At 52.4% G+C, this 57,671-nt stretch carries 45 protein-coding genes (2 of these 45 only partly in view); 24 read left to right on the forward strand and 21 right to left on the reverse strand.

Annotated elements, in window-relative coordinates; all coding sequences use genetic code 11:
- The 6 genes in view from AACY82_RS10400 to AACY82_RS10425 are tightly spaced (at most 46 nt apart) and all read left to right on the forward strand, a layout consistent with a single transcriptional unit that may run on beyond the window.
- On the forward strand, positions 1-53 hold the 3' portion of the coding sequence (locus AACY82_RS10400) for a SapC family protein (RefSeq protein ID WP_339616746.1). 667 nt of this gene lie to the left of the window's left edge; only the last 53 of its 720 coding nucleotides appear in the window; the start codon falls outside the window, past its left edge; it ends in the stop codon at positions 51-53.
- A gap of 30 nt (positions 54-83) precedes the next feature.
- Entirely contained in the window at positions 84-1,088 is a 1,005-nt protein-coding gene (locus tag AACY82_RS10405; RefSeq protein WP_339616747.1) for a cupin-like domain-containing protein, read from the forward strand.
- A 35-nt stretch (positions 1,089-1,123) separates the two neighbouring features.
- Entirely contained in the window at positions 1,124-2,617 is a 1,494-nt protein-coding gene (locus AACY82_RS10410; protein WP_339616748.1) for a tryptophan halogenase family protein, read from the forward strand.
- Between the two features lie 3 nt (positions 2,618-2,620).
- The gene (locus AACY82_RS10415; RefSeq protein WP_339616749.1) at positions 2,621-3,328 is read left to right on the forward strand and encodes a DUF6445 family protein; all 708 of its coding nucleotides are present in this window, start codon (positions 2,621-2,623) and stop codon (positions 3,326-3,328) included.
- Positions 3,329-3,374: 46 nt separating this feature from the next.
- A complete protein-coding gene (locus AACY82_RS10420; RefSeq protein WP_339616750.1) occupies positions 3,375-4,079 on the forward strand; it encodes a SapC family protein in 705 nt (234 codons plus the stop codon).
- On the forward strand, positions 4,079-4,837 hold the full coding sequence (locus AACY82_RS10425) for a cupin-like domain-containing protein (RefSeq protein ID WP_339616751.1): 759 nt from the start codon (positions 4,079-4,081) through the stop codon (positions 4,835-4,837). The genes AACY82_RS10420 and AACY82_RS10425 overlap by 1 nt, the downstream gene beginning before the upstream one ends.
- A gap of 159 nt (positions 4,838-4,996) precedes the next feature.
- Here the strand turns inward: AACY82_RS10425 and AACY82_RS10430 are convergent, their stop codons facing one another.
- Positions 4,997-6,535, reverse strand: coding sequence for a tryptophan halogenase family protein (locus AACY82_RS10430; RefSeq protein WP_339616752.1), 1,539 nt, complete (start codon positions 6,533-6,535; stop codon positions 4,997-4,999).
- A 365-nt stretch (positions 6,536-6,900) separates the two neighbouring features.
- Between AACY82_RS10430 and AACY82_RS10435 the strand changes: the two genes are divergently transcribed.
- Complete coding sequence (locus AACY82_RS10435; RefSeq protein WP_339616753.1) at positions 6,901-8,043, forward strand: helix-turn-helix domain-containing protein; 1,143 nt, start codon at positions 6,901-6,903, stop codon at positions 8,041-8,043.
- A 640-nt stretch (positions 8,044-8,683) separates the two neighbouring features.
- Here AACY82_RS10435 and AACY82_RS10440 read toward each other — a convergent pair.
- Complete coding sequence (locus AACY82_RS10440) at positions 8,684-9,838, reverse strand: AraC family transcriptional regulator (RefSeq protein WP_339616754.1); 1,155 nt, start codon at positions 9,836-9,838, stop codon at positions 8,684-8,686.
- Positions 9,839-10,146: 308 nt separating this feature from the next.
- On the opposite strand from AACY82_RS10440, the gene AACY82_RS10445 reads away from it, so the two are divergent.
- Together AACY82_RS10445 and AACY82_RS10450 are read left to right on the forward strand one after the other, a co-directional pair.
- Positions 10,147-10,836: an MliC family protein gene (locus AACY82_RS10445; RefSeq protein WP_339616755.1), complete on the forward strand. Its 690-nt coding sequence runs from the start codon at positions 10,147-10,149 to the stop codon at positions 10,834-10,836.
- Positions 10,837-10,952: 116 nt separating this feature from the next.
- Positions 10,953-11,750, forward strand: a complete 798-nt coding sequence (locus AACY82_RS10450) for a hypothetical protein (protein WP_339616756.1) — start codon at positions 10,953-10,955, stop codon at positions 11,748-11,750.
- A gap of 38 nt (positions 11,751-11,788) precedes the next feature.
- Here AACY82_RS10450 and AACY82_RS10455 read toward each other — a convergent pair whose 3' ends face one another.
- Complete coding sequence (locus AACY82_RS10455) at positions 11,789-12,682, reverse strand: LysR family transcriptional regulator (protein ID WP_339616757.1); 894 nt, start codon at positions 12,680-12,682, stop codon at positions 11,789-11,791.
- Positions 12,683-12,806: 124 nt separating this feature from the next.
- Here AACY82_RS10455 and AACY82_RS10460 point away from each other — a divergent pair, with 124 nt between their 5' ends.
- Positions 12,807-13,925, forward strand: coding sequence for an S-(hydroxymethyl)glutathione dehydrogenase/class III alcohol dehydrogenase (locus AACY82_RS10460; RefSeq protein WP_339616758.1), 1,119 nt, complete (start codon positions 12,807-12,809; stop codon positions 13,923-13,925).
- Positions 13,926-13,935: 10 nt separating this feature from the next.
- Positions 13,936-14,781, forward strand: a complete 846-nt coding sequence (gene fghA, locus AACY82_RS10465) for an S-formylglutathione hydrolase (RefSeq protein WP_339616759.1) — start codon at positions 13,936-13,938, stop codon at positions 14,779-14,781.
- 39 nt (positions 14,782-14,820) lie between these two features.
- Here the strand turns inward: fghA and AACY82_RS10470 are convergent, their stop codons facing one another.
- The 3 genes from AACY82_RS10470 to AACY82_RS10480 form a co-directional block, all read right to left on the reverse strand.
- Positions 14,821-15,852 (reverse strand): GGDEF domain-containing protein, encoded by a 1,032-nt coding sequence (locus AACY82_RS10470; RefSeq protein WP_339616760.1) that lies wholly within the window; start codon positions 15,850-15,852, stop codon positions 14,821-14,823.
- 346 nt (positions 15,853-16,198) lie between these two features.
- Positions 16,199-16,939: an SIMPL domain-containing protein gene (locus AACY82_RS10475; RefSeq protein WP_339616761.1), complete on the reverse strand. Its 741-nt coding sequence runs from the start codon at positions 16,937-16,939 to the stop codon at positions 16,199-16,201.
- 96 nt (positions 16,940-17,035) lie between these two features.
- Positions 17,036-18,118, reverse strand: a complete 1,083-nt coding sequence (locus AACY82_RS10480; protein WP_339616762.1) for an endonuclease/exonuclease/phosphatase family protein — start codon at positions 18,116-18,118, stop codon at positions 17,036-17,038.
- 110 nt (positions 18,119-18,228) lie between these two features.
- On the opposite strand from AACY82_RS10480, the gene AACY82_RS10485 reads away from it, so the two are divergent.
- The gene (locus AACY82_RS10485; RefSeq protein ID WP_339616763.1) at positions 18,229-19,200 is read left to right on the forward strand and encodes an alpha/beta hydrolase; all 972 of its coding nucleotides are present in this window, start codon (positions 18,229-18,231) and stop codon (positions 19,198-19,200) included.
- 100 nt (positions 19,201-19,300) lie between these two features.
- Positions 19,301-21,502, forward strand: coding sequence for an FdhF/YdeP family oxidoreductase (locus AACY82_RS10490; RefSeq protein ID WP_339616764.1), 2,202 nt, complete (start codon positions 19,301-19,303; stop codon positions 21,500-21,502).
- Positions 21,503-21,537: 35 nt separating this feature from the next.
- Here the strand turns inward: AACY82_RS10490 and ppk2 are convergent, their stop codons facing one another.
- Positions 21,538-22,296 (reverse strand): polyphosphate kinase 2, encoded by a 759-nt coding sequence (gene ppk2 / locus AACY82_RS10495; RefSeq protein WP_339616765.1) that lies wholly within the window; start codon positions 22,294-22,296, stop codon positions 21,538-21,540.
- A 253-nt stretch (positions 22,297-22,549) separates the two neighbouring features.
- Here ppk2 and AACY82_RS10500 point away from each other — a divergent pair, with 253 nt between their 5' ends.
- Positions 22,550-23,845 (forward strand): PAS domain-containing methyl-accepting chemotaxis protein, encoded by a 1,296-nt coding sequence (locus AACY82_RS10500; protein ID WP_339616766.1) that lies wholly within the window; start codon positions 22,550-22,552, stop codon positions 23,843-23,845.
- Positions 23,846-23,875: 30 nt separating this feature from the next.
- Here AACY82_RS10500 and AACY82_RS10505 read toward each other — a convergent pair whose 3' ends face one another.
- From AACY82_RS10505 to AACY82_RS10545, 9 genes are all read right to left on the reverse strand, one after another.
- Complete coding sequence (locus tag AACY82_RS10505; RefSeq protein WP_339616767.1) at positions 23,876-24,655, reverse strand: FadR/GntR family transcriptional regulator; 780 nt, start codon at positions 24,653-24,655, stop codon at positions 23,876-23,878.
- 135 nt (positions 24,656-24,790) lie between these two features.
- Positions 24,791-25,990, reverse strand: a complete 1,200-nt coding sequence (locus tag AACY82_RS10510; RefSeq protein ID WP_339616768.1) for an NAD(P)/FAD-dependent oxidoreductase — start codon at positions 25,988-25,990, stop codon at positions 24,791-24,793.
- A gap of 68 nt (positions 25,991-26,058) precedes the next feature.
- Positions 26,059-27,066, reverse strand: coding sequence for a cupin-like domain-containing protein (locus AACY82_RS10515; protein ID WP_339616769.1), 1,008 nt, complete (start codon positions 27,064-27,066; stop codon positions 26,059-26,061).
- A 144-nt stretch (positions 27,067-27,210) separates the two neighbouring features.
- Positions 27,211-28,401, reverse strand: a complete 1,191-nt coding sequence (locus AACY82_RS10520) for a BamA/TamA family outer membrane protein (RefSeq protein WP_339616770.1) — start codon at positions 28,399-28,401, stop codon at positions 27,211-27,213.
- A 95-nt stretch (positions 28,402-28,496) separates the two neighbouring features.
- On the reverse strand, positions 28,497-32,072 hold the full coding sequence (locus AACY82_RS10525; protein ID WP_339616771.1) for a family 16 glycoside hydrolase: 3,576 nt from the start codon (positions 32,070-32,072) through the stop codon (positions 28,497-28,499).
- 146 nt (positions 32,073-32,218) lie between these two features.
- Positions 32,219-32,644, reverse strand: coding sequence for an MAPEG family protein (locus tag AACY82_RS10530; RefSeq protein ID WP_339616772.1), 426 nt, complete (start codon positions 32,642-32,644; stop codon positions 32,219-32,221).
- 30 nt (positions 32,645-32,674) lie between these two features.
- Positions 32,675-33,274, reverse strand: a complete 600-nt coding sequence (locus AACY82_RS10535) for a DUF938 domain-containing protein (RefSeq protein WP_339616773.1) — start codon at positions 33,272-33,274, stop codon at positions 32,675-32,677.
- Positions 33,275-33,419: 145 nt separating this feature from the next.
- The gene (locus tag AACY82_RS10540; RefSeq protein WP_339616774.1) at positions 33,420-34,034 is read right to left on the reverse strand and encodes a thioredoxin family protein; all 615 of its coding nucleotides are present in this window, start codon (positions 34,032-34,034) and stop codon (positions 33,420-33,422) included.
- 21 nt (positions 34,035-34,055) lie between these two features.
- A complete protein-coding gene (locus AACY82_RS10545; RefSeq protein WP_339616775.1) occupies positions 34,056-36,062 on the reverse strand; it encodes a thioredoxin family protein in 2,007 nt (668 codons plus the stop codon).
- 177 nt (positions 36,063-36,239) lie between these two features.
- On the opposite strand from AACY82_RS10545, the gene AACY82_RS10550 reads away from it, so the two are divergent.
- Complete coding sequence (locus AACY82_RS10550; RefSeq protein ID WP_339616776.1) at positions 36,240-37,493, forward strand: TonB family protein; 1,254 nt, start codon at positions 36,240-36,242, stop codon at positions 37,491-37,493.
- Between the two features lie 70 nt (positions 37,494-37,563).
- The gene (locus AACY82_RS10555) at positions 37,564-39,393 is read left to right on the forward strand and encodes a hypothetical protein (protein WP_339616777.1); all 1,830 of its coding nucleotides are present in this window, start codon (positions 37,564-37,566) and stop codon (positions 39,391-39,393) included.
- A gap of 40 nt (positions 39,394-39,433) precedes the next feature.
- Here AACY82_RS10555 and serA read toward each other — a convergent pair whose 3' ends face one another.
- From serA to AACY82_RS10570, 3 genes are all read right to left on the reverse strand, one after another.
- Positions 39,434-40,663 (reverse strand): phosphoglycerate dehydrogenase, encoded by a 1,230-nt coding sequence (gene serA / locus AACY82_RS10560; RefSeq protein ID WP_339616778.1) that lies wholly within the window; start codon positions 40,661-40,663, stop codon positions 39,434-39,436.
- A 140-nt stretch (positions 40,664-40,803) separates the two neighbouring features.
- Entirely contained in the window at positions 40,804-41,514 is a 711-nt protein-coding gene (tsaA, locus tag AACY82_RS10565; RefSeq protein WP_339616779.1) for a tRNA (N6-threonylcarbamoyladenosine(37)-N6)-methyltransferase TrmO, read from the reverse strand.
- 53 nt (positions 41,515-41,567) lie between these two features.
- Positions 41,568-43,895, reverse strand: coding sequence for a methyl-accepting chemotaxis protein (locus AACY82_RS10570; protein WP_339616780.1), 2,328 nt, complete (start codon positions 43,893-43,895; stop codon positions 41,568-41,570).
- A gap of 237 nt (positions 43,896-44,132) precedes the next feature.
- On the opposite strand from AACY82_RS10570, the gene AACY82_RS10575 reads away from it, so the two are divergent.
- Entirely contained in the window at positions 44,133-44,762 is a 630-nt protein-coding gene (locus tag AACY82_RS10575; protein WP_339616781.1) for a DUF922 domain-containing protein, read from the forward strand.
- Positions 44,763-44,829: 67 nt separating this feature from the next.
- Here the strand turns inward: AACY82_RS10575 and AACY82_RS10580 are convergent, their stop codons facing one another.
- Both AACY82_RS10580 and AACY82_RS10585 read right to left on the reverse strand, forming a co-directional pair.
- Positions 44,830-46,623 carry a glycoside hydrolase family 2 TIM barrel-domain containing protein gene (locus tag AACY82_RS10580; RefSeq protein ID WP_339616782.1) on the reverse strand — a complete coding sequence of 598 codons (1,794 nt, stop codon included), beginning with the start codon at positions 46,621-46,623 and terminating at the stop codon, positions 44,830-44,832.
- Positions 46,624-46,791: 168 nt separating this feature from the next.
- A complete protein-coding gene (locus AACY82_RS10585; RefSeq protein WP_339616783.1) occupies positions 46,792-47,175 on the reverse strand; it encodes an STAS/SEC14 domain-containing protein in 384 nt (127 codons plus the stop codon).
- A 243-nt stretch (positions 47,176-47,418) separates the two neighbouring features.
- Between AACY82_RS10585 and AACY82_RS10590 the strand changes: the two genes are divergently transcribed.
- From AACY82_RS10590 to AACY82_RS10620, 7 genes are all read left to right on the forward strand, one after another.
- Positions 47,419-47,754 carry a metalloregulator ArsR/SmtB family transcription factor gene (locus AACY82_RS10590; RefSeq protein WP_339616784.1) on the forward strand — a complete coding sequence of 112 codons (336 nt, stop codon included), beginning with the start codon at positions 47,419-47,421 and terminating at the stop codon, positions 47,752-47,754.
- A gap of 81 nt (positions 47,755-47,835) precedes the next feature.
- A complete protein-coding gene (locus AACY82_RS10595; RefSeq protein WP_041521697.1) occupies positions 47,836-48,315 on the forward strand; it encodes an arsenate reductase ArsC in 480 nt (159 codons plus the stop codon).
- Positions 48,315-49,019 carry an arsenical resistance protein ArsH gene (gene arsH, locus AACY82_RS10600; RefSeq protein ID WP_041524282.1) on the forward strand — a complete coding sequence of 235 codons (705 nt, stop codon included), beginning with the start codon at positions 48,315-48,317 and terminating at the stop codon, positions 49,017-49,019. Before AACY82_RS10595 ends, arsH begins: the two co-directional genes overlap by 1 nt.
- Before the next feature lie 9 nt (positions 49,020-49,028).
- Complete coding sequence (arsB, locus tag AACY82_RS10605) at positions 49,029-50,039, forward strand: ACR3 family arsenite efflux transporter (protein WP_339616785.1); 1,011 nt, start codon at positions 49,029-49,031, stop codon at positions 50,037-50,039.
- Positions 50,040-50,405: 366 nt separating this feature from the next.
- Positions 50,406-52,100, forward strand: a complete 1,695-nt coding sequence (locus tag AACY82_RS10610; RefSeq protein WP_339616786.1) for a hypothetical protein — start codon at positions 50,406-50,408, stop codon at positions 52,098-52,100.
- A 213-nt stretch (positions 52,101-52,313) separates the two neighbouring features.
- Positions 52,314-55,019: a TonB-dependent receptor gene (locus AACY82_RS10615; protein WP_339616787.1), complete on the forward strand. Its 2,706-nt coding sequence runs from the start codon at positions 52,314-52,316 to the stop codon at positions 55,017-55,019.
- A gap of 496 nt (positions 55,020-55,515) precedes the next feature.
- Positions 55,516-57,671, forward strand: partial view of a carbohydrate-binding domain-containing protein gene (locus tag AACY82_RS10620; protein ID WP_339616788.1) — the 5' portion only. It continues 124 nt past the right edge of the window; 2,156 of the gene's 2,280 nt are visible here — the first part of the coding sequence; it begins with the start codon at positions 55,516-55,518; its stop codon lies off the right edge, out of view.

Here is a 57,671-nt window from a genome sequence, read left to right on the forward strand (position 1 = left end):
ACATTAAAAAGTTGATTTTGTTGAAAAGTAAAAGGGAAGCACTCGAAGACTAGGAGGTCTAGTTTAATAACGGTCTGTCTCCTATGAATAATATTCAAGTGGTAAGTGATTGTCGGCTAGATTGTGTCCCAGAGGAAATTTTAAACTCTAGGAAGCCACTGCTCTTAAAGGGCTTGGTATCCGATTGGCCTGTTGTCAAAAGCGGCGATACATCCAATACTGAATTAAGTGCTTACCTTGAAAAATTCTATTGTGGGCGCCCAGTAACCTATTACCGGGCAGAACCCTCAGAAAACGGGAAAATTTTTTATAACACAAGCTTTGACGGTTTTAATTTCAAGCGGTCGGAGGCCGATCTAAGGCACGTACTAAAGCTGTTGAGCGAAGTGTCGGCTGATCATGATTCGCCCATGTACTATGTGGGATCAACACTCGTTGACAGCTGGTTGCCTGGTTTCCGAGGTGAAAACCCGCTAACACTTATGGGGGTTTCAGAGCCTTTAGTGAGCGTATGGTTGGGAAATAAAAGCGTGGTGTCGGCGCACTATGACTGCCCTAACAATATCGCGTGTAATGTCGCCGGCAGAAGAACCTTTACATTGTTCCCTCCTGAGCAGCTGGAGAACTTGTATGTCGGTCCGCTGGATATTACGCCGTCAGGTCGGCCCATTAGTATGGTGGACATTGACAACCCCGACTTGACGCGATTTCCTAAGTATGAAAAAGCGCTTAAGAAAAAAATAGTCGTTGATCTCGAGCCCGGCGATGCTATTTTAATTCCGGGTATGTGGTGGCATCACGTTAAGTCCCAAGAAAATCTGAACGTACTGGTGAACTACTGGTGGAGAAATTACCCTGATTACATGGGTAATCCAGAGTATGTTTTGCATCACGCGTTAATGAGTCTCAGAGGGTTGCCGGATGATCAAAGAAAAGTATGGAAGCGTATGTTTGATCATTATATTTTTGATTATAAAGAAGAGAATCACCGCCATATCCCGTCTAATATTCTTGGGATTCTGGGGGCTAGAAATCGTCATATCGCTAAAAAGATTAAGGCGCACTTGGCAAGTATTTTTGGCCGCTAGTGCCGCCGGGTGGAACGTATATTTGGGAGATTAATGTGAATAAAAAAAGAATAAAAAAAGTCGTGATTGCCGGTGGAGGCACTGCGGGCTGGATGACGGCTGCGCTGGTGTCTAAGTCTCTAGGAGCAAAAATTGATCTAACGCTAATTGAATCTGACGCTATTCCTACTGTTGGCGTGGGTGAGGCGACCATTCCTCCGATTATCAACTTCCACAAAGTCCTCGATTTAGGTGAAAAGGAGTTTATGTCCCGCGTCAACGGGACTTTCAAGCTTGGCATTTCCTTTGAGGGCTGGCATGACATAGACAAAGACTACGTGCACTCGTTTGGGTTTGCCGGCAAAAGTAATTGGGCCGCAGAATTCCATCACTTCTGGGTGGGGGCCAAGAAACGCGGTATAGAAGTGTCTGTGTATGGTGACTATTGTGCAGAGCATCTTGCGGCGAGAAAAAGCAAGTTTGCGATAATGCCTAAGAATAGTTTCAATTATGCCTATCACCTCGATGCGGGTCTCTACGCCAAGTATCTTCGTGAAGTCAGCGAAAAATACGGCGCTGTTCGAAAAGAAGGGAAAATAGCCAAGGTTAATTTGGATGCGGATGACGGTGCTATACAATCATTGTCACTGGAGTCGGGCGAAGTCATTGAGGGCGACCTATTTATTGATTGCACCGGGTTTAAGGCGCTGCTAATTGGTGAGGCGCTTCAGGTTGGCTATGATGATTGGTCTCATTGGTTACCGTGTAATAGCGCCGTCGCAGCGCAAACCGAGCTGACTGGCCAGCCTGTACCCTACACGCGCTCAATAGCTCGTCCATTTGGCTGGCAGTGGAGGATTCCATTGCAGGACCGAGCAGGCAATGGCCTAGTTTATTGTAGTGATTATCTTTCGGATGAGGATGCTAAAAATTACCTCTCTCAGAATGTAGAGGGAAAGCTTCGTAATGAACCCAGGGTTATCAAGTTTACCACCGGTTCCCGACAACAGCACTGGAAGAAAAATTGCGTTGCTATAGGTCTTTCAAGCGGTTTTTTAGAGCCTTTGGAGTCTACGAGTATCCACCTAATTCAAAGGGCAATTACAAGGCTTGTTCAGCTTTTTCCGTCCGATGGTGTTCGTCAGAGCCAAATCGATGAGTTTAACCAGCAGTGTCGCGATGAAGTTGAAAGCATACGAGACTTTATTATCCTTCATTATCATGTGACAGAGCGAGATGATAGCGATTTTTGGCGCTACTGTCGGGGGATGAGCGTTCCCGACTCGTTGGCGCATCGGATACAACTTTTTAATGAAACCGGAAAAATCTTTAAAAAAGATCTCGATTTATTTGCCGAAGAATCTTGGCTTCAGGTAATGATGGGGCAAGGTTTAATGCCGGAGTCTTATCACCCCGTAGTCGACACTATGTCTGATGAATCTTTAGCAAAATTTATGCGGGATACAAACCAGTCAGCAAAACAAAAGGTTGATCGTCTGCCAGAGCATCATGAGTTTATTGACTACTATTGCAAATCGAAAATGGTGTGAAGCGTGATAGAGTTGGGTTCAGAAGCGACGGTTGAGATAAACCCCGTAGGGGAAGAGGAAACGAAAGTCATTGTAGTAGATGGTTTTGTCAGAAATGTTGATGCATTAAAAAACTCCGCTTGTGAGATTTCTGGTTATACACCCGATGGTAAGACTAGTTACCCTGGGGTTAGGGCAATATTACCTGGCGAATACGTCGACTTGGTTGTTCAGTTTAGTGTTCCTCTGCTGAGAAGAGAATTTGATATTCCAGAGAATGTTACATTTAATGTAACCATGGCTTATTTTTCTCTTTTAACGGTTACTGAAAAATATCTTTCGGTTCCTCAACGGCTTCCGCACTTTGATACCACTAAAAAGCATTATTATGCCGTTTTACATTATTTAAATGATGGGGATTTTGGGGGGACGGGATTCTTTCGGCATATTCCTACAGGATTTGAGAAAGTCGACAACGCCAGAAAAGACTTGTATAAGCAGTCTGTACTGTCTTTTATGGCGATTAGGGGAGTTCCTGATCCTGCCTATATTGGCGAGTCTTCTGCTCAGTTTAAGTGCTACAGTAAGGTGAAGTATAAGAGTAATCGATTGGTGATTTACCCTGGAAATTTACTGCACTGTGGTTTGCTGTCGGAGTCTCAGGATGTTTGTGCGGATCCTCGTAAAGGCCGACTAACGGCCAGTATTTTTATTGATTTTGATGCGGAATAGAACTTCCTTTTTGGAGTTAGGTTAATTACATTTAAGGCATTTAGATATGACAGAGTTACTTTTTTATAATAAGCCCGTGCCATTGGCAAAAGATGCACATCAGAATCTTCGTTTTCAGAAACAACAGGGCTATTCTCACGCATCTAAGATTAACACTGTCCCTCTATCAGGAAATGAATTTTTTCCTGCCAGTAGAGATTTTCCGATTATGTTCGCTGAGTCCGGAGGGCATTATATTCCAGTCGCGTTGTTGGCGCTTACGGCGGGAGGACATCAGTTGGGAGAGTCCTGGAGCGGGTTCTATACCCCGGAGTTTGTCAAGCGATATCCGTTTGCGTTGGCACAAGGCAGGGACGTTGTAATGATTGATGAGTCAGCGCCACATTTTTCTGAGAATGAAGGCGAAAAACTATTCGATCATTTAGGTGAGCCTACAGATTTTCTTAAAGGTGTTTTACAGTATCTCGATCAAATTGACGCTGTCCATAAATTGACAATGGAGTATACGTTTGCACTTAAGGTAAAAGGTCTCCTCGTTAAGTCGGACATAGAAATTAAAAGGCAAGGAAAATCTATAAAGCTTGATGATTTCTACGTTGTCGATGGTAGTGAATTCCACGGTGCATTAACGGATGAAGAGATATTGGACTGGTATAAAAAAGGCTGGATCGGCTGGACGTATGCCCACCTTCACTCTATTGGTTCAGTAAGTGAGGTTGTTAAACGTATGGTTTCTGCGCAGAGTGAATAATGCACCAGATTAAAGAGTGTAGCTCAATCGCTGAGTTAATGGCGTATCAGAGCCGCGGTGTTCCGGTAGTGGCCCGAAATATAGTGTCCGATTGGGAGTTGGTTAAAAAAAGTTTAAAAGGTTTCCCAGAGTTAAAGAGCTATCTTTTATCCTACGATATTGGTCTTCCTTTTCAGGCAATGATTGCGCCTTCTTCACAAAAGGGGCGTTTGTTTTATAAGGCTGATTTAAGTGGGTTTAACTTTGATCGTTTGAATGGTGATTTGTCAGAGGCACTAAAAATATTAGAGGCGCTAGCGGAAGAGTCAAGTGCTCCCACTTTCTACATCGGATCAAAAAAGATAGACGAATACCTTCCGGGTTTAGAGCGGGAAACGCGAATATCCACTCTCCCCCCGTCCGTTTGCCCCAGTATTTGGATGGGTAATGCGTCAGTTGTCGCTACACACAACGACGACTCAGAAAATTTTGCCTGTGTGGCGGCAGGTAGCCGAAAATTTACAATATTTCCTCCAGGTCAAGAGGATAACCTGTACTTGGGACCTGCTGACATGACGCCAGCGGGGCGGGTCGTTAGTATGGTTAATCTTCAATCGCCAAATTTGGGGGCATTTCCCAAGTTCAGGTCTGCTTTGGAGAAGGCTCAATCCGCGACCTTGTATCCCGGCGATGTTATCTATATGCCCGCTGGCTGGTGGCATAATGTAGAGGCATTAGAGTCGCTAAATATATTAGTGAACTTCTGGTGGCAGGAGTAGTTGTTACGTTGGTTAGGAGACAGGCGTAATCTCAAAGACTGGTTTTATGTGATGCAGCGGGCAACGGGGGTTTGACAAATTTTGAAGATACCGTGCATTAAAGTTTTGGCGGAACCACCCGTGCCTAGCGATGTAGTCACAGGTATCGCTGCTTACGATTTAACGTAGCAGGCGAGTGATTAACATACGGTTGCTTGGCAAACCATTGAGATATTTATCCAGTTTTCGTTTGTTATCTGATAGATATCGCTCTACAGTCTTGTCACTATCTGAAAGCTTATCGGTGCTTCGCGGCTCGGTGTGAAACCCCATGCCGTAAAGTACGTATTGATAGCTAGCGGAGGGGAATACCTCCCCTTTCCGGTCGAAATCGTACTCGGAGGGTGGGCGGTGACGCCACAGTTGTAACTTTTGCTTTAAAGAGTCGGGGATAGAGTCCGATTGACGATGTGCTTGCCAGTACTCACTTTCGCGCTGTGACAGGACATAGTGCAACTTTAAGAAGTCGATTACGCGTTCCCAACGGTAGAGAAACTTATTGTTAAAGTTTCGAGCCACATAGTCCATCATCTCTCGGTTTCTGGGCAGCTCATCGCGGATCATCTCGGCGGCCAACTCTACCAGAACCAGAGCGGAGGCCTCCAGTGGCTCGATGAAACCAGCGGCCATGCCTACAGCGACACAATTGCGGTGCCAAAAAATGTTGCGATGACCGGGGTCAAACTTAAGCGCTTTGATGTTTAGTTGCTCGGCTTTTTTATCGCTTAAATCGCGCGCTATATAATTGCGTAAGCATCGCTCCGCTTGTTCATCGGAAGTGAAATTACTGGCATAAACGTGACCCACTCCACGTCGGGTGGGCAGAGCAATGTCCCAGATCCACCCATCGGGTTGTGCTGTTGAAACCGTGGCGGATGCGATTGGCTGCTGTGGGTCACGATAGGGGACTTGGGTCGCGAGTGCGCGATCGTTGAATAAGAATGGACGGCAATCGCGCCAACCAATGCCAAAGTGTTGGCCTAACAGCATCGATGCACTGCCGCTACAATCGATAAATAAGTCGGCTTCTAGCTCTCCGTTATCTCGGGTGTTAAGTGAGCGAATGTCGCCGTTGTCACAGCTGTTAACAGCGGTAACATGATCCAGTATATGGTTGACACCTAGGTGTTTAGTGGCATGACGTTGCAGTAATTGGCCAAATTTACCGACGTTTAGGTGGTAACCGTAGTTAACCACGGCGGCATAGTCTGGCGTTGCTATTTGCTTGGGTGCTAAATTGCGCTTGCACAAGTGGGTTTGTGCGGTAAATGCATCAGCGTAGGAGATCCCTTGGCCGTGGCGTTGCCAATAACCGTGTAAGTCGCTCTCTAGATAGCCCTCAGGCAACACGAAAGGGTGATAGTAAATGTCGTTATCAGTACCGTTTACCCAACCACAAAAACGAGAGCCCTGCTTAAAAGATGCATCGCACTCGCGAAAAAATGTTTTCTCGGGGATGCCAATCTGACGGAGCGTCTGGCGCATGGTTGGCCAGGTGCCTTCACCGACGCCGACAGTGGCGACATCGGGCGATTCTACCAGAGTTATTTGCACGCCGGTGGCGCTTGCACTGCAGTGTTCGGCGGCAATAATACTCGCTGTCAACCAGCCAGCACTGCCACCACCGAGTATTACGATGCGTTTAAGATTTTGGTCCATATTTTTGCTCGAATTGTGTTGGCTAAGAAGTACTATAACGGTCAATGAGAGGGGCGTCCAGAGCTGCTCCTGTGACATTGAAAGCTTATTTTAAGTCTAGAAACGTTCCCATAACTACTAGCTGAGTTCGAGGAGTCGATTTCATATTTATTTGTTTTAATAAACGGGAGGTAATTTGTTTGCAGGAAAAATGCACGCCTACACCCCGTTCTTTAGCGATGTAGAGTCTGTAAAAATTAACCGTGTTGATTTGCGCTGGAAAGTGCTATTGAATCGCTTTAAAATTGAACCTGAGCTACTTACAGTTTCGCCGACGGTGGCAGGGATCGCGCCCACTTTTAACCAATAATAACGAGCCCGCCCCTATGGAAGAACGAATTTTTAATGTCCATGATATCTTCTTGATCATCACGGTCTTTGAGGCGGTGTTGATTGCCTCGTATCGTTACGCTCAACCTGGTTCTGGTAAGCGCGCTAGCTACCTGTTAGTGGCATTTTTAATCGCGGTGGTTATCGATATGGTGACCAACCTTATTATGTGGAATCCGTACTTTCCGGTTTCTGTGGAGGTGCGTGAACGTGTCTTGCCGTTGACCTTCTGTATTAGCCATTTTGTTCGGGGGCCGCTGTTCTATTTTTATGTCCGCGCTTTGCTCTATAACAGTGTGCCATTGCGGTTAGTTCATTTAGCCCATGGCATTCCGGCGATAATTGCGATTGCCCTGGTCTTAGCGACAGGCCTGATGAGTTCTGATTTACAGCAGCGCTTAGGCGGGAGCACGATCAGTACGCTGGCAAGCTTTTTGTGGTACGCATCCAGCGCACTGTCAGTGATTTACGCGATTTGTTCGATAATGACGTTATATTTTTACATGCATCGAGCCAAACAACATATGTCGCACCTACCGGGTTCCGAGGCCACCTGGATGGTGGTACTGAGTGTGTGTTTTTTGGTGAGCTGGAGTTGGTCGATTGTGGTGGTGGTTAGTGCAGACCTGGTTGGCGGTGTATTTGCCGATACGGTCGGCACCTCGCACAACTTTATTCGCTTTGTGCTGATGAATGGCCTGATTTTCGTTAGTCTTATTTATACTGGTCGCTTTGTCAGCTTGAAGTCTGAAACACATTCGGAAGAAGAGCACACGGTTTCTGATGAGGTCTTACAGGTAATAGAGCAGGGCATTGCTACCGAGAAGTTGCACTTACAGCCCAGTATTAATATCGATCAGTTTTCCGAAAAAATTGGTTTGCCGGTGCGTACTGTCTCTCATGCGATCAATCGTCACTTGGGAACTCGCTTTTTTGAGTTTATTAATCAGCACCGAATAGAAGAGGCAAAGCGCTTATTGGCCGATCCTACCGCCAATGATATGACAATTCTGGATGTGCTGTTGGCCTCGGGCTTTAATAACAAGTCGTCTTTTCATCGCTTCTTTAATCGCCTGGTGGGGACTTCCCCCAGTGATTTTCGACGCCGGGCACAACGCTCAGCGGTACCGCCTCAATAAACAGAACTCACAGTCATTTGGGGCGCCGGTGCTCGTGCGTGCGACCCTTATCGTGACTTTGCTGCAATTTTCTTTTGTCGTTAATCCGTCACCATAATTTACTTGGCGAGTTAGTCTTCACGTTGTGCGATAGGGGCACGTGAGCCCCTTGCGGGGCATCCCACTTCTTGTTCAAAAAGTGGTGCTGACCCCGTCAATGCTGGGCTGTCAGCGAGCATCGTATAAGTGAACGTTCCCATCTTGAGAGATTTTTAAAGGTGGGACGAAAGCGCGGCGAAGGAGTGTCAATCTACGCTTATACGAGTGAAAGGGCAGCCGGTGTCACCGGTTTTTACTCGTGTTCGGCCGGTGGCAGGTCAGGTGGCCACCGGTGTGAGCTTGGCAATATGTGAATATTTCCAACTCTCCTTCATGTGATTGCCCCCTCTTTGAGGGGGCCTTTTTTTACCCGCAATACTCCCTCTCCCTCGTCTAAAGCTCTGTATCTGTGTGTGCAAGCGTAGCCATGCTGACAAGCGTTTGCGTGGTCGTCGCGGAATAATGGTATATGACCGAAGCCAGAGCACGAGCCAAGGGTCTCTTGGCTGTTTGTCTGGTGTGAAAGGCTAAAGCTTGGGGGAGAATGTGCCCCCAAGCGCGTCTAGGCGGCTTTAGTGGCTTGTAGTGCTTGCTTGCGGTACTCCGATGGTGACATACCGACAAGGCGCTTAAAGAAGCGGTGAAACGCGGATTTACTGTTAAAGCCAGCCTGAAGCAAGATGTCTAAAATGGTCATATCTTTGCTTGCCGGGTCGGCGAGTAAACGTTTTGCTTCGTCTACCCGATAAGAATTCATAAATTCAAAGAAGTTGGTGCCAAAGTGCTTGTTAATGACGCCAGAGACGTCTCGCACCGGGAGGTCAATACGGGTAGAGAATTCTTCGATATTGAGGTTGTGCTCAAGAAACAGCTGTTGCTCTTCCATGCCGGATTTTACTTTCCGAATAGCACTCTCGTCAGGCCGATCCTCGGTGGGCGCTTTGGTGACTTCTTCGGCTTTCGTGGTTTGTACGTTGTGGGCGTACGCTAAGCTGTAGGTGAAAAGCCCATTGATCAGTATAAAGATTAAGTAATTTTCAGATATACCGAGCCAGTCGGACAGCTCGGCGGACAAAAATTGCGCGCCAATATGGACAAATATTGAAAATGCCCAGCTCAGCGAGAACCCAATCGTCAGTACCGATAGCCAGCTTGGTTCGCTGCTGGGGATGGACGAGTATTGTTCTTTCAGTTTGCTGTAATAGCGGTGAATGACAAAGACCGCTGCGATCCCATACATAAAAGGCACCGCTTTGGTGGCGTGCCACAGGTAATTAACGACTTGTTGGGAGGTGGCTGTGGCGGTAGCGCTGCGCCAGCGCAAGTCATCGCTGTCTATCGCAAAAAAAACCAGGCATAACCAGGCGGCAGCTACCGGCGCGAGGTGTGTTAGATATTTTCGTTTTAGCACAAATGAGTGCTGGGTTAACGATAAGACGTAAAAGAACAGCGCTGGACCCTTGGCGAGTACGGCAAAGGTCAGTAAATAAGGCACGATGTGCAGGTCAAAAAATGTGCTGATATGTACCGCATCGTTCCACAGCACCAAAATACACAGAGATTGAATGCCGGTAATTAGCAAAAAGCCAATAAGCAGCGCACTGGCTAAGCGCTTAGTCGTAACAGGCAGCGCCCATTGAAATAGCGCTAGCAGTACACACTCGATCATCGTCATAAATAGCACGACGTCGTGAATATTAAAAATATGAGTATCCATGCAATGGGCGGCTTTTTTTAAGTAGTGTCAGGTCTTTTAGCTAAATCTTTTATTATGATTTGTCATAGTATATGCGAAATGGTAACGATCGCAATGTATAAGGTGAGGCTTTATCTCCCATAAAGTCCGCTTTAGCGGATTGGCTTGGCCTGGCGGCTAAATCCGCTTTAGGTGCATTCTATAAATTGTCGGTGTTAGCACAGTGTTTTTACCTTATTAAGGCGATACTGGGTTTCTGTTACAAGCTAGACTAAGCTAATTGTTTAGATAGCGCTATACACCGTACTAGGTAATCTTAAGGAGTCGTAATGAAACCTTCGCTGTTGCAACTGTGGCGGGCCAATCGGCCCAGCGTGGCTCTAAGGGTCACGTTTTATCCTATTTTGTTGTGCACGGTATTGCTTGCCGGCTGCGCTGATGATGACACTGAGGCAACCATTCAACAGGGTGCTAATAATAAAGCGGCTGCCAGCATACCGGCTGCCTCCGGGGCAGGTAACGCTGCCGGCGACACTGGCGCGAAGCAGTACAACGCCGAGAGCTGGAAAACCTTAATCTCAGCCAGCTGCAAGCATTTTTTTGATGGCTGCAATACCTGTACCCGGGCACCGGATGCACAAATGGCCGCTTGTACCCGAAAAGCTTGTATGAGGTACGAGCAGCCTCGCTGCTTGGATAATGAACAGGCGACCGCGCAAAGCTCCGGTGTGGGTAAAAAAGTGGAATATGTGTGCGAAGGCGATGAGCGTTTTACGGTGTTTTTTGGCGAATATCGGGCTGGCGATCAACGGGTTAAGCTAGATACCGAGACGGTGATGCTGTCTGACGAGCAAACGCGCACAGCCAGTCAACTTAAGCGCGAACGCACGGCTTCTGGCGCCAAGTACAGCAATGATTCACTACAATACTGGAGTAAGGGGAGCAAAGCGACGCTGCACAAGATAGAAAATGGCAGTGAAGTTGAGCTTTATCAGGGCTGCGAGGAGCAAGGCTCCTAATATTTTAGTCGTTTGTCGAGCTTGTTATTCCGGCCAGCTCGTCTTGGAGTGCAGTGCCCGCATTGGGCTCTACCATTAGGGTAAAGGTTAAATTATCAAGGATTATGGAGAATGTGATGATTAAGAAACTTGCTACTTTAATAGGTCTTGTGGGGCTAGGTTTAGGGACCGCTCAGGTATTTGCCGCTGACGGAGAGGTTCAGGATATGTCTGATCCGCTGGCGATTTATACCCAAGCGGGCTTCGGTTTGACCGATAAAGGGCTTAACTTAAAAGTTGGTCAAACCTACGATACCGGCGATGCCGCCACTGCGGGCATGAATATCATCGAGATCAAAGGTATTTATGGCGATGCTTTGGGGTGGCGGGGTGACGCGCAAACTACCGACTCGGTCGATTCGTTTAGGATACGTAACTTTAAAACCAATTTAACCAATGGTCGAGCGGTTCAGCTTGATGCGAGCTACAGCTTAAAACCGAACCTGGTGTCCGAAGAAAGTGCCGATGTCTCGTACAGTATTATCCAGGCTCTACCGGCTATGGGGCGCTTTAATTTTTATCCGCTGGCTGGGGTGGGCACGTCTTTGGGTAACAACACGATCGAAGACGATGGCACAACGGACAGCGGCTATTCCATTATGGGGTTTTATGGCCTGGTGGGGATGTACAGTAAGCTTGCGGTAACCGATAAAATTTGGATCAATTACAACCCTTTTTGGTTGACCACGCTTTCTGGCTCAGATAATTACGAAGATAATTATTATGGCCAAGGTAACGATAATGTTCTGACCCACGAATTTGCGCTTAGCTATCAAATCACACCGCGCTTTAATGTTCGCTACTTTGCCAACTGGAACGAGAACGTTGATTTTATGGATGGCGATCAGCGTATTGAGTTTAACTACCAGTTGTAGCTCAACCTAGCCGGCTAGCGTCTGTCGCTGGCCGGCGCTTATTCGTGACTTCTCGCCAAAGACGCGGTTAAATGTGCTTCAAGGTAGTCGATGAGCAGTCTAACCTTAGGCGAGAGACGCCGGTTACTTGGGTATAAAGCCCAGATACCCTCCCGCTTGGGGGCGTAGCTGGGCAGTATTTCTACCAGCTCCCCACGCTTTAGATCGTCTCGTATGTAGTAGTCCGGTAATTGCACCAGGCCTAACCCAGCACGCGCGGCCTCGCGTAGTGCGGGTCCGTTGTTGCAGCGCAGGCTGCCACTCACCGGTAGGCTGTGAGCACGACCCTCAATGGTTACCCGCCAATAATCTAGGGTGCCGAGCAGGCAATTGTGCTGCGCAAGCTCGGCGGGCGTATGCGGTTGGCCATGGCGGGATAAATAAGTGGGTGATGCGCAAATAATCGGTTGGCGTTCACCCAGTTGTTTGGCGATCAGCTGGGCGTTCTCTAGTGGGCCGAGGCGAATCGCCACATCGATACTCTCGTCGATTAAGTCGACCCGTTGGTTGTTAAGGTTTAAGTCAATCGTTAGCTTGGGGTGGGCGATAGCAAACTCGCTGATGATAGGGGCCAAATACTTTTCGCCAAATGACACAGGTGCACTTAAGCGCAAATGGCCGGTAGGCGTGTGTTGTAGGTCGGCGAGGGCGGCATCGGCGGCTGTGAGCGCATCCAGTATCTGCCGGCAGTGAGCCAGATACACATGACCCTCTTCGGTAAGGCTTACTTTTCGTGTTGTGCGCTGCAGCAAGCGAACGCCAGTGCGCGCTTCGCGCGCTTTAACCTGCCGGCTGACATGGGCCACCGAGCTGCCTAACCGGCTCGCGGCGCGGGTAAAGCTACCGGTTTCGGCAACGGCAACAAACTCATCTAACCCGTCCCAGTCAGCCATCTGACCTCCTAAATAAATATAACGATCATTTTGTTGCTGTATGGTAATAAAGTTTTACCAAAAAAGGCTATTGTTTACATCTTGTCGGTAAATATAATAGAGCAAACTGAACAAGGAGAAACCCATGATCAAATCTCGTGCCGCCGTGGCTTGGGGCCCCGGCAAACCCCTTAGCATTGAAGTTGTCGATGTCATGCCGCCGCAAGCGGGTGAAGTTTTGATCCGAGTGGTGGCTAGCGGTGTCTGCCATACCGACGCGTTTACGCTGTCGGGTGATGACCCCGAGGGTAATTGGCCGGCTATTTTGGGCCACGAGGGCGGTGGTATTGTCGAGCAGGTGGGCGAGGGCGTCACCAACTTGCAGGTGGGGGATCACGTGATTCCGCTCTATACGCCCGAGTGTGGCGAGTGTAAGTTTTGTACCTCGGGTAAAACCAATTTGTGTGGTCAAATTCGCGAGACTCAAGGCAAAGGTTTAATGCCCGACGGTACCACCCGTTTTTATAAAGACGGCGAGCCGATTTACCACTATATGGGTTGCTCTACCTTCTCGGAGTACACGGTCTTACCCGAGATCTCGCTGGCCAAAGTCAATAAGTCGGCCCCGCTTGAAGAGGTGTGCCTGCTCGGCTGCGGCGTCACCACCGGCATGGGTGCGGTACTCAATACCGCCAAGGTCGCCAAGGGCGATACCGTGGCAATTTTTGGTTTGGGCGGTATTGGTTTGTCGGCCATTATCGGTGCGACTATGGCCGGTGCCGGCCGTATTATCGCCATTGATGTCAACGAGCGTAAATTTGAATTAGCCAAAAAGCTTGGCGCTACTGATTGTATTAACCCCAAAGAGTATGACAAGCCCATTCAAGAGGTCATTGTCGAGCTTACCGACGGCGGCGTGGATTACTCGTTTGAGTGTATTGGCAATGTCGATGTGATGCGCTCGGCCCTGGAGTGCTGCCACAAAGGTTGGGGTGAGTCGGTGATTATTGGTGTTGCCGGTGCCGGTCAAGAGATTAGCACCCGCCCATTTCAGTTGGTCACCGGGCGCGTGTGGCGCGGTACCGCCTTTGGCGGTGTTAAAGGCCGCACTGAGTTGCCGGGTATTGTCGACGATTACTTGGCCGGTAAATTTAAGCTGGATGATTTTATTACCCACACCATGGGATTAGACGATATCAATACCGCGTTTGATTTAATGCATTCGGGTGAGTCGATTCGCAGCGTGATTCACTTTAATAAATAGCGGGTAGCGTATGAGCCTTGAACTGTTAAGCAGCAACAAAACTTTTGGCGGCTGGCACAAGCAGTATCAGCATGTGTCGACAGCGTTAAAGTGCGCTATGCGATTCGCGATTTATTTGCCGCCGGCGACCGCTGATGGCGCGAAGGTGCCGGTGCTTTACTGGCTTTCGGGTCTCACCTGTACCGATGAAAACTTTATGCAAAAAGCCGGCGCGTTTCGCGCCGCCGCCGAACTGGGCATTGCCATTGTCGCGCCCGATACTAGTCCCAGAGGAGAGGGGGTCGCTGATGATCCGGACGGTGCCTATGACCTGGGCTTGGGGGCGGGGTTCTACGTCAATGCTACCCAAGCACCCTGGGCGGAACATTACCAAATGTACGACTATGTGCTGCAGGAGTTGCCCGAGTTAATCGAGCAGCACTTTCCGGTAAGCTCGCAGCGCTCTGTCAGCGGTCACTCTATGGGTGGGCATGGGGCGCTGGTACTGGCTCTTAACAATCCCGAGCGTTTTAGCAGTGTGAGCGCTTTTAGTCCGATTGCCAATCCGGTGAATTGCCCGTGGGGGCAAAAAGCCTTTAAAGCGTATTTGGGTGAAGATCGCGATACATGGCGAGCCTACGATGCGGCCGAGCTAATGGGTCAAGGTGGCTCAACACCTGCACTGGTGGATCAGGGTGAGGGCGATAACTTTCTGGCCGAGCAGCTAAAACCTGAAGCATTAAAAGCGGCGGCTGATAAAAGCGGTTATCCACTGACGCTTAGGTTGCAACCAGGCTACGATCATAGCTACTATTTTATCGCCAGTTTTATTGACGATCACTTGCGTTTTCACGCGCAGCACCTGCACTCGGCCTAGGGTGTCGGTGGTAATCCATCTTAGTAAAAAAGCGTTGCGTTACTCCGTCGCGTAACGTTCAGCCAGTGGCGGTTGGACACAATTACGGCCGCTATCTTTCGCTTGGTAAAGGGCTTGATCGGCGCGTTTAATCCAGTGGTTCCAGGTTTCTTTGGGGTGATGTTGGGCACAGCCAAAAGAGGCGGTAAGCGACGGGGTTTGCTCTTTGAAGGTTTGCGCGATCTCTAGTCGCAAGCTCTCGGCGACTTGAATAGCGTCCGCTAAGGTGGTGTTATGGAGCAGCAATAAAAACTCTTCTCCGCCATAACGATAGACTTCATCGTTGTTGGCTCGCAATCTACCGTGAATGATATTGGCAACCTTTTGCAACACGGCATCACCTTGATCGTGGCCGTAGGTGTCGTTAATTTCTTTAAAGTGATCGAGGTCGACCAAAATGACCGCCCCACTGAACACCGCAGTCTGGTCAATAACTTGGGTTTCTAAAAACTGACTCAGTTTGCGGCGGTTACCAATGCCGGTGAGTGGATCGATGGTGGCCTGTTGTTGTAGTTGTTGTCGCTGATCTTCTGTACGCCATGAAAACACCCAAGCAAACACATTCACCAACAGCAGAGTAACCAATAGCTCAAAAAACTCTAACGATTCTTTAAAATGATTGGTCAGGGGGGTTAGCGCTAAAAGCGCGCATAGATTAATAGTGCCCGCATAGCGTGCAGGCAGAATAAAAAAGTTGGCGATAGAGATTGGATAAATCCAATAAATTAACGTGTCCGACTTTAAGTGCACCATGGTTACACCTGCCGTCGTGTAAAACATGGATAGCACAATGCTGGCTAACCTTACCCGGCCGGTGCGTAATGCCAGTACTAAAATGACCACCATGCCCATCACAATGCCACTATCGAGTATGGCCAATAGCCACTCGCGTGACAAAGCCCGAGCTACGGCAAATGGTGCGATGGCAATAATGGCGCAGCTGCACAGTATAATCACCATCGCGAGCTGAAAATGTTCTCTTAGTATTTTTAGCATTTTAGAGAAACGTTGCCTCTGGCTGTTGGCAGTCATGGCTGGCCTATATAACAGGCGGTTGGAAGCTATCTAGGTGGCTACTGAGCGTTAAAATAGGGCGAAAATGCATACATATCAACCATGTAAATCGCTTTTTTACCTAGTTTTAATTGCATCACCGCATAGAGAACGCTTTTCAACAGCTTGCCAGGTAGGTCTTTATCGCACGGCTCTACGTATGAGTCGCTTCTTCGGGGGTTGAGGTGGATGGTCTGTAACGGCCCCTTGCTAGTTAACATAGCAACACGCCGTAGAATTCGCAATATTTGGTGCCAGAATAAAACGGCGGTACAAGACGGTTTATCTTGTTACCGGTTAGCGCCCGTTAGGGCGCTAACAGAGGCTATGGGTTGATTTTAAAGATGACATTAATACGCTTGCTTAAGGTGATCGTCTCTGGGGCAAACAGGTCAAATGATCGGCCGCGATCGGCGGCCATTGACATATTGCCGAACTCGAACTTCTCGGCGCTGACCCCAAAGCGGGCCATAAAATTGTCAAAGCCTGCGTCTTCGGTGATTGCATAAACAGACTTGATGCTGGCATCAAGTGCGGCGGCTAAATTGTCGGCTCTTGCTCGGGCATCAGCTCCGGCTTTGGCGACCAGTGACGTCATTACGGCATCGCGGTCGGAGATGTCAAAGTTAGCGTTTAGACCGGTGGTGTTGTCCATGCGCATCAATGTGTTCATGATTTTTTCGTAGGTGTCCAGGCCGTCGATGTCTAGGGTGAAGCGCTGGGTCACTTCGTAGCCGATAATGTCCATGTTGCCATTCATATTTTCACGATTGCGACGAACTTGTTTGTCGATGGCGTAGGATTCAATTTGCTCGTGGGTTAGGCCGTGCTCTTTTGCCAGCTTAACCACCTCGGCGCCGCGCTCGGCAACGGTATCCATAGCGAGTTCGGCACTTTTATTAAATTCCATGACCTGAAAGTTGACCGTGACGGTATCGGGGGCGACCTCGACCTCGGCTTCGCCGGTAACGGTAATAAAAGGGAACTCGGGCATAGGTTGGGCCGAGGCAGTTGCGCTCACGGCCGCCAGTACGGCAATCGCGAATATATGATGTAGTCGTGTCATAACAAATTCCTGTTCGTTGCTGGTACTTAAAGGGTTGGACGCATTCTATGGCGCGGAGTTCCTAAACGGATGTCGCCAGCGTGCCGCGCGTGTTTTTTACTCCCCAGGCTCGGGGACTTCGCGTTTGTTGACGTTTTGCTCTGCGACTTTGTCGCGGGCGAACTCTTGTTCATCGGCGCTCGCCTCTGGGCGCTCTTGTTCGTTTTTCCGGCGCGGGACATAGGCCAGTTGGGTAAACAGGGCAAAGTGATCTGAGCCAAAGGGCTTGAGCCGCTGCATCTTAATTAAAGTAAAGTGGTCTGAGTGGAACACGTGGTCCAGCGGCCAACGCAACAAGCGGTGCTCGGCATGGAAGGTGTTAAACATGCCGCGACCAATGCGTGGGTCCAGTAAGCGGCTGACGCGCCGAAACGCTTTGGTGGTGCGCGACCAGGCGACGTCGTTTAAGTCGCCCGTGACAATAACCGGGTCCGTTACGCCTTCGAGATTACGGGCGACCACTAATAGCTCGGCGTCACGTTCCGATGATTCACTGTTCTCGGTGGGGCTGGGCGGCGCCGGATGTAAAAAGTGGCAGCGAATGCTGTCTCCCGAGCGCAATACTACCTCGGCGTGTATAGAGGGTTTGTCGTCTTCAACCAAAAAGTCAATTTTCTCATCCCGTAACGGCAACTTAGAATACAAGTGCATGCCGTAGAGGTTGTCCAGTGGACACTTGAGCGAGTAGGGGTAATCGGCGCTGAGCACATCCAGTTGATCTTGCCACCACTGGTCTGACTCTAGCGTTACTAAAATGTCCGGCTGGTAGTGCCGCACTTGATCGAGCAGGACGTCGGCGCCGCGGTTGGGGGTGAGCACATTGGCGGTCACGATACTGATAGAGTGCTCTTGGTCAGGCTGTTTACAGCTTTTTACCTCACACTGATAGAGCCTCGTGTAGGGCAAAATCCACCACAATTGATAGGCTAGGCAGGTACAGGCAACCGCTAGTAAAGCCAGAGCTGCATCACTGTCAAACCCCATAAATATAATCAGCGCGACAATTAGCACTAGCCAAAGAGCGGCAATTTGGAGCCGTGGAAAGTCCAGTATCCGTACCGGCCAGGCATCGAGTCGCACTAACGGCAATAGGGTGAACAGCGTAAGCAGCGCGGTTAGCGCAATAAAAACAGTGAGCATGATAATTCCCTGACAAGCTGAGCTGTCGACTGTACCACAAGCATAGATCCAAGCGTGTGTCACAGGCGTAGCTATAAAAGAGATTCTCGTTAAAGCTGACAAGGCTATCTATGTTAAATGACAAAATGCCACAACAGGGCAAAAGTGCTCGGTGTGGGCGAGTTTTCACCAGTTGCGTCCTATTGTTTGTGCTCTTGTGTAACGCCGGTTGTGGGGGCAGCAGCAACAGCGGCGCTAGCGACAGTCATAGCTCGGCGAGTGCTAGCCAGTCGTCTGTCCCAGCCCCCGATTTAGGAGAGGCGCCAGCCGTCGAGCAAGAGCGTATCGCTTGGGGAGAAAACCCGACGCAGTTTGCCGATTTATATCGTCCAACTGAGCGCAGTGGCTTATTGCCGGTCATTATTATGGTTCATGGTGGCTGCTGGAGTGCCGCTTATGGGCTCGAGTTTCAGGCGGATCTGGCTCGTACCATGGCAGAGCGCGGCTTTGCCGTGTGGAATATTGAGTATCGCCGCTTAGGTAACGGCGGCGAATGGCCGGTGATGTTTACCGATGTCGCGGCGGCGGCCGATTACTTGCCCAGTATTGCCGAGGCCTATCAGTTAGATACCGGTGCAGTGACTGTGATAGGCCACAGCGCCGGTGGTCATTTGGCGCTCTGGTTGGCCAGTCGTGGTCAAATCCCTCCGGGTAATGTCCTGTATAAACCCTCGCCTTTAGCTGTCGAGGGTGTCATCAGTCTAGCGGGAATCGGTGATTTAACCTCCCGGGCCTGCGGCGAGTCGGCGCGTACTATTGTGAATCAGCGTGCTATTAACCCCGAACAATACCAAGCGCGGTTGGCGATTGCCTCCCCCATCGAAATGCTGCCAACGGGCGTCAGTAGCTTACTGTTAAGCGGCAGCCGTGACAGTATCGTGCCATCGAACTTAGCGGACGCTTATGTCGATGCCGCCCAACTTGCCGGCGATAACAGCGAGCACATGGTTATAGCGGGTGCCGACCATTTCGATTTAATTGACCCGATGTTTATGGATATCACCTTATTAGAGGACACACTGAACGGGTTTATGGCGCCTTAACGCCGCACTTGGTGTGTCTACGTTAGATAGCTTATTGTTTACAGTCGCAATCGCACCTACACTTCTGGTTTGTGTAATGGCCGGTAGTGAGTAAGCATAAATGAGAAAAGCGGGTGTCGACGAGCGAGTCAATATCGTGGGCGGCGGGCCTAAAAAGGTTCTTTATACCTTAAAAACCCTTAACCGTATTGGTTTGCTGGACTCGGCCAAAGCCCTTAAAAGCCATAACGCCTGTAAAGCCTGTGGTCTGGGGATGGGCGGCCAGCGCGGCGGTATGACCAACGAGCTAGACGAATTTCCCTCGGTTTGTAACAAAAGCATTCAGGCGCAGTCGACCGATATCCAGCCGCCGATCCCGGCCGAGTTGTTTACGCATACTCTGGCAGAGTTTAACGATCTGAGCGACCACGAACTTGAGCATTTAGGGCGGCTGGACACGCCGGTCTTTAAAGCTGCAGGCGACAATTGCTATCGGCCCATATCGTGGGACGACGCCATGGCGTTGGCGGCCCAGCGCTTTGGCGCTACATCACCCGAGCGCAGTTTCTTTTACTCCTCTGGCCGCTCGTCTAACGAGGCGGGTTTTGTGTTACAGCTGTTGGCGCGCTTGTACGGCACCAACAACGTCAATAATTGCTCTTACTATTGCCATCAGGCCACAGGTGTGGGGTTAGGCAATGTGCTGGGCAGCGGCACCGCGACTATTACCCTTGAGGACCTTGGCGGCGCCGACTTAGTGTTTGTGATCGGTGCCAACCCGGCCTCTAACCATCCGCGTTTTGTCCATCAACTAAAAAATTGCCGCGATCGTGGCGGACAAGTGGTGGTGATTAACCCCGCCAAAGAGCCGGGCTTGGTTCGTTTTGCGGTGCCTAAAAGTCCTAAGTCGATGATCTCTGGGGGCACTTGGATCGCCTCGCGTTATCTGCAACCCAATATTGGCTCTGATTTAGCACTGCTAAAAGGCATCGCCAAAGCGTTGCTGGAAGCTGGGGCCATTAACACAGATTTTATTGCCGCCCACACCGACAACTTTGTCGCCTATCGGGCGGATATCGAGCAAACCCCCTGGGAGGATATTACCGCGGCGACGGGGTTAGCTCAGGCCGAAATTGCCGCGGTAGCCGACGATTACAGTCGCGCCGAGCACGCGGTATTTGCCTGGGGTATGGGCATTACCCATCACCTAAACGGGGTAGATAATGTCGAGGCTATCGCTAATTTGGCGCTGTTGCGGGGCATGCTGGGTAAACCTGCGGCGGGCCTGCTGCCGTTGCGCGGGCACAGCAATGTGCAGGGCATTGGCACTATTGGGGTCAAGCCGGTGCTGGCAGCCGATGTACTTGCGGCCATTGAGCGCGAGTGGCAGGTGGCATTACCCGAGGCTCCTGGGCTAGATACACTGGCCTGTTTAGAGGCCGCCGATGCAGGCGACATGGATTGCGCGCTGCAGCTTGGCGGCAATTTATACGCTGCTACACCCAATGCCGAGTTCGCCCGCCGTGCGCTCGATAACGTGGGTTTTAAAATGTACCTCACTACCACGCTTAACCGCGGTCATGTGTGCGGAATGGAGCACAGCGAGGCGTTAATTCTGCCGGTAGCCGCGCGCGATGAAGAGCCCGAGCCCACTACTCAGGAATCGATGTTTAACTACGTTAGGTTAAGCGATGGCGGTATTAAGCGCTTGCGCAATGTGCGCTCTGAGGTAGCCATTTTAGCGGAGCTTGGTGAACGCTTAATGCCGCGTAGCCCGGTTAGTTTTAGTGCGTTTAAGCAGCACGCTAAGGTTCGCGCCGCCATCGCTGCGACGGTGCCAGGCATGCAAGCGTTGGCCGATATTGATCAAAATCAACAGGAGTTTACGGTCAGCGGCCGCATTTTTCACACGCCAAGCTTTAACACGCCGAGCGGCAAGGCGGGGTTTAAAGTGCATCAGTTGCCCAGCGCAATGCTTGAGCACTACCCGCACCGGTTAGCCAGTATTCGCAGCGAAGGGCAATTTAACTCTATTATTTACGAGCAAGCCGACAGTTATCGCGGTACCACAACCCGTTGGTGTGTGTTGATGGGCAAAGACGATTTACGCGAGCACCAATTAACGCCCGGTGATTTGGTGTCGCTTGTTTCTGCCTGTGGCCGGATGGACGCACTGACCGTGTGTGAGTTTGATCTACCCGCCGGCAGTTTATTGGCCTACTACCCAGAGGCCAATAGGTTAATTGGCACCGAGCGCGACCCCCGCAGTCAAACCCCCGCTTTTAAATCCGTGCCAGTGCGTATTGAGCGGGCGCCAAGGTAGCTCGCTGTTATGTGGCGCGCTACAGTATGCCTTGATTACTTGGCGATGAGGCCGTCGTGCAGGTGCTTTTGCTCAAAGGTAAAGATCACCTCGGGGTTGGGCTCGACGTAATCGAAGACCCGAACCGGGGACTCGACCTGTTGCAGCAAGTGGCGAATAACCGCCAGTCGCGCTCGTTTTTTATTGTTGGCATTCACCACCGTCCAAGGGCAAGCCGCGCTGTGGGTTTGTAGCAGCATTGCGTTGCGCGCTTCGCTGTAATCGCGCCAATGCGCTTGGGCAGACGCATCAATAGGGCTGATCTTCCACTGTTTCAGCGGGTCGTCCCGGCGATCTTGAAGCCGCTTTTTCTGCTCGTCTTTGCCGATGTCTAAATAATATTTGATCACCTGAATCCCAGATTTGCTCAGCAGCGCTTCAAACTCAACCACCGAGCTCATAAACCGCTGGTATTGTGCGTCTGTGCAAAAACCCATAACCCGCTCCACCCCCGCGCGGTTGTACCAGCTGCGGTTCATCAGCACCATCTCTTGTGCTTTGGGTAAGTGCGCGACATAACGCTGAAAATACCAGCTTTTTAGCTCTTGATCTGATGGCTTGCCCAGTGCCACCACTCGTGTCTCTCGTGGGCTCAGGTGCTCGACAATGCGTTTTATCACTCCGTCTTTGCCGGCCGCGTCGCGCCCTTCAAAAATAACCAACAGCTTTAGCTCGTTGCTGATGAGGTAATTTTGTAGCTTAACCAGCTCAATCTGTAAGTGCCGTAGGCTCGCTTTATAACTGTTTTTGCTCATAAATCGCTTCCACCCCCTAAGTGTCTACTATGCGATCTCTTTTTGTGGTGAATCTCGATGTTTTACTGGTTAAAGCCTTAAGGATTTTTGCTTCTGGTCGATATGAAAATATCGCCCCTTCACGTGTGTTGGTCTACTCTTTATCAAGTGTAGACCAGTGAGGTTAATCGGTTCAGAGGCGCCCTAAAATAAATTAAAGCCCAGATATCGCGCGGATGCGGGTAAAAGGAGCGTCATTCACAAGGATAATGCTATGTTCGGAAAGCAGCGTAAAATTGCGCAACAGCTAGATCAGCTGGATGGCCAGTGCGGGGCCCTGCGGGCAGACTTAAATGCGATTAAAGCCAGTATGGGGTATGTCGAGTTTACCCCCAATGGCGACATTATCGATGCCAATCAATTGTTTCAGGATGTGGTGGGCTACTCCGCCCGCGAGATCATTGGCCGGCATCACCGAATGTTTTGCGAGCCAGGCTATGTCGAGACGCAGGAGTACCAACAGTTTTGGCAAGATTTGCGCGAAGGTAAAACCAAGCAAGGCACGTTTAGCCGGCGCAGCAAAAATGGCGATACCGTATGGTTAGAGGCCAGCTATTTTCCGGTGTTCTCGGGCTCAGAAGTGGTAAAAGTGATCAAGATTGCCTCCGATGTCACCGCCGCTAAAGAGTCACTGCTCGATCGCAATGCGTTGTTTACGGCGCTGGATAAATCGTTAGCCGTTATTGAATTTGATCCGGCGGGCAATATCTTAACGGCCAATAGTAATTTTCTACAAACGGTCGGATACGATTTGTCTGAGGTGGTGGGAAAACATCATAAGATATTCTGCACGGACAGCTTTTATCGCAATAACCCAGATTTTTGGGAGTCACTGGCCCGTGGCCAGTTTAAATCGGGCAAGTTTGAACGCCGCAGTAAGGCCGGTGAGGCGATTTGGCTCGAGGCGACTTATAACCCGATTTATAACAGCCAGGGCCAAGTGTACAAGGTCATCAAATTTGCCAGCGATATTACCGTGCGTATCAATACCGCGTTGCAAGCGGTTGAGACGGCCTCGTCCACCTCCGAAGAAACCTCACACATCACCAATGAAGCGCGCTCGCGCCTTGAAGATGCCGTCGCGACGGCAAATCAAGTAAACGATCAGATCGCTCAGGCCGCAGAGATTACCGACCGCTTAAACTCACAGTCCGATAACATCAGTGCGATTGTGAGCACCATCCGCGCGATTGCCGATCAAACTAACTTGCTGGCGTTAAACGCTGCGATTGAGGCCGCTCGCGCCGGTGATCAGGGGCGTGGCTTTGCGGTCGTGGCCGATGAGGTTCGCCAGCTGGCGTTTCGCACCAGTGAGGCCACAGAAGAAATTGCATCGGTGGTGAATAACGACCATGAGCTGACCCGCACCATTCGTGAAAAAATGGAGCAAGTGAGCCAAATATCGGCGCAAGGACAAACTAAAATCTGTGGTTTAACGGAGGGTATGAACGAGATCGAGCAGGGCGTAAGCCACTTTGCTGAAATGGTAGCATTACTGGTTGAGCGTTAAGCGCTACGCTCAACCAGAGTTGGGCTTTATCTATTGGTCTGCGGTGTACTGAATCCGGTTAAGAGAAAAACGCTCCCGGCGCTCGGTAAGCTGTTTTTGAATCTCTTCTACCGCGCGCTTTTCGGTGGTCGCGTGCAGGGCATCCAGCGAGCGTAAAAAGTGGTTGCGCATTGTTATGCGAGCCGCTTGTGTGTCGCGTTTTCGCATCGCCTTAAGAATCGCGCGGTGCTCCTCGATGCGCTTTTTGCCGTCTGTTTTACACACGGACTGGTGCGCCATTTTAATGTCGGGCAAATTCTCCTGAATATCCCAAAGGTGCTGAATGATATTGATCAGCGGACGGTTTTGGGTGGAGTTGGCAATCACAGCGTGAAACTTGCGGTCGGCCACTTCCGAGGTCAGGTCCCCCGCCTCATTTTCGGCAATCATTTCATCCAGTGCTGCGGTCAGCTCGTCGAGTTGCTCTTCGCTGATGGTAGAGGTGGCCAGTGCCGCTGCTTCAGACTCGATCAAAACCCGAGCTTCGGTAATTTCAAAGGGGCTGTACTCTCGCGGGTTATCGCTCGCGGCTTTAAAGTTTTTAAGTACATACACGCCCGAGCCGGTGCGCACTTCAACGCGGCCCATTACCTCTAATGCAATAATAGCTTCGCGCACGGTTGGGCGGCTAACGCCGAACCGCTCTGAGAGTTCACGTTCTGGAGGCAGTCGCGCACCCGCAGGAAACTCTCCAGAGTCCAGCGAGGCAAGCATTTTTTGGGCAACTTTTTGATAGGTACGCACTGCGCGCTTGCTCCCGTTAACCGCCATAGTGTTTATCTCCAGCTAAATATTATTGATGAATCGCATCAATAATGCGATGTTCAAAATTAACCCCACACTTGATTGTAACACAGACTTTAGGGATTGGTAATACATATTGGTTGACGCTCGCGCTCAGGTTTGTTACAGCGCTTGCGCTGCACAGTAACCACTTGCCCATGCCCACTGAAAGTTAAAGCCGCCTAGCCAACCGGTCACATCCAATACCTCCCCGATAAAGTATAAGCCCGGTGCTTTTTTGGCTTCAAATGTTTTTGATGAAACCTCGTCGGTATTGATTCCGCCCCGGGTAACCTCGGCGGTGCGGTAACCCTCTGTGCCTGTGGGAATAACACGCCAGCGATGCAGCAGCTCGCTTAACCGTTCGATATCGGTATTGCTCAGTTGCGCAACGGGCGTTTCAAGTGTGCTTTGCTGCGCGTGAAACTCAAACCATGCCTGAATAAAGCGCTTGGGTAAATATTGGCTGAGCCGTTTAGTGAGTCCGGCCTTCTCGCCGCTGTCGCGCCATTGGCGCAGTAACGGCTCGAGTGACTGCCCAGGTAAAAAATCAATAACAATTGCATCATCTGGGTGCCAGTAGTTTGAGATCTGCAGCACGGCGGGCCCGCTGATGCCCCGGTGGGTAAATAATAGTGCTTCGGCAAAGCGCTGCTGCCGGCAGTCAACGGTTACCGGCAAAGATACGCCAGCGAGCGACTGTGCCAGCCTAAGCAGCTCCTCTTTAAAGGTAAACGGCACTAATGTGGCGGCGCGGGGTTTTATGCTTAAACCAAACTGCTTGGCGATATCATAACCAAACCCCGTGGCGCCCATGGTGGGAATGGACAAGCCACCGGTGGCAATCACCAGCGATTGGCAGCGCCACGGGCCCATGCTCGACTCTAACTGATAGCGGTGTTCGGGCGCCTCAATTTTGTGGACTGATGCAATAGCGCATTGGGTGACAATGTCGACACCATGTTGCTCGCACTCTGTTAATAAAATACTAAGAATATCTTTGGCTTTATTGTCGCAAAACAATTGCCCCAAGGTTTTTTCGTGGTAGGCCAGGTTGTACTTGTCGACCAGGGCTAAAAAGTCCCACTGCGTAAAGCGCGCTAGTGCGGATTTACAAAAGTGTGGATTGCTGGATAAGTAGTTGGCAGACTCGATGTTGTAGTTGGTAAAGTTACAGCGCCCACCGCCGGACATTAGGATTTTTTTGCCGACTTTATTGGCGTGATCGAGAAGTGCTACTCGTCGTCCTCGTGCCGCCGCAGATGCGGCACACATTAAACCGGCGGCACCTGCGCCAATAATAACCACATCGTAGCTTTTCATACTTTTCCGGCCGACAAAAGCGCCATGATACGCCATGAATGCGGCGAAGTCTTGCAGGGCTTCTGGCTCTAGCTGACAGCTTGCTTTAGGTAATTTTTCAGTTGGCGTGCCAGCGCCGGACTCAATCGACTCAGGATGCCGCGCTTTTCTGTTGGAATATGCTCGGCGGGGTTATCCTCACTAAACACGTAATGTTCAAAGTACTCTTGCCAAGCGCGGCGCTGTTCTGGCGGTAGGTGCCCTATGGTTAAAATTGAATGAATGAGGGCGTGCTTAGGTGAGCCGGTTAATTCTGTTAAATTCTCCCACCAGTAATTAACCAGAATATTGAGGCTATCGAGCGATTCAACATTGTGCCACCACAGTGGCGGTATATATAGGGCATCGCCCGGCTCTAGGTCGGCAACCAGAGCGTGCTTTAGTGCCTCTTCATAACGCGGGTGACGCTCAAGATCCGGCTCTTGTAAAGAGGCAAGGCTTATCGGTTGACCTGCAGGGTTGTGATCAATGGGACCAACATACAGGTTTTTGATTTGTCCGGGCGGAAACAGTGTAAAGCGTCTGCGTCCGGCCACCGCGCACGCTATATTCTCAGATGTGTCGAAGTGGGCGGGAATATTAACGGCATTGCCGATCCATATGTTGGGTTGTACATCGCCACTGATTAGCCCCAGAGTATTGTCTCGCTCAAAGCCCGGAAGTACGTTAGGTATTTTGCTGGCACCAATATAAATGGCGGGGGGCCGTTGTTGATGTTGACTTGCGGCTAGTCGCTCCAATACATCTTTAAATGGCCCCTCGCGGCGCTCAAAGTTAAAGCCACTGAGGTCGTGGTTATAAAAGAATCGGCCATTAATATTGGGTGGGCCTAAAAAAACCTTAACAAAATCGTTGGTTGCATATGTTTTTAAGTATTCCAGCAATTCATCGCGCGACTTTAGACCAGCCTGAACCACCGGCCAGTGGCTTACTAGGTTACGCATGATAACCGGCTGATAAGCAGGGGCAATATTACTGGAAAAAATATCCGAATCGACCGCAAAGCATTCGCGAACGGGGTTTGATGGTGTGGGCATGGCGCTGGCATTTTTATGAATGTACGTCGAGTGTAAGTGGCCCGGACGCCGCTGCCTAGGGATCTTTACGATTCTAAAGACTTGTTATAGGTGGCAGGCTGACAGACGGTCACTCGCTTTGCGATTGGGAGTACTAAGGAGTCGTTACCAAGGCGAGCCTGCCTGAATATACCAGGCGGACTCTTCCGGCCCCCAGGCGACATCTACCCCCATGGTAAAACCGTAGCGCTGGGCAACCAGATAGCGAAAGCCGATACCGTAGCTGTCAACGTCTTCGGCGTTGCTCGTTAGCTCGCTCCAGCTTGAGGCTATAAAACCTGCGCCGCCAAAGCCCTTAAGGTGCCAGCGCGGCGTCACTTTATAAGTGGCCTCTACTTCGCTGATAAACGCCTGATTGTTTTGGTAGCGGGCGGCGGGTACGCCGCGCATGCGTAACCCGGGAAGGGCGTAAGGTGGCAGGGTTTCGCTGCTGGCGGCCTCGACACTTTGGTAATCAAGGCGCAGGGCAAAGTTAATTTTGTCGCTCAGTTGCCAATAGTTTAACCCGGTAAGTTGGTATTGGGTGTAATTTAAGTCACTGCCAATGGCATCATCAAATTGTACGGCCCGGGCACGGTAGTTATAACCTGCCTCGGGGTTCATGGGGTTGTCGCGCGAGTCGTACTCAAGCACTAGTCCCACCCCGGAGGTGTCTTCACTGACGTCCAGCCGGCTTTGCAAAAATTCCTCGACTTTGTCGTTTAGCTCATCGTTGGGTAAGAGCTCGATGTCGATATGGTTGGCGAGTTTGGTTTCCATGTGCTGGTACGTTTGGTAAATGCCGGCAAACCATTTACTGGCGCCTAAACGGAAGGTTAGCTTTTGCAGCATCGCCGGTCCGCGGATATTTAGTTCGACGGGGTTTTGCAAGTCCACATTGGCAATGCGGTAAAAATCCAGATTAATGTCCGGATAAGCGATACCGCCTTTGTAGCGGATGGTATCGCCCCGCCAAAACCCTATATGACCTGCCCCGCCAAATTTGGTGCCGTTTTCGGTGGCGGCGGCGCCAATAACGGAGATGTTTTCAGGGATTACCCCAGTGGTTTTTGTGCCTTGCTTCTGCTCGTCGGACTCGTGAAAAAATACCCCCATTACCCCTAAGCCATTACCGGTCGCGGGTTCGGTAATAACCACCGGCACGGGTAAAAAACCGAGCATATGTTGGCTTAAAAACTGGCTGGCATCGAACATGCCGTCCTCGGGGTCGATAAAGTCTTCGCTGATGGCAAAGCTGTTGGCGGCGGTAAAGGCCAGAGCGAGAGGGGCGGCTTTAAGTAACGTCAGAGGCTTCATAACCTATCCTTGTGCAGCACTGATCACTAAGGTTAGTCGATAAAAGCCGATAAGTGTAGTAGTGGCCCCAGAGAATATCTGGGGCCGGGAGGCTATTAAAGATTGCGCATTTTAATATTGCGAAACCACACTTTATCGCCGTGATCCTGCAGCAGAACGTGGCCGTCAGGGGATTTAGCAAAATCGTGCCAGTCGGCGAACTTACTGTTGTTAATAAGCTGCTGCCATTGGCCGGTGTTCATGTCTGTCTCGACCAGTTTGTAGCCGTTTAACCAGTGCTCAATCTTACCGTTGTTCACCACTAAGCGGGTGCGGTTCCATTGCCCGGCAGGCAGTACTGTCACGAATTTGGATTTTATCAAATCGTACAAATCGCCGGCGCGGCGCTTTTCTATTTTGCCGTCCGGGTGGCCCGGGTTGTCTAGTAACTGGTATTCCGGGCCGCTCTGATACGCGTGTTCTAGCTCGGGCTTTTCTTTGACGTTGTAGAGTATGCCGCTGTTGCCATCTTTGGCCAGCTTCCATTCCAGACGCAACTCAAAGTTTGTCACGGGTTCTGGGGTGATCACGACATCGCCGCCTCCGGGCGTTGTCCAGCCTTCATCCTCGGGGGTGCGACCCGTTAAGTGTAAGGTGCCTTCGTCTATGGTCCATCGCTCGCCCAGTGTGTCGCTGTTGTAGTTGCGCAAGCCGTTTAGGGTTTGGGCGTCAAACAATAATTGCCAGCCATCGGCTTGCTCCTGCTCGGAGAGTTGATTGTGATTAACGCTATAGGCGTTATTAATCACGATGGGTTTGTCGGTGGGAATGGCATTTAAGGTGTACCAGGCCTCGGTGGTCCACAGCTCCTGGTCGCTGGTGCTACTAAACGGGCGCTTGATGCGAAAGTACACAACGTGATTTTCTTTTAATCCGGCCAGTTTAAATTGCGCGCGGGTGCGATCTTGCGACAACGCAAACGCCTGCACTTCTAGTGGGCCTTTATCTAACTTAGGGCCGCCGTATTCGTCTGTGGGTTCATAACGCCACTGAATAATCTCAAAGTCATCGGCGCTGACATTCGCGCTTTCAGCTACTGGTTCGGTAAAAGTAATTTCAAAGCCATCGCTGCGCGCACTGACGCTGAGCATTTCAAAGGTGGTGTTGCCGTTGTAACTTAAGCGTTGCAAACCGTACCAGCTTTTACCCGCGTGACTCCAGTTGCCGGGGTTGCCGACACCGCCGGCAATCAGCGAACCATCGGGTGCCCAGTCCAAACGGTTGATGCCGGCCTCTAGGCCTTGCGTAAAACGAAATACAGCGCCTTGTAATCGGCCGTTAACCCGCTCGGCAAAAACACGCTTGATACCGCCGTGGGTGACTTCCCCGTGAATCATTTGGTTTTGGTAGGGGCCAACATTCAGAGGTGCTGGTTCGCTGGGCGAGTTGCCAATTTCATCTTGTGGCAGCCAGACCACAGGCAAGGTTTCTTGTCGTTTGGCGGTACCCTCAAAATCGACCGAACGCGAACCGTACCATGCGCCCTCGGTAAGCTCGACAATTTTACTGGCCGGTAGCCAGTCGCCTTGGTTGTCGGCAACAAATAGTTTTTTATCAACACCAAAACCAATGCCGTTGGGGGTGCGTAAACCGTTGGCGATAAACTCTACGCTGCCGTCCGCCTTACTGATTTTCATGGCGCTGCCACGGTTGGGAGCTTGCGGGTCGGCACTGGCGCCGCCGGGTAAAATCGCGGTGGCAAGTGTTGCGTAAAAATAACCGTCTAGGTATTCCAGCCCAAACGTAAACTCGTGAAAGTTTCCGGTCACCGACCAGTCGTTAGCGACTTTTTGGTATTCATCGATAATGTCATCGCCGTTGACGTCCACCAAGCGCGTCAGCTCTTGTTTTTGCATCACGTAAATATCGCCATCGACCACTTGCACCCCAAGCGGCTCGGCCAAACCGCGGGCGATGCGTTTAACCTTAATTTGCTCGGGCGGCGCATCAAAGTTAGATACTAAATACACCGAGCCTTCCGGGTCCCACGTAGACACCACCATACGGCCGTCATCTAAAAAGTCGATGCCGCCTACCATGGGTTCAAACTCTTTGGGCCGTGCTTGGTGTAAATCGAACGATGGGTGTACGCCGGCGACTTCGTGCTGGTCACCGGGAATGGTTTTAATAATATCCGGGTCGGTAATCACTGGTTTCACCGTGCGCACATCGTTGGGCGTTGCCAGTAACATACTCTCTGGTACTAGCTCAAACTTTCCGGTGGCAGGGTTTTTCCATTGCAGCGATAGTGCCGCACCGGAGGTGCCCTGAAAAAAAATAATCTCCAGCGGGTGAATGCCAGGCGCGAGTGACACTTCGGTGTCCATAGGGTCGGGGCCGTGAAACCCCCAGTGATCAATCGCCAGCTCGCCGTCTAAGTACAAATAAGAGCCGTCATCGCTTACTAAACGCAAGGTGGTATTCAGTGGCTCGGTAAGGTTTAAATTGGTTTTTACTTGATACGCAAAGCGTTCTTTAATAGGTTCAAATCCGTCGATGTCGGGCAAGTGCAATTGCGGCGTGTGCGCGCCCAGCGCGGGTGGTATGGTGCGCAGTATCTCGACGTTGGGTTGGTCGCCACTAAAATAGTGCAAGTACACCATCGCGCCCGGAGTATTCTGCTCCAGTAGCGGTGTCTCGTCTTTTAAATTAACGGGCACAGCTGGCAAGGTCTTCGGGCCTGCGTCGTTATCGGTTATATCTGCTTTAGGCTTAAGCGTAAGAATATACTCAACCATTTGCGCCGCGTCTTGCTCGTCTAAATCGGCGTGGGGCGTCATGGGTACTTGGCCCCAGTTGCCGGCGCCGCCGGCGATAATTTTTTCGCTCAGGGTGGCAACGGCGTCGCTCTCATTGGTGTAACGCTGGGCGATGCTCATATAAGACGGGCCGACGGTTTTCACCTCGGCATTATGGCAGGCGGCGCAATCGCTGTTTTTGATCAGTGCCAACCCCGGATGCTCGGCGCTTGCGTTAGTGGGCTTAGGTTTTGCGCTGGCGGGCGGCAGTGGTGGGTAAGATAGAGTCAGTATAGTGGTGCCGTTACTCAGGCGTAACGTGTCGCCTTCGATAGCGCCGTCGCCTTTAACGTCATAGCTTTTGGGCAAGGTTAAGCCTGCTAATGTGGCTTGCTGTTTACCTGTAAGCCCGCTCACCTCAAAGGTGCGGGTGAGTATTACCCCTTCGGCCGATAGCGCCTGGCTGGGGGTTTCGATAATAGATACCTCACCATTGCCAAACTGCAACTGGGCGCTGTCGCCACTCAACCGGTAACCCTGATAATCGATACCATCAGCCCAGTGGCTGGCGCCATTCAGCAAATAATTACGCGAGGGCGTCGTCGGCTGCGGGCCATGCTTTTGATCGTACACGGCGCCCGAGAATTCTACGCTGCCATCCCACACTTTATACAGCTCGCCGCCATCGGTATCGTAGGCGACGCTTAACTCATCGTCTAACCGCACCGTAAGTACGCGGGGCTTGCCGTCTAGTACCGAGCGAAACGCTGGCATCGGGCCGCTTAGGTCGGTGCTCGCGGTGGTTTGTGTGGGGGGGTTGGGGCTGCAGGCGCCTAATACAAAAACGCTGCAAGCCAGCGTCAGGATGGGATTGCGCGCAGGTAAGTTCAGCATAGGGTTCTCCGAGGTTCACTCGTTATTATCGGTCGGCTTATTATCAATTGGTTTGGTATAAAAGAAGGGAGTGTGCCATGGCGCTGAGCACCACGGCGGCTGAATACGTTTTCATAAACTCAATTTATACGATTGCTTACACAACCTTACAAATGGCCCAGTAAGTTGATGCCGATTAAGCCGAGCAGCGCCACCTGCGCGATTAGTGCAATACCATAAAAATAACTGCGCGGGCTGGGATTTTTTTCAGTCGCTATAGCATAGTAAAGCGCCATATGAATGATGCGCGCTAAGGCGTAAACCATGATTAAGATGCCCACCCAGCGTGGGTTGGTGCCGGTAAATACCGCTAAAAAGGCGCTGCCGATAAACAGCGGAAAGTTTTCTAGGGAGTTCATAAACGTGCGGTTGGCGCGAAACACGAACGAGCCGTGGGAGAGGTGCTCGTCCATCTTGCCCGGTATCGCGCCCGGTTGTTTGGCCTTGCTCATGGCGGCGACGGTGGCTTGTACCAGCAACGTAATCAGGGCGACATAAATCCAGATATAGGCGAATGTGTAATCGAGCTGCATAAAGCGTTCCTTTTGCGTTTTTTGAGTAGATTATTCGTGCGGGCGTTTAATCCAGATCAGTAAGCGATTGTTGGCCGGCATCGCGTGATCTGCCTGTAAGTGTAGATCATGGCGCTGGGCCAGCTCGATTAAGTCTTCTATGGCGCGAATACCGCTGCTTGGGTCGCGCTGGCGCAGCATCTGATCAAACGCAGCGTTGCTCTCGCTAGTGAACTGGCCGTTGTAATTAAATGGGCCGTACAGGGCAAACACGCCTTCGGCGGGTAACTGCCGGCCCACCTCGTGAAATAAATTTTGCACCAGCGGCCAGCTGACAATGTGAGTGGTGTTCGCCGAGTACACGGCGTCAAACTCGCCGGGCCAGTTCGGTGCCGACAAATCAAAAATAACCGGCCGGCGCAGGTTGTCGCTTGGCTGCGAGTCTATCCAGCTATTGATGCCCGCGTGATTATGCTCCAGGTCGCTGGTTTGCCACATCAAGTGCGCTAGCGCGGGAGCAAAGTGCACCGCGTGTTGGCCAGTGCCCGAGCCAACTTCCAGTACCTGAGTACGATCTGCAAATACGTTTTGCAAAACAGTAAGAATGGGTTGTTTGTTGTTTTCGCACGCTTGGGAAAAGGGTAAGGACATAGAAAGATCGTTGGTTGAGAGTGATAGTGGTGGCTAGGTTTTTGGCGCTGCATTTAAAGGACTAGCGGGTAACGGTGGACGGGGAATGGAGTACGGGGGCGAGAAATTTTCCGTTCCCCGTTCCCCTTAAGTCGTCCTCCGACCTTTAATACTTAACACTACACCCATACGCGCGGGTGGCTGGTTCTGCCACCGGCTCGCCGGCCATGGCTGAATCCAATGCGGCGGCTAAGTAGTTGTGCGAGTCAGGGATTACCGCCGGGTTGGCGGAGTCGTTATCGTCGATGGCGCCAGCGTACACTACCTCGCCCTCGGGGTTGATCACAAACATATGGGGCGTGGTTTTTGCGCCATAATCGCGGCCCATATTACCGTCGGGGTCGAGTACAAACGCGCTGCTGGCGTTTAAGTTGTGGCTCTTAGCTTCGGCTTTTGCCTCAACCGGGCCCAAGTATCCTTGCTTGCCTTCAGCCGATGAGATCACGGTTAACCAGTTAACGCCTTTATCGGTGTATTTTTTTTGCAGCGCTTGCATGTTGCCGCTGCCGTAGTGCTTGCGCACGTAGGGGCAATCTTTGTTAAACCACTCCAGCACTAGCCATTCGCCTTGGTAATCGGTCAGTGAGTGCATCTCGCCGGCGGCATCGACCTCGGAGAAGGCGGGGGCGGATTCGCCGGGGGTGGCCACGGCAAAACTTAAGCTTGGCACAGCCAGTGCGGCGGCAAATAACAACGGGCGGATCGGGTTGCGGACGTTCATGTCGGGTCTCCAATGGTGGGGTTATTCGCTATCAAACAGTTCGGTTATCATGCGCTTTTGCAACAGCTGCGGCAAGAGTTGTGCTTGCTGGGCGCCGGCCGGGTACCACGCGTAAACCGGCAGTGAGTTGCGGCCCAGTGCCTCTAGCGCTGCGGTAATTTCCGGATCAAACCGAGTCCAGTCGGCGCGTATCGCCAGTACATTTTTGCGCTTAAATAAGTCGGTGGTGTGATCGGTCTCTAGCACCAGCTTTTTATTCACTTGGCAGGTAATACACCAAGCGGCGGTGTAGTCGATAAACACCGGGCGGCCTTGGGCACGCGCGTCGGCAATGGCGGTTTTATCGTAGCTTTGCCACAGCTCGCTGCCGGTTTGTGGCGCGGGTGCTCCGGCCCGCATAATCGTGGTGCCGGTGGCAGCGATGGCGCCCAGTGCGATGGCGATGGCCAGCAGCAAGCGAGTACGGCCGGCGCCGCGCGCGAGCCAAAGCGCAAAGGCCAGCGCGAGCAAGAGGGAGGTGCCAAGTACCCAGCCGATATCGCCCACTAATTTACCCAGCACCCATAACAGCCAAATAACCGTGGCATATAAAGGAAACGCAAAAAATTGGCGTAAGGTGTCCATCCAGGGGCCGGGCGCCGGCAAGCGTTTAAGCAGCCCCGGCGAGGCGCTTAGCAGTAAGAAAGGTGCGGCTAAACCGGCACCAAGCCCGATAAAGATCGCCAGCGCTTGCACAGTGGGCAATACCGCGGCCGCGCCCAATGCCGCGCCCATAAAAGGCCCGGTGCAGGGGGCCGCGATAAAAACCGCTAGCACACCCGTGGCAAAGGCGCCGCCGCGCGAGCCGCCGGCCAGGTTCATTAGGCGGTGACCAAACTCAAACACGCCGCTAAACGACAGTGCCATCAGCCAAAACAATACTGCCAGTGCCAACACCACCGGTGCCGATTGCAGCTGAAACCCCCAGCCAATGGCGCTGCCGCCGGCGCGCAGTGCCAGTAACAATGCGCCCAGCAAGGTAAAAGTTGTGAGTACCCCAGCACTGTAGAGCAGGCCTTCGTGTATCCGCTCGGCGCGGCTTACTCCCGGTTGCATTAGGCTAAAAACTTTGATGGATAACACCGGAAATACACAGGGCATTAAATTAAGAATGACGCCACCGGCGAAAGCCGCCAGCAGCAAAAGCCACAGTGCCGCGTGACTGGCCTTGGATGTTGACGCCGGGGCACTGTCTATGGCGACGTTATCCAACTGCCAGGCGCGGTTGTCTTGGGCGATGACAAAGCTGGCGGTTTCTGGGGCGCTAACACCGGGTTGGGTGGCAAAGTGCAGCGTATAACCCGAGTTGGTTTCGGTAACACGGGGCCGCTCGGCACTGAGCCAATCGCCATTTAAAGGAAACACCTCGGGCGCGGCGCCTTTGCCGGTGATGGTTAGGTTGGCACTGTTAGTCGTCGTCAGTGAGCTAGGCTGCCAAGGGCTGCTTGCCTCGGCTTGCGGCACGCGCGCACTAAAGGTGTCGAGTAGTGTTTGGTCGGCCTCGGCCCATTGGGTGGTAGCGGCTACCGGCCACTGGCCGCTGATCTGGCCGAAGCCTGGAATACAATTGATTTTGCATATTAACCACTCAAGGTTTATGTCCAGCGTGACGGCCTTGGCACCCGCCTTGGGCGTTATGTCAAACAGGTAGGCGACATTGCCCTCGTAGCCTAAGTTGGTTAAGTGCTCGATGGGCAATCGTGCCGGGAAAGGCCACTTGATCTCGCCAATGTGGGCCCCTTTGGCCTTGATATCAAAGCGCGGTGCGGCTCCCGAGTCGCCGGCGTTTTGCCAGTACACATGCCAGTGTGGGTCCACCTCAAAGTAAAAACCAACGGTAGTGCTTTGACCCTCGGCAAATTGGCCGGGGGTGATTAAGTGCACCTTAACGTGCTCACCCGAGGCCTCTGTGGTGGCGCCCGCTGTAAAATTTGCCGCGCTTAACAGGAGCGCGAATAGCAGGACAGGTTGTAGCCAGCGACGGATCATTGGGTTCACCAAAAAATAAAAAATTTAGTTATAAAAGCTGTGCTGTCATAAAACGATAACAGCTATCAATCACGATAGCCTACCGCAAAAAATCAAAAACAACACTTCATTGCGCAGCGCCTCGTTTGCGGCTTTGTGGTGATTTATTGACTTTACCAGCCGACGATAGGGAAAAGTATGAAACGCACCGTTTTTCGTTGTAGTGCGCTGATTGCTGCGCTGATGTTCACATTGTTTGCGCATCGGGTCGCCGCCGCACCGGACGGGGTTGCTCCCTATATAGAGTTGCAACGCGAGCTGTTTTTGGCTGGCCTGTTTTTGCCCGAGCCCACCACCGATGTGCAACTGGCGTTTGCCCAACACGGCTCGCGGCAAATGGAGATTCGTTTTATCGCCGACCATATGACGGCGGGTAAGTTGTCGCGGTTATTTTTGCAGAGCATTGCCATTAATAACTCAGTGGCGGCGCAGCGCGCCAGTGGGGAATCGTTGGCGCGTTTTTTTAACGCCTTTAAAGGCAGTTTGCGGGCGGGGGATATTCTCGCTATTAGCGAACGCACCGATGGCGAGGGCGTCAACGTTTATCTTAACCAGCAGCGCTTGGTGAATATAACCGACCCTAACTTCTTTAATCTACTGCTGGCCACCTGGATTGGCTCGGTGCCGCCCAGCCGGGAATTTAAGCACGCGCTGCTGGGTAACTCGGCGCCGGGGGATATCGCTCGCTATGAAGCGCTCGCCCCCGCGCCGGAGCGCTTGGGTTTGGTCGAGCAGTGGCAAAAACCCGCTCCGGTAATTTCAAATACGGCTGAGTCGGGTGACGTTTTGCCGCAAGAATCTGTAACAACAAGCAAGCGGCAAGCGGTATCGAGTGTTGCCGGGGAGCAAGCGGAGCGTCAGGCAAGTGTTGCAGCACTACCCGCCGTGATGCCGGTATCTGTCCCTGCGCCTGAGGCACCTAACTCTGCGCTGGCAACACCGCCGGCTGCGACGGACGTTGCAGCCGAGCTTGAAGATGGACCAATGGAGCTGGCCGCGCCTAGCCCGGTATTGGCTGCCGCGAGCCAAGGCGGTACGCCACGTCAAAGCCCGGAGCCTGACGACGATTTACCCGATTTTTCGGTGGCATCGTTAGAGCTGCTGCAAGATTACACCGCGACGCTAGTGGCACTGACCCACGCCGAGATTACCTATCCACGGCGCGCCATGAAGTTACAGCAGAGCGGTAGCGTCCGTATGGCGGTGGTACTAAACGCCAGCGGTGATGTGCTTGAGGTGCAGCCACTGCTGACGTCGGGCCACAAGCAGCTGGATGACGCCGTGCGCCGCGCCATAGACAAAGCCGCCCCTTACCCAGCGATTCCGCCTGATTTAGCAGCCGAGCATTTTGAATTTGTGTTTCCCATCACCTTTATGCTTGAGCGCTCTTAAAACCGCCCATGACTTAGCGCGCTCTGCTGGTCTATACTCTTAAAATCTAACAATAGAATCTGAGAGTTTTATGGCTGATAACAGCACGTTAGTGCTTATATTGGCGCAGTTCCTCGCCGTTGTTGTGGTTGCCGCGGTCTTTTTGGGGCTGATGCTATGGCGAGTTCGCCAGCGCTACCGGCGGCTGTTGAGCGTCTATGCCAGCTTAAAACATCAGGCCGGTCACGAGCATGACGCGCACGAGCAACCTCACCCAGACGATGGCGCCGCACCGATAAAGAGTATCGATTGGCCCAGCTTGGAAGCCGACTCCCTCGAGCGCTACAAAAAATTCTCCGAGAAAAGTTTAGGCGACTACGCCGCCGACGATCCTTTTAGCGCGCGCATCGCCTCTATCCGTTATCACTATCTGCAAGCCGAGCGCCAAGCCGAGGCGCAAGCCACCGAGCACGGGCGCTGGCAGCTTATCGAAAAAGCCCTCTCGAAACTTGTGAGCGATGTTGTCAGTAGCGGCAAGTCGCTCGAGGCGCACGACCCGGACAAAGTCTCACTGCTGCGCGAACGCATGAAAACCCTGCAGCATGTCGAGCAAGACAACGCCGAGCTGCGCGGACAAAACCAGCGCTATGGCGCTGAGATTAAAAAGCTGCGTCAGTACTATCGGCGGTATCGTGCATTAATGGCCGATGCCGGGGGCCCCAAGGTGGCCGAGAGTGCCGAGGCGCAAGCTCGTGCTAAAGCGCGCAATATCACGGCGGCCCACGACGAGCAGCGCCAAGTGGTCGATGAAATGCACGATCATATTAACCGTGAGCCTCATAAAACCGTTTATAAAAATCGCGACGGTGTACACGAGAGTGTTGATGAACTGCGCACCGGCGTACAGGACTACGATAAAAGTTTGGCACAGTTGCACGAGTCGCTACACAAACACACCGAGCTCGACAAGCTTACGGTGATTGATAGCTTGCGCAGTAATAATCATCGCCAGCGCAACACCATTGCCAGTTTGCACCACGAGCTAAGCGAACTGCGCCATTCGCTTGATAGCGAATCCGGCGATAAAAAGGGCCAGACGGACGCGCTGGAGCGCATGTTGAGCGAGTGTGAAAACTGTATTGCGACACTCGAGAGCGAAGTGGCTTACTTACAAGAGGCGTTAGATAACAGCGCCACCGCTCCGCTGGCAGAGCCAAGTGCGCCGCCCGAGCCCACCAACGCGCTGGCGGAAACCTTGCTGGCGTTTTCGCTTGCTGTGGTTGAAAAGAACAGCCCCGACGACGTGTTAATGTTGGTGGCCGATACCTTGGTGCAATTAAACCTACCTTATTTGGCGGCGGTGGTGTTTGAGGGTGAAGCGGCTTTCTCCGGCTCGGCCAACCTCGATAACCCGACTTTGCGACAAAAGCTAACAGATATTGCCGATGTGCAACTGCAAGAGCACAGTGCCGAGGGATTGTTTTTTGCGCGCCCGTGTTTGCAGGTGTTTATCCCCGAGCAGGCCCTGGCGGATGTCGAGCTGCAGGAGTTGATACGGGTGTTGGATGTGATGCACTCATTGGTTATGTTGCAGCTAGAGCAACACACGGCGCTCGAGCGGCTGACGGAGCATCACCTCGAGGTCGTACAACTCGGGCAAAAAATACGCGCTGGTGTGACCAATATTGATATTCAATACGCCTATCAAACTGAAGAGGTAAAGCGTATTACCGGCAATTTGGTGGTGGAGATAAAGCAACTTTTGTTGGGCTTGGATACCGACGAAGAAATGCGTGATGTGTTTAGCAATGTCATCAATGAAGCGCAGCAACGGTTTGACTTACTGCACGAGGCGGGCTCGATTATCGATAATGAGTTTACTCGCTTGTCGGACTCGCTGGATGAATTAGAACAGCAGTGACACCGCGAGGCGTCACTGCTTACTCTTTAAGGCCGCTACTTTAAAACAACACGCGACAGCGGATAGTGCCCTCAATGTTACGCAATTGCTCTAGTGCCGTCTCGCTGTAAGGCGAGTGAACATCCAACACCACATAACCTACCGTCTCGTTGGTTTGCAAGTACTGCGACGAGATGTTGATGTCGTTATCCGAGAACACGCGGTTAATAGCAGACAGTACACCCGGGACGTTGGCGTGCACGTGCAGCAAACGGTGCGCGTCCGGGTGCTCGGGCAGTGCCACCTCGGGAAAGTTGACCGAGCTGGTGGTGGTACCGTTGTCGGAATATTTAACCAGTTTCTCGGCCACTTCTACGCCGATATTCTCTTGCGCCTCGACGGTGGAGCCGCCGATGTGCGGGGTGAGAATCACGTTGTCCAAACCGCGCAGCGGGCTGACAAATTCGTCATCGTTACCTTTGGGCTCAACCGGAAACACATCGATAGCCGCACCGGCAATGTGCTTGTTTTTAACGGCGGTGGCGAGCGAGTCGATATCGATGACCGTGCCGCGCGAGGCGTTAATTAAGTAGGCGCCTTTTTTCATTAGGCCCAGCTCGCGCTCGCCAATCATGTTTTTGGTGGCGCCGGTTTCGGGTACGTGTAAGCTGACAATATCGGCGGTTTGCAGCAGTTCATCCAGCGAGCGAACCTGGCTGGCGTTGCCCAGCGGCAACTTGGTCACCACGTCGTAAAACTTCACCTTCATGCCCAGTGATTCGGCCAGTACACTGGTTTGGCTGCCGATGGAGCCGTAGCCAATTAAGCCTAGGGTTTTGCCGCGAATCTCGTAAGAGCCAAGCGCCGATTTTAACCAGCCGCCGCGATGGCAAACGATGTTTTTCTCGGGGATGCCGCGCAGCATCAAAATCGCCTCGGCGATCACCAGCTCGGCCACCGAGCGGGTGTTGGAGAAAGGCGCGTTAAACACCGCAACGCCGTGCTCCTGTGCCGCCTGTAAATCCACCTGATTGGTGCCGATACAAAAGCAACCGGCGGCGATCAGCTTGGGGGCGTTATCAAACACGCGGCGGGTCAGTTGGGTGCGCGAGCGCAGGCCGACAAAGTGAGCGTCTTTGATCTTCTCGATCAGCTCGTCCTCTGACAGTGCGGTTTTCAGGTATTCGATGTTTTCGTAGCCTGCCGCGTGCAGCGTTTCGACGGCGGACTGGTGCACGCCCTCTAGTAGTAAGAACTTGATTTTGCTCTTATCCAGTGACTTCTTGCCCATAAAACAAAGACCTCAACTCGCGCGTTGTCAGAGAATGAAAAGTGGGGGGGTAGGTTGTTCTGGCCGGCGCCGCCGTCAGAGCCGCGAATGATAGCATAAATAGCCCGCCGGGCCAGCGGCTAAGGCGCAATCTGGGCGCGTTAGCGCGGGCGAATATCGCTTACTTCGATGGCAAAGGCGTTATTCAGCGAGTGGTAGTGCCACTGCACATCAAGGTCGAACAGGGCCATGGCGTAGCGGCGCGACGGATCTGGGGTTTGGTATTGCGGCCGCGGGTCTTGCGCCAGCAGCTGGGTGAGCAGTGCGGCCAGCGGCGTGTTTAACCGCTGGCTGTGGTGTTGGCACTGGGCAGTGGCGTTTGCGCTAAAGGTTACCGCGAGCGTGGCTGGGGCCTCGGGCGCGACTGGGTTGACGGCGTTGGGCAGTGAGTCGGTATAGGGCACGTAAGGCTTAACGTCCACAATGGGGGTGCCGTCCAGCAAGTCGTGGCCGCTGATGGCCAGTGTTGCTGTGGCGCCGGTGATGATCACCTGATCGAGTTTAACCACCGACAAACCGATGGGGTTGGGCCGCACCGGCGAGCGGGTGGCAAATACCCCGAGGGTTTTATTGCCGCCCAAGCGCGGCGGGCGCACCCGCGGGCGAAACCCACTGGCGCGGTTGGCGTGAAATACAAACTGCAGCCACAGGTGCGAGCAGCCCGCCAGCCCGACAAACGCTTGGGCGTCGTTGTAGGGTGGGTGAAACTCAAGGGTGGCGCTCGCCGCTGGTACTAAGCCGCTTTGGCGGGGAATGCCAAACTTGTCGGTAAAGCAGGAGCGGACCACGGCGATAGGTTCAAACTCAAACATGGTGCATATCTATTGGCTGGTAAAGCCGCCATAGTACCCGATTGCCGCGCGCCTTACAGGCTGATCTGCCGGGTCGAGTCCAGCGTTTGGTGGGCTAGGGTGCTTTGATCGTTCGCGCTCTCGGCCAAGCGGGCAATGGATGCGTCGGCGTGTTCGACCATCGCCATGGCGCCAGCGAGGGTATCGCGCATGTGTTGCGCCCGCTGGCACTCTTGCTCCGAGCGCGCCGCGGCGTTGGCAATGACGGTCTCGAGCCGCACGACGGTTTGCTCGATGCTTGCCAGCGACTGCTCGGCAGCGCTGGACGACTCTACGCAGCGCACCGCACCGGCTTGCTCGGCGGCGAGCCCCGCGGCGGTAGAGCCGACCGTGTCGCGCAAGCGATCAATTAACTGTTGGATCTCGCCGGTGGCGTCATGGGTGTTGGCCGATAATCGGCGTACCTCATCGGCCACCACAGCAAAACCACGGCCGTGCTCGCCAGCGCGGGCGGCCTCGATGGCGGCGTTTAATGCGAGCAGGTTGGTTTGCTCCGCGACCCCTTTAATGGTGTCTACCACGGCGACTATATCGTCGGCGGCGTGGGTCAGCGCCTGCATGCTGTTATCGGATCGTGCAATTTGCTTTTGCAAGCCGCCAATTTGCACGGCCACCTCGGCCATTTGTTGTTTGCCCTCATGGGCGACTTTGTTGGCCTGTTGCACCTCTGTGGTGGTGCTGCCAAGCTCTTTGCTCATGGCTTCCAGCGCCTCTTGTACTTGCGTTAGTGCCGTGTCGACGCTGCTCATCTCTCGCCGCTGGTTAATGGCATCGCTGCGGCAGCTGGCGCTTATGGCGGCGTTGCTCCCGGCGGTGTGGGCCGACTGCTCGGTGGCCTCGATAACATTGGCAAAAGTGCCGCGTAGGGTGCTAAACAGGGTGTTAAGGCTGCGGCCAATGTCGCCGACTTCGTCGCTGCGGTGGCTGGCAAACTGTGCGGCTAAATTGCGTTTGGCGGCGGCGGATTCAATCTCCTGCGCTAAGCGCGCCAATGGTCTGCCTAAATAGCGGGCGTAAGCCACGGCCGCCACCATGGCTAAAGCGATTAAGACAATCGCAGCCACGGCGATACTCAGAATAACCTGCGTGCGCAAATGCCCCAGTGCGGCAAATACCTCGGCGGGATTTTGCTGCACGATAAGCGCGTAATCTTGTCCGCCAATCGCGACCGGCTGCCAGGCGCTGTAGACCTTGTGGTTGAGGTAGTCTTGGGCAAAGCCCACGCCAGAATCCCCGGCCAGTGCTTGGCGTACCGGGTGACTGTCCAGCTGCAGCCAGCCGGCGGCGCTGCCGGTATCTTGGGCGCGTGCGGGGTGTTGTAATCGGCCCGTATCGGCGAGCGCGCGCAACAAGGTATGGGTGCCTTCGGCCGGCGGGCGCAAATCGGTAAGCAGTGTACCGTCGGGTCCAGCTAGATAGACATCGCCAGTGTCACCCAGGCCCATTTCGCGCCAATCTTGGTTATTGCTCAGCAGCGCGCTTAGCTGACGGGCGGGAACTTCAGCAATTACATAGCCGGTTGCCCGCTCTGGGCTGTGGGCTTGGTGGTAAACGCTAACGCCTAGGTAAAATACCTGATCCCCGCCATTAAAGGCGGCGTGTTCAAAACCCGAAATCGCAAGTTCTTGGGGGTGTTGTTTTAGTGTCTGGCTCACTGCTGCCAGTTGTGAGCTTTGGAAGGGGCCGCGCGTTAGCGAGGTGCCAAGCTCCGGCCCTTTACTCACAGAATAAATAACTCGTTGGCGGCCGCTGTCTACCAGTAATAAATCGCTAAAGCCAAAACGTTCGACGATATCGCGAAAACTTGAATGATATTTGCGGTGTTGTTGTCCATAAATGGTAGCGTCCGAGCGATCTTCCATCGCGGTAAGTTGATCGGGCCAGCCCGGGTTGGTTTGCAGGTAGTAATGTTGTAAAAGCTGCGCCTCAAAGCTCATGCTGGCGAGCCACTCGGCAACGGGCGGCTTAACGTCACTTTGGCGGTGTACGTGGGGTAGGTATTGTTGTTGGTACCATGTGTTTAGGTCAGCGGCTAAAGCGTCTTTATCGACAGTGCCCACTTCGTAGCGGAAAGAGTCAAACGGGCGGACAAAACCGTATACCGCATCCTGTGTCATACGGCCATGAGCGAGCGAGCTTAGCAGGTCGCGATAGCTGTCAAGTTTGGCATCAATGGCAGCGGCACGGCCGCGTGCTACGGCGTGAAATTGATTTTTTAAGCTGGTCTCGATGGCGCTGCTGGATTCTTTTAGCGCTAGCCAACCGGTTGTCCCCGCCGAGCCTATAACGGCAATGGCGGTTAGGGCGATGGCGCCAAGAGTAAGCCGTGTGGAAATTTTCACAGTAGTGCCTCCGGTGATTGACGCAACAACATAAGTTTGAGTTGTGACATTTTTGTGACTAAATGGCGCCTATTTTGTTATTTACTTGTCGCGGTGACAGCCGTTTGGCACTGTTAGTTGGGCGGGAGTTTGAGCATCAATAAACGACAAGATAATGGCGTCATTTGTGGCGTTTTGTATACTGAGCACGAAGGTGATGATGCGCGTTATTACGATAAATGTGAGAGGAAGAAGGTAATGTTGGATTGGGTTCGTTACGCCTGTGTTGGGTGTTTATGCGTTAGCACAGCTGCCTTGGCCGAGGTGAGTGAGATTATCGACTATACCTATTATGAGCTGGACGAGGCGGGTGCCAGTCAACCCTTAAAAGAGCAGCTCGATGCCGCGACGCCTATCCTGCGCGATGGGCGTAAGCTCCACGGCGATACTCGCTGGAATCTTGACTGGAGCTTTAGCACCGAAGCGCTAGAGGATAAAACCTGCAAAATCAGCGATATTGATATTAATTTAGACGCGTTGATTCGGCTGCCGGAGCTGGGCTACGAGGATGCCGAGCGGCAGGCGGAATTTAACCGCTACGCCGAGGCGTTACAGCGCCACCAAATTGGTCATTACATTATTGCGATTCAGGCGGCCAATAAAATTGATGTGCGCTTAACCTATATGGAGCCCGCCGAGAGTTGTGAGGTGGCGCGTACACAGGCCGAGGCCATGGCAGTCGCCATTGAGAAAGAGCACCGTGAAAAAGAAATCGCCTTTGACAAACAAACTCGCTTTGGCGCCGAGCAAGGGGTCAGTTTTGCCGATCCCAAGGCTGCGCCGGATGGCGCCTCTCCACAGGGTGATGCGGCTCAGTTAGAGGACTAAGCCCGAGATAAAAAAGCCGCACGGATTACTCGGTGCGGCTTTTTAGCGTTGCTGTGTTGATGATTAATTAATGTTGTTGGTAGTACTCGTTAAGAATATACCAGGCTTGTTTTTTAACACCCTTATCAGATACCAAACCTTTGCGGTTCCAAAAATCCTGAATGTTGGTGAGTGGCCGGCGCGGAGAGCGAAAGTCTTTTAAAATCCACGGCGTCATGCCCCGCAAAAAACTCATATTGTCGATCATTGTTAAGTTGTGGCGGTACACGTCGGCTTGATATTCCTCACTCCAGCGCTGCTCGGCATCGGCGTGGTAACCGGCTAAGGCGCCGCCGCCAAACTCACTCATAATGACTGGCTTATTGTAGTCCGAGTGCCATTTAATACCGGCGCACTCGGCAGGCTTTTTGCCGTACCAGCCGCAGTAGTTATTAATGCCGATAACATCGACTACCTCCGATAACGGATCGTCAATATGCTTGCCTTCATCGGTTTCGCTGGAGGTGTCGAGCGCGGCGGTAATCAACCGGGTATCGTCAAGCTCGCGAGCTTTGTTGGCAAGCTTGGTGATAAAGCCCAGGCGCGCGTCGGATTTTGGGGTTTCGTTGGCCATCGACCACAAAATCACCGAAGCACGGTTTTTATCGCGGCTAATCATCTCGGTGAGTTGATTTTCGGCGTTGGCGTACACGTCGTCGCGCTCAAACAGTACCGTCCAATACACTGGAATCTCAGACCACACCAGTAGCCCCATCTCGTCGGCCATACGTACCATGTGCTCGTTGTGCGGGTAGTGGGCTAAGCGCACAAAGTTAACGCCTAAATCTTTGGCCATGGTTAGCAGTTGGCGGGCGTCCTCTTTGCTCCAGGCGCGGCCAGGGTGTAGCGCAGACTCTTCGTGAATGCTGATGCCTTTCAGAAAAATTGGCTCGCCGTTTAGCAAAATATCCTCGTCTTTTACCGCAATCTGGCGAAAGCCGATACGATCGCTAATGGTGCGATCGTTATAGCGGATGTTAACCTCATAAAGCGTAGGCTCAGCCGTACTCCAAAGGTTTGGCTTGGCTTTAATGCTAAAGCTCTGGCGGAGCTCGTCGCTAAATTTTAACGTGTGTTTAATATCCAGCGCTGGAATCTCAAGGGTGACTTTGGCGTTTTTATCTCCGGTGCCGAGTTCAACCCAGCCGGTAATGGTGCGGTTATCGCCGTCTGCTAAATGAACCGTGTAATCGCTAATATATTGCTTGGGTAGCGTGAGCAGTTTGACGGAGCGGGTCAGGCCGCCGTAGTTCCACCAGTCGGTATTAACCGTGGGTACTTGCTCGCGTTCGCGGCCGTTATCGACTTTGACGATGACAAAATTATCGCCGTCTTTTACAACGTCGGTTACGTCAAACTCAAAGGGAGTAAAACCGCCAATATGAGTGCCGACTTTTTCGCCGTTAACATACACTACCGCCTCATAGTTGGCGGCGCCAAAGTGCAGAATATAGCGCTCGTTGCGAGATTTATCGAGGCTAAAATCCCGCTGGTACCAAACGGTTCCCTCGTAAAAAAATAGCTCGTCTTGTTGCGTGTTCCAGTCGCCCGGTACGTTAAGCGTGGCGGCACTGGCAAAGTCGTATTCAATTAAATCACTGGGGTGTTTTACTTGGGCGTTTTTAAAATAACCGTCGCGGGTGTGCTCTTGGTAACGGTGATTGTAAAAACCGTTCTCGTAAGGGTCGACAATATAATGCCACGGGCCGTCGAGGTCGATGTGGGCGCGAGCGTCGCTGTTTTGTATAAGGTTGCCAGCATAGCTGCTAGAACAAAATATAATAGCGGCGAACGTTAGGCCGCGGGTAAGGATTGATAACATGGCGTTGTCCCTGATGGTGTTGTTATGTCGTTGTTGCGCGTTCAGGTATGCTGGCTTGTGGCTGGGCGCCAGTCATTTTGTCTAGGCATTGTAGAAAGCGCCCGTGGGGCGCTCAATGGAGAAATTGTAAGTAAGTGAAAAGTTGCGGCGCCTAAATGGCCTTGAGTTTTAGTCGCGATCCTGACTGAGCCAGGCAAGCGCTTCGGCCGGGTCGTCAAAGTCTTCCATCTCGCCGGCGATAAACCAGCTGCCTACTTTGCCGGCGACATCGGCCCAGCGCTGATCGCCGACAATCGCAACGCGTTTAAACGCTTTGCGGTGTTTGGCGCCTAATATAAAGTCATCCCACGCGGCGCGCAGCTCCCAGCCCTCTAGCTCACGGATATCCACATAAGCCACCAGCTCGGGGTCTTCGAGCCCTTCCAGGGCATTGTCTAGTAACGGTGTGATTTTTTGGTAGTCTTCGTGGGTGAGTTTGCCCGAGACCTTCAGCGATAAGAAAAAGTCGTTATCGATACGCTCAATACCGATTTGCAAACCGTGTCGTTTCATCGTGCGCTCCTTAGTGTTTGGTGCAAGGCGCCTCGGCAACTTCGGCGCAACCTCGTGGCAATGGCTGCTGCACTGCTTTCGCTTCCTGCTGTCGGGCACGAGTCCAAAGCGTTGCGCGGTTAGGCGCCATTAAGGCTGAAATTTTGCGTGCGCTCACAGTATAGTCACTTTGCCAGATTGCGGCACAGGGTTGTACATATGAAAAACCATATGTAGTATGGCGGTCAGATTGGTGAGGTATAAATGAATCCGGTAGCGTTTTACAAGTGTTTGGCCGAGCCGACTCGGTTGCAGTGCCTGTTGTTAATCGAGCAGTTGGGCGAACTGTGCGTCTGCGAGCTGACCACGGCCACTAACTTGAGCCAGCCAAAGGTATCGCGGCATTTGGCGCAGTTGCGCGAGTGCGGTTTGCTGCTAAGCACTAAGAGGGGCCAGTGGGTCTATTATCGGCTGGTGCCCACGCTGCCCCAATGGATTACACAGGTCTTGGCGCAAACGTTAGCGGGCAATACCGCCTGGCTACAAGAGCCGTTATCACGCTTAAAAAATATGCCTGATCGGCCGCCGTGTTGCCCTTAACGCCATGGCTCGGTCTCGTCTTTTAGGTCTCATTATTTTTAACTGTTTATATATGAAATTCCATATGTTTAGGAGCAAAGCATGAAGATCTTGTTTGTCTGTACCCACAACGCCTGCCGCAGTGTGCTGGCAGAGGTTGTCGCCCGCGATTTAGGTAACGGCCGAATCCAAAGCGCCAGCGCTGGCAGCGCGCCTGCCGGGCGTATTCACCCGCTTACGCTTAATTTTTTACGGGGCAAAGGAGTAGCCACCGATGGGCTGAGCAGCCAGGGCATGGACGAGTTTGAGAGCTTTGCGCCAGACTTGGTGATTACCGTGTGTGATCGCGCGGCGGGCGAGTCGTGCCCGCTGTGGATGGGCGATACCGCCAAAGCCCACTGGGGCTTGCCTGACCCTTCACACACCGAGGGCGGCCCGGTTGCCGTGGCCACCGCTTTTGATAATGTCTACCAACTGATTAGCAAGCGAGTTGAAAAGATGCTGGCCGAGCCGCTGGAGTCCATGTCGCCTGACGAGTTGCAGAGCCTGGCTAACCGCGTGGCGGAGCAGGTGCCGGCATGATGAGTGATTTACCCAATATTGACCCAGAGGCGTTTGCCGCTATCGAGGCGGTTCGTTTGGGTAACCCGGATGCGCGAGCGCCAAAAATTTTATTGCTCTACGGCTCGTTGCGCGAGCGCTCTTACAGCCGCTTAGTGGTCGAGGAGGCCGAGCGCTTGCTTAAGGCCTACGGCGCCGAAACGCGTATTTTTAACCCGGCGGGCTTACCGCTGCCCGATGGCGCCGAGGCCGATCACCCCAAGGTGGTCGAGCTGCGCGAGCTGGCCAGTTGGTGCGATGGCATGGTGTGGTGTTCACCCGAGCGGCACGGCTCTATGAGTGGCATTATGAAAGCGCAAATCGATTGGATTCCGCTCAGTATTGGCGCGGTGCGCCCCACCCAAGGTAAAACCTTAGCGGTGATGCAGGTGTGTGGAGGCTCGCAGTCGTTTAATGCGGTCAATCAGTTGCGCGTGCTGGGCCGCTGGATGCGCATGTTGACCATCCCCAATCAGTCATCGGTGGCCAAAGCCTTTTTAGAGTTCGACGAGGACGGCCGCATGAAGCCGTCGTCTTACTATCAACGTATTGTCGACGTGGTTGAAGAGTTGATGAAGTTTACTTATCTGGTACAGGGGCGGGAGTCGTACTTAGTCGACCGCTATTCCGAGCGGGTAGAGTCGGCGGCTGAGTTAAGCGCCCGGGTCAACCAAAAAAACATTTAGGAGCTTGTTATGGGTGCGTTTGAGCGGTGGCTATCGTTGTGGGTGGGGCTCGCGATTGTTACGGGTGTTGCCCTTGGCAGTGTCATGCCCGATGTGTTTGCCCAGGTAGCCGGCTGGGAGTGGGCCGGGGTAAACATACCCGTGGCCGTGCTGATTTGGCTGATGATTTACCCAATGATGGCGCAGGTGGATTTTGCCTCAATTAAGCAGGTGGGGGCTAACCCACGGGGGCTCGCGCTCACGCTGTTAATCAACTGGGCGATTAAGCCTTTTACCATGGCCGCCCTGGGGGTGCTGTTTTTTAAATACATTTTTGCCCCGTGGGTAGATCCGGCCACCGCTGAAGAATACATCGCCGGCATGATCTTACTGGGCGTGGCGCCGTGTACCGCCATGGTGTTTATCTGGAGTCAGCTGACCCGGGGTAACGCCAATTACACCTTGGTACAGGTGTCGGTTAACGACCTGATTATGGTGGTGGCCTTTGCGCCCATTGCTGGTTTGTTGTTGGGGGTGACCGACATCGAAGTGCCCTGGCAAACGCTGCTGGCCTCTGTGGTGCTCTATGTATTGCTGCCGCTGCTGGCGGGTATCATTACTCGCTACGGTATGTTTAAGCAAAACGCCGCCGGGCTCGAGCAGTTTTTGCTCCGGGTCAAGCCACTGTCGATTTTGGGTTTAATTGCCACGGTGGTTTTACTGTTTGGTTTTCAGGCGCCGCGCATTCTGGCGCAGCCAATGGCTATTGTGATGATCGCCATTCCGCTATTGATTCAAACCTACGGCATTTTTGCCCTGGCGTATTGGTGGGCCAAGCGCTGGCGCTTGAGTCACGACATCGCCGCCCCCGCCTGTATGATTGCTACCTCTAACTTTTTTGAGTTGGCGGTAGCGGTGGCTATCTCGCTGTTTGGCTTACATTCGGGCGCAGCGCTCGCCACGGTGGTGGGGGTGTTGGTCGAGGTGCCGGTGATGTTGTCGCTGGTGGCCATCGCCAATCGCACACGCCACTGGTTTTAGAGTCTCGTTAGCAAAAGTGGTTAAGCCTTGAGCAATTTAATCGCTCTTATTTTACAGTAAGAGCGATTAAGTTTGCGGTGGGTTAGTAGCCGCCAACCTCCAGCGCCTTTGTATTAATATTGCGCGCGCCCTCCTCATTGCCCTGAAATAAAACCTTCACAATCCTGTCACGCAACATTCATAAAACTCGTCAACTATAGGCGCCACATGAGCACTGAGCTCGGATTTGGCCTGCCACGATGTGTGTGCCTTTTCAGTCAGTCATGTCAGTCCGTTATGGAAACGAGCTAAGAATTTATCTGGCGTTAACAGGGGTTAGCGCCAGGCATACTTTGACAAACAATCCTTTGGGGAGCGTTGGAACTTATGAAGATCAAGACTCTGGTAAGCGTGAATGCACTGGCCGCTATGCTGGTTGCCTGTGGTGGCGGTGACATTAATCTGAATCCGTCGAGCAATGTAATTGACTCGAACAACACCACCAATAATATTACCAACGGTGGTGACAGCGGCGAAGTTCCAGATACCAACCCTTGTGCTTCTTACGAAAAAGATGGTCAAAGCCGTCAAGGTTCATTCGATGGTAGCAATTGTGTTTACGGCCCAACGTTTGTTAGTGACACAAACCCGCTGACCGTTGATTTGTTGATTCCCGCTCTGGAAAGCGGCATTCACATTTTTGAAGACAGCCTGTGGATTGGCGAAGACGTCGACAGCAGCGAAGCCGCCACCGGTGTGCGCATTCCGCAAGAAGGCGAAGGCTCTGAGTTGTCCATCGAAGCCGGCGCTAAAATCGCGTTCTCAGCCTCTACCGACTATGTCCGTATCGCCCGCGGCTCTACCATCGTTGCTGACGGTACGGCCGATGCTCCTATCATCTTCTCTGCGGTTACCGACTTACGTGATGGCGCAGCCACCGAGTCTGACCGCGGTTTGTGGGGCGGTGTGCAAATTAACGGTAACGGTATTACCAACAAGTGTACCGATGAGCAGCGCGCTGCGACCGACAACAATGTACACAGCTGTAATATTACGGCAGAGGGTCGTCCGGCGTCTTACGGTGGTAACAACAACGCCGAAAACTCTGGCATTTTGCGTTACGTGCAAATCAAACACGCCGGCTTTGAAGTGGTTGACGGCTCTGAGCTGAACGGTCTGACTTTGAACGCCGTAGGTTCTGGTACCACCATCGAATACGTACAAACTTACACCACACAAGACGATGGTTTTGAAATGTTTGGTGGTGCGGTTGATCTGAAAAACGTTGTTGCCACGAACGTGGGTGATGACTCGATCGACTTCTCTGAAGGTTGGGTCGGCAACGTACAGTTTGCGCTGGTTACCCACACTTCCGGCTCAAACCGTTGTATTGAAGCGGATAACACCGGTGGTGATCGTGCGGATGACCTGGAGCCTTTCACGAAAGGCCGCATTTCTAACATGACCTGTATCACCTCAAACGTAGATGAAGGTGAAGGTGATGACCCGTCCTCTAAAGGCGACTCAGAAGGTCCACTGTTCCGCGAAGGTGCACACTTTGAGTTGTACAACTCAATCGTAACCTCTAACGCCTCTGGTATGTCTTCTAACGAATGTTTTGAGTTGGATGACTCTGAAGGTCCGCAAACAATTTGGGCCGCTACCGAAGGCTGGTCTGTGGTTCACAGCACTTTGATTGCTTGTACTGAATCGACCAAAGCCGGTGTCGACCCTGCCAATGGCGCTTTCGATGTGGATAACTGGTTAGCCTCTGCCCCTAACAGCAATAACGTGGTGCTGGATGAAAACACTACCGGTGTATTGCCTGCCTCTGTGATCGACGGCTTAGACAGCAACCCACGCGCTTACATCACTGCTGCAAGCTTTACTGACGGCAATGGCGCCACTATCGATGTGCCTGTGTATGACGTCACCATGCTGGAAAACAACTTTGCAGCCGGTGCAGCGCCCGCTGTCGGTAGCGCTGGTACCAGCAACTTCTTTGAAGCGGTTGACTTCATCGGTGCAGTGAGCGCGAGCGACAACTGGGTAGCCGGCTGGACCGTAGGTTTGGATCAGTAAGCTGCAGGTTGGATCGAACGGCTAAGGCGCCTCTTATGGGGCGCCTTGCCACGACCGAATTCACCACAGAACAAAACCAGACAAGCTGTTAACGCTGTAACAGCCTAATCGTTTAAGACCCGTCCACCGCTACAATGAGTCTGCATAGGTTGCAGCGCGCGTTGGGTGGATCTTCCCAGACCGTTTGGAAAACCGCCTTAAAAGGTTTTTAAAATGCGCACAATGATTACCAAGCGAAACCCGTTAGCACTGGCGGTAGTTGCCGCCACCGTTGCTTTGGGTAGCACTCAATCGGTACTGGCTCAGTCCGATGGCGAAACCGGCGAGCAGCCCGAGCGTCAACGAGTGAGCATTCAGGCACCGGTTATTGAAGAAGTGCTGACCATCGGTCGCCTGCAAAGCAGCGCCGATTCTATTGTCGATGAGCGTATCGAGCAGGCATTTGCCGCTGATGTGCTTGGCTTCGACCAAATTTCTCGCGCCGGTGACGCCGATGTCGCGTCGGCACTAGAGCGTGTTACCGGTTTGACTGTTGTCGATGATAAATACGTTTACGTTCGCTCGCTCGGTGAGCGCTACTCAAGCACCTTGTTGAATGGTGCGGCGGTACCGTCGCCTGAGTTAACGCGTAACGTATTGCCGTTGGACTTGTTTCCCTCGACTATTGTTAAAACCCTTAAAGTTCAAAAAGCTTATTCGCCCGATCTGCCGGCAACCTTCGGTGGCGGTAATATCGATATTCGCACCAAAGGTATGCCAGACGATGTCGTCCTAGAGGCGTCTATTGGCACCGGCTGGAACACCGTTAATAAAGACGATGGAATTAGTTACTCTGGCGGTGATGTCGATAACACCTTGCCCGAGCCTATCGGCCAAGCTCTGCAACAGTTTCAGGGCGATCCAAGCCCCAACGGCATTCTGAATATCTTACACACCACTGGTGGCTCGCCCAGCCCGGAGCTGGTTGCCGAGGCAAACCAAATAAACCGCAATTTATTATTATCGCTTGATCGCGATGTGCAAACGAGCCCCAAGTCGCTGCCGGCTGATTTTGATGGCAAGTTGTCACTGGGTAACTCTTGGTACCTGGGTGATGACTGGCGTGTTGGCGGTTTGGCAAATGTTTCGTACGATCATCAGTGGCGCAATAAAAATCAGAGTAAAAAAGGTGTGGGTAACCCCGAGACCATCAACTCTGAGGTGCAGCGCACATTTGAAGAGACCCGTGAGTTAGCCGCCGTAAGTGCCGGGGTGAATTTTCAAGAAAGGCACACCATTGAGGCGAGCGCGTACTACATTACCGACGCCGAAGACGTTGCCTCTTACACCGAAGGCTTTGACTCCAACAACAGTGAAGCCGATGGTTCGCAAGTGGTGGACTATCAGACCCGCTATGAAGAGCGTCGTTTAGAAATATTCCAGCTGACCGGTGAACATGATTTTGACTTATTTTCGGGAACGCCCGCCGACGAGTTGATGATCGACTGGTTTTACTCCGACTCGCGCGCCGAAACTGCCGTACCTAACGAAGTCAATATTCAAGCTTCTAACGTACTGGACCCGATGACAGGTGAGGTACTAAAAACTCGCTTGCTATCGACCACCTCGGTGGCCACCTTTGCGTTTTTGCAGCTAGAAGATAACGTTACAAGCTACGGCTGGAACGGTGAGCTGCCTTTGAACTTTGGCGACAACCTGGTGACTTTTAGCGGTGGTTATAGCTACCACGATAAGTCTCGTGCTTATTATGGTTATACCGCCAATATCGACGCCGCCGGTGTGTCCGGCGATGTGATGGAAGGTACGCCTGGGCAGGTATTGTCCGATGAAAACCTCGGTAATATGGACAATAACTTTCAGCTGAGCATGGGTAATGGCTTGGGCAAAGAGAGTTATATTGCCGCTCAGATGACCGATGCCGCTTACGGTATGGTCGATATTAATCTCGATTACACCTGGCGCTTAACCGGTGGGGTACGCTACGAGGACTTCCGCCAAGCAGTACTGCCCGTAGATTTATTGGATTATACCGGTGACTCGATTGTCGATCTGAACGATCAGTTGGCGCAAGAGGATCAGAAATTTGCCATTAAGGATGACGGCTGGTTTCCATCGGTAGCGCTAACGTTTATGGATCAGGGCTTTATGGGCGCCGATGACTTCCAGGTGCGTGCCTCGGTAAGCCAAACCGTGGTTCGCCCCGATTTGCGGGAGATCTCGGATGTCGAGTACATCGACCCAGAGTTAGGTATTCGCGTGCAGGGTAATCCGCTGCTGGAGTTCTCGGAGCTGGACCATTTTGATTTACGTACCGAGTGGTTCTACGCCGGCGGCGATAACTTTACGGTGTCGTTGTTTTATAAAGACATTAAAAATCCTATCGAGCAGACCCGCGCGCCTGGCTCCGATGATGATATTTTGCTGCAGTTTTACAACGCGGAATCCGGTGAAATTTACGGCTTGGAGTTTGAGGGCTTAAAAGACATTGGCGCGGGATTTTTTGTCTCGGGTAACTTAACGTTAAGCGACTCAGAAATTGTCTCGGCCGACGGCCTTGGTTTTACCAACACCACGCGACGTATGACCGGGCAATCTGAGTATGTGATGAACGCGCAGTTGGGTTTCGATTCGCCCGACGGCATGCATACCGCCTCACTCTTGTACAATGTGTTTGGCGATCGTGTTTACTATGCGGCCCGCTCCAACGGTCACCAGGACGCGTTTGAGCAACCGTTTCATTCGATCGATTTTGTTTACACCTTTTATCCAACAAACTCACTTAGCATGAAGCTTAAGCTGAGCAACTTGCTGGGACAAGATCGCGAGTTTGAGCAGGTGAACTCCGCCGGCGAAGCCGTTACGATTCTTAAGCAAGAGCAGGGTACGGGTGTGGGTCTGGATTTTAAATACTCCTTCTAACCACAGCTAATAGCCCAACTGGCACGAGCAATCGTGCCCAAGCCGTCACCGCAAGGTGGCGGCTTTTTTGTTTGTATAGGTGCTATAAAAGCGGCGAACTTTTTGGTGTTTTTTATTAAAAAAACATTTTTTTGCTTTTAGTATCGGATATTTCTGATGGTCAGTGTGACAGCCGTCACGGTATAAAGTATTTGATGAATGCTCGCTCAGTGTCGGGCAAAAACAAAAAATATTCGACGCCACATTGCTCGCAGCCCCCGTCAGCACTCAAGCGCTGAACTGACGTCCCCCTTTATAAGCCTGTCTTGTGCCAAAGTGGGCCTTATTTTTGTGTCACACCTTGGCGATAAAGTAAAAGTGCAACGCATTGTTGTCGCTTTCGTCTCACTATAAAGCTCACTGGAGAAGGTAATACGTGGGTTTACGGTTATCGCTTCACAGCGTATCCGGCAATCCGTCAGGGACATAACGAATAATCACTACCTGGAGAATCTCTATGAGCGATTCTAGTAAACGACCTGGGCGTCTTGTCGCCTTTACCGCCGTTGCCTGCCTGGGTTTTGCCGCCCAAGCGCAGGCACAAGTTGGCCCGTTACTGTGGGAGGACAACTTTAACACCCTAAACACCGACCACTGGAACGTCATTGAAGGCGATGGCTGCCCCGGACTGTGTGGTTGGGGTAACCAAGAGCTCGAATATTACCAAGATGATAACGTCTCCATCGAGCCCGTACCCGGCGAGTCAGGAAACTCCGCGATTGTACTGGAGGCGCGCAATCAATCTGTCGAAAACCGGGCGTTTACTTCCGGTAAGCTCGACAGTAAAAATGGCGTATCTGTGAAATACGGCATGATCGAGACGCGCATTCGCGTCCCTAACCTTGATACTGGTTTGTGGCCCGCGTTTTGGCTGTTAGGTACCAGTACGTCACCGTGGCCCGCCAAAGGCGAGATTGACATGATGGAGATGGGCCACAAACAGTCTTACATCGATGCGGAATTTTCCGGTGCCAACATCAACCACTTTGTTGGCTCTAACGCCATCTTCTATGCCGATGCTGCCTGTGTCCCGGCCAACCCAACCTGTGCCGCCAGTACCGCATTTGAAACCGACAACGCCTATTTGGCAAGCACATCACTGGCCGATCGCTTTGTGACTTATCGTCTGTACTGGACGGATCAATCGCTGCGTTTTTCGGTGGTCGATAACGGCACCGAATACGATATGTACGATTCGCCGATTCCGGTCAACGAAGAGTCGAGCGAATTTCGCCAACCATTTTATCTGTTGATGAACCTGGCCGTCGGTGGCAACTTCACCGATGCCCTGCAAAATAGTCAGGTAACCGCGCCATTGCCCGCCAAAATGTACATCGATTACGTCCGCGTCTACGAGTACAACGGCCTGGGTGAAGTGACTCTGGGTAACCCCTCCGAACCTGAAACCGGCACCTTTGGGGTGTTCAGTGATCGCACCGATACCAGCCGCTCGCTGGCGAGCGGTGAGACCTCGGATATTTATATCTGGAGCACCAACTCGTTGGTGGGCGGTAATGCGCAGCCGTTCGAGGGCTCAGAGGTCATCTCCTGGGATTACACTGCACCCGGCCAGTGGTTTGGCGGCGGCGTGCAATCGCGTCAACCGCTGGATATGAGCAATTTTGTCGATGGTGACTTAAGCTTTCGTATTAACGTCCCGGCCAATGTCGGGTTTCGTGTTGGTATTACCGATACTTACACCAACGAGCATTACATCGACTTTCCTGCCGGCGAAGAAAAATACGGATTGGTGCGCAACGGCGGCTGGAGCCAAGTCACCATTCCTGTGGAGGAGCTAACCGGTGAGCTTATTGCCCTGCAATCGGTCAGCTACCCATTCGCCATACTTAGCACTGCTACAACACCCGCGAGCAATGTTGCCATTGCGATCGATGATATTGTTTGGCTAGGTGGCGGCGATGCTAACACGGGTGGTGGTGGTAACGACGACGATAACGATGGCGTCGACAATGGCACCGATCAGTGTCCTGGTACTGCAAGTGGTGCACAGGTTAACGCCCTCGGCTGTGCCACCACAGACGCGCAGATTGAGGCCGAAGATTACAGCAACTTTATGGACGCCGATGTAGGTAACAATGGCGGTGCTTATCGCACGGATGATGTCGATATTGAGGCGACCACTGATAATGGTGGCGGTTTTAACGTCGGCTGGACGACTCCCGGCGAATGGTTAGAGTACGACACTAACCTGGCGCCCGGCACGTATCAGGTCAGTGCTCGGGTGGCGTCTCTTAACGGCGGCGGGCAATTCACTCTCAGCGAGGGTGGCGAATCTGTCTCGGCTAACATCGCCGCTACCGGTGGCTGGCAAGTTTGGCAAACCATCGACCTTGGCGAATTGCAAATTAATGCAGACGCAAGCCTGCGTTTAGACGTACAAACCGGAGGCTTCAATCTTAACTGGTTGCGCTTGGAGCAAGTATCCGGCGGTGACGGTGGCGATGATACTACGCCTCCCGCCGGTCCTTACGGGGTAGAGCAAACCTCAGTTGACACCTTGGCGTTTTATGTGCAGTCGTCCTCCTGGGCAGACATTCATTACAGCGTTAATGGTGGTGGGCAGCAAAATGTACGTATGACCCAAGCAAACGG

Origin of the sequence: uncultured Gilvimarinus sp., from assembly GCF_963972205.1 — a bacterium.
Classification (GTDB): Bacteria; Pseudomonadota; Gammaproteobacteria; order Pseudomonadales; family Cellvibrionaceae; genus Gilvimarinus; species Gilvimarinus japonicus.

Excerpts from the sequence above, each read along its gene's own strand:
- AACY82_RS10405 (WP_339616747.1), top strand. The coding sequence starts at position 84 with ATGAATAATATTCAAGTGGTAAGTGATTGTCGGCTAGATTGTGTCCCA.
- AACY82_RS10420 (WP_339616750.1), top strand. The coding sequence starts at position 3,375 with ATGACAGAGTTACTTTTTTATAATAAGCCCGTGCCATTGGCAAAAGAT.
- AACY82_RS10425 (WP_339616751.1), top strand. The coding sequence starts at position 4,079 with ATGCACCAGATTAAAGAGTGTAGCTCAATCGCTGAGTTAATGGCGTAT.
- AACY82_RS10430 (WP_339616752.1), bottom strand. The coding sequence starts at position 6,535 with ATGGACCAAAATCTTAAACGCATCGTAATACTCGGTGGTGGCAGTGCT.
- AACY82_RS10435 (WP_339616753.1), top strand. The coding sequence starts at position 6,901 with ATGGAAGAACGAATTTTTAATGTCCATGATATCTTCTTGATCATCACG.
- AACY82_RS10440 (WP_339616754.1), bottom strand. The coding sequence starts at position 9,838 with ATGGATACTCATATTTTTAATATTCACGACGTCGTGCTATTTATGACG.
- AACY82_RS10445 (WP_339616755.1), top strand. The coding sequence starts at position 10,147 with ATGAAACCTTCGCTGTTGCAACTGTGGCGGGCCAATCGGCCCAGCGTG.
- AACY82_RS10450 (WP_339616756.1), top strand. The coding sequence starts at position 10,953 with ATGATTAAGAAACTTGCTACTTTAATAGGTCTTGTGGGGCTAGGTTTA.
- AACY82_RS10455 (WP_339616757.1), bottom strand. The coding sequence starts at position 12,682 with ATGGCTGACTGGGACGGGTTAGATGAGTTTGTTGCCGTTGCCGAAACC.
- AACY82_RS10460 (WP_339616758.1), top strand. The coding sequence starts at position 12,807 with ATGATCAAATCTCGTGCCGCCGTGGCTTGGGGCCCCGGCAAACCCCTT.
- fghA (WP_339616759.1), top strand. The coding sequence starts at position 13,936 with ATGAGCCTTGAACTGTTAAGCAGCAACAAAACTTTTGGCGGCTGGCAC.
- AACY82_RS10470 (WP_339616760.1), bottom strand. The coding sequence starts at position 15,852 with ATGACTGCCAACAGCCAGAGGCAACGTTTCTCTAAAATGCTAAAAATA.
- AACY82_RS10475 (WP_339616761.1), bottom strand. The coding sequence starts at position 16,939 with ATGACACGACTACATCATATATTCGCGATTGCCGTACTGGCGGCCGTG.
- AACY82_RS10480 (WP_339616762.1), bottom strand. The coding sequence starts at position 18,118 with ATGCTCACTGTTTTTATTGCGCTAACCGCGCTGCTTACGCTGTTCACC.
- AACY82_RS10485 (WP_339616763.1), top strand. The coding sequence starts at position 18,229 with ATGTTAAATGACAAAATGCCACAACAGGGCAAAAGTGCTCGGTGTGGG.
- AACY82_RS10490 (WP_339616764.1), top strand. The coding sequence starts at position 19,301 with ATGAGAAAAGCGGGTGTCGACGAGCGAGTCAATATCGTGGGCGGCGGG.
- ppk2 (WP_339616765.1), bottom strand. The coding sequence starts at position 22,296 with ATGAGCAAAAACAGTTATAAAGCGAGCCTACGGCACTTACAGATTGAG.
- AACY82_RS10500 (WP_339616766.1), top strand. The coding sequence starts at position 22,550 with ATGTTCGGAAAGCAGCGTAAAATTGCGCAACAGCTAGATCAGCTGGAT.
- AACY82_RS10505 (WP_339616767.1), bottom strand. The coding sequence starts at position 24,655 with ATGGCGGTTAACGGGAGCAAGCGCGCAGTGCGTACCTATCAAAAAGTT.
- AACY82_RS10510 (WP_339616768.1), bottom strand. The coding sequence starts at position 25,990 with ATGAAAAGCTACGATGTGGTTATTATTGGCGCAGGTGCCGCCGGTTTA.
- AACY82_RS10515 (WP_339616769.1), bottom strand. The coding sequence starts at position 27,066 with ATGCCCACACCATCAAACCCCGTTCGCGAATGCTTTGCGGTCGATTCG.
- AACY82_RS10520 (WP_339616770.1), bottom strand. The coding sequence starts at position 28,401 with ATGAAGCCTCTGACGTTACTTAAAGCCGCCCCTCTCGCTCTGGCCTTT.
- AACY82_RS10525 (WP_339616771.1), bottom strand. The coding sequence starts at position 32,072 with ATGCTGAACTTACCTGCGCGCAATCCCATCCTGACGCTGGCTTGCAGC.
- AACY82_RS10530 (WP_339616772.1), bottom strand. The coding sequence starts at position 32,644 with ATGCAGCTCGATTACACATTCGCCTATATCTGGATTTATGTCGCCCTG.
- AACY82_RS10535 (WP_339616773.1), bottom strand. The coding sequence starts at position 33,274 with ATGTCCTTACCCTTTTCCCAAGCGTGCGAAAACAACAAACAACCCATT.
- AACY82_RS10540 (WP_339616774.1), bottom strand. The coding sequence starts at position 34,034 with ATGAACGTCCGCAACCCGATCCGCCCGTTGTTATTTGCCGCCGCACTG.
- AACY82_RS10545 (WP_339616775.1), bottom strand. The coding sequence starts at position 36,062 with ATGATCCGTCGCTGGCTACAACCTGTCCTGCTATTCGCGCTCCTGTTA.
- AACY82_RS10550 (WP_339616776.1), top strand. The coding sequence starts at position 36,240 with ATGAAACGCACCGTTTTTCGTTGTAGTGCGCTGATTGCTGCGCTGATG.
- AACY82_RS10555 (WP_339616777.1), top strand. The coding sequence starts at position 37,564 with ATGGCTGATAACAGCACGTTAGTGCTTATATTGGCGCAGTTCCTCGCC.
- serA (WP_339616778.1), bottom strand. The coding sequence starts at position 40,663 with ATGGGCAAGAAGTCACTGGATAAGAGCAAAATCAAGTTCTTACTACTA.
- tsaA (WP_339616779.1), bottom strand. The coding sequence starts at position 41,514 with ATGTTTGAGTTTGAACCTATCGCCGTGGTCCGCTCCTGCTTTACCGAC.
- AACY82_RS10575 (WP_339616781.1), top strand. The coding sequence starts at position 44,133 with ATGTTGGATTGGGTTCGTTACGCCTGTGTTGGGTGTTTATGCGTTAGC.
- AACY82_RS10580 (WP_339616782.1), bottom strand. The coding sequence starts at position 46,623 with ATGTTATCAATCCTTACCCGCGGCCTAACGTTCGCCGCTATTATATTT.
- AACY82_RS10585 (WP_339616783.1), bottom strand. The coding sequence starts at position 47,175 with ATGAAACGACACGGTTTGCAAATCGGTATTGAGCGTATCGATAACGAC.
- AACY82_RS10590 (WP_339616784.1), top strand. The coding sequence starts at position 47,419 with ATGAATCCGGTAGCGTTTTACAAGTGTTTGGCCGAGCCGACTCGGTTG.
- AACY82_RS10595 (WP_041521697.1), top strand. The coding sequence starts at position 47,836 with ATGAAGATCTTGTTTGTCTGTACCCACAACGCCTGCCGCAGTGTGCTG.
- arsH (WP_041524282.1), top strand. The coding sequence starts at position 48,315 with ATGAGTGATTTACCCAATATTGACCCAGAGGCGTTTGCCGCTATCGAG.
- arsB (WP_339616785.1), top strand. The coding sequence starts at position 49,029 with ATGGGTGCGTTTGAGCGGTGGCTATCGTTGTGGGTGGGGCTCGCGATT.
- AACY82_RS10610 (WP_339616786.1), top strand. The coding sequence starts at position 50,406 with ATGAAGATCAAGACTCTGGTAAGCGTGAATGCACTGGCCGCTATGCTG.
- AACY82_RS10615 (WP_339616787.1), top strand. The coding sequence starts at position 52,314 with ATGCGCACAATGATTACCAAGCGAAACCCGTTAGCACTGGCGGTAGTT.